The following is a 56879-nucleotide window of genomic DNA, read 5'->3' as shown; positions in this document are numbered from 1 at the left end:
ACGTGTTGCCAGCGGCATCGGATGCAGTGGCTTGCAGAACTTCGCCATCGACTTGTGGTGGCGCGAGGTTGATGCTGAACACGCCGGTCGGGCCGACCACGGCCGTACCCAGTTCGGTGCCATCGGCGGCAACGATACGCACAGTGCTGCCGGGTTCGGCGCGGCCAGTGATGACGCTACCGTCCGCGCTGACTGCCAGTTCGGTCGGGGCGGCAGGCGCAGTGATATCCGGAGCGGTGATCTGTGCCGGCAGCGAGGATACGCCGCTGTCATCAATGGCGACCACGTCCAGCAGTTCGCCGTTGGCCTGGGCCGGGTTCAGTTCGATGCTGAAGGTGCCGTCGGCATTGGCGAGGGCGCTGCCGATCAATGTGCCGTTGGCGTCGTGTACTTCGACGCGGCTGCCCGCTGGCGCGGAACCAGTCAGAGTAGTGCCGTCGGCATCGATGGCCAGGTTGCTAGGGCTGTCTGGCGCGGTGGTCAGCGGTACGTCGTACTCCACTGCCACGGAAGCGTTACCGCTTGGGTCAGTCTGCACCAGGTTCAGCTGTTCGCCCTGCTGTGCAGCCGGGTCGAGGTCGATCAGGAAGGTACCGTTGGCACTCACCACGCCAGAGCCGATGACGTTGCCGTCGGCATCGCGCACTTCGACGGTGGCGCCAGGTTCGCCACGCCCGCTCAGGGCCGTGCCTCCCGGGCCGACCAGAATGTCGGTGACGGCATCAGGCGGGGTGATGTCCGGGGCGGTGAATTCCAGTGGTATCGAGCTATTGCCCGCGGCATCGACCTGGCGAATGTCCAGGGCTTCGCCGTTGGCCTGGGCAGGCGAGAGGGCGAGGCTGAAGGTACCGTCAGCGTTGACCAGGCCGCTGCCGATGAGGTTGCCGGCAGCATCGCGCACCTGCACGGTGGCGCCGGGTTCGCCGCGACCGGTGAGGGTTACGCCATTCGCCAGGGCCAGGTCGGTTGGCTGGTCTGGGGCGCTGGTGTCAGGGTTGTCGACGTCCGGTGCCGTGATGCTTGCCGCTGGCGAAGTATTGCCGGCTGCGTCCGCGGCGCTGACTTCCAGGGCCTGGCCGTCGGTTTGTGGCGGTTGCAGGGTGATGCTGAACTGGCCGTCCGCACCCGCTACCGCAGTGCCCAGCACTACGCCGCCAGTGCCGCGTACGGAAACCGTCGAGCCAGGTTCGGCACGCCCGGTAAGGGTGGTGCCCTGTTCGTTGATGGCGAGGTCGGTCGGTGCCAGTGGTGCGGTTGCATCCGGGGCGGTGACGGTGCCTGGTGCCGAGACATTACCGGCACCATCGGTCAAGGTGACTTCAAGGTTCTCGCTGTTGATCTGTGGTGGGTTCAACGTCACGTTGAAGCTGCCGTCGGCACCCACGGTGCCGCTGCCGATCAGGTTGCCTGCGGCATCACGGATATTCACCGTGCTGCCCGCTTCACCCCGGCCGGTCAGGCGCAGGCCATCCGGCGACACCAGCAGGTCGATGGGCGTGGCCGGGGCAGTGGTATCGGGGTCCGAGCCGCCACCGCTGCTTCCGCCACCGCCGCTGTCGGCTGCAGCTGCTGCGCCACCGACACCGAGCAGGCTGAGCCCGGCAATTGCCCAAGTTGGCATGGCGCTACCGGCGGTGCCGATACCCGCGACCAGTTCGTCCAGCGAGGCCACGTCTTCGAAGGTAAAGCCAGTGAACGCTGCCGCATCGTACTGGGCGTGCCACAGGGTGCCGTCTTCGCCGACGAAGACAATGTCGCTGCCGACACCGGCCTGGTCCACCGCGAAGAAGTTGCCGACGGTGACTTTCTCACCCGACTTCAGGGTGATGATCAGGTCCTGCCCGCGTTGGGTTACGGTGGCTACTTTGTCGGGAGATACCGGCATCTGCACGACGCCTGGTGCATTGAGATTGATATTGCCCCAGGCGCTCTGAGTGGCGACTTCGGATTGCTTGTCGGCGATGACGATGTTGTCCATGGATGCTCCCTGCTGGTATCCGGATCCCCCGGCCCGAAACGTTCGGGCCACAACCGCCATAACAGAGCCCTTGCCGGGGTGTTACGCGCAGCCTCGACCAGGCAGTCGAGTTTTGGGTGGTTAGGGAGATATAGCAGTCGGGCAGGAAGCAACCAGAGGCTTTCTGGGTTAATCCTTTTGTAGGTAAACCTCAGCGAAGCCCCAGCCGGCGGGCCAATCGGCTCAAGTTTGCGCGGTCCAGGCCCAGCTCGCGCGCGGCTGCCGCCCAGTTGTCCTGGTGGCGTTGCAGGCAGGCTTCGATCACCTGGCGTTGGTAGAGGTCGACCGCTTCGCGCAGGCCGCCTTCAGGTAATGCTGCCACCTGGAGCGGGGCTGCGGGGGAGGGCAGGGGCCTCGGTGTTGCCGAGGACACGCGCAGGTCCAGGTCGATGGCTTCGAGTGTGAGGATACGTGGCCGGTCAGCGTGCTGGCCCAGCGCCTTTAGTGCCGAGCGACCGATCAGGTGTTCCAGTTCGCGCACGTTGCCTGGCCAGTCGTAGGCGACCAGCGCAGCTTGGGCGTCGTGGCTCAGTCGCAGGCTGTTCAGGCCCAGGCGCGAACGGTTCTGTTCGAGGAAGTAGCCAGCCAACAGCAGTACATCTCGACCACGTTCGCGCAAGGGCGGCACGTGCAGCGGGTACACGCTGAGGCGGTGATAGAAGTCGGCGCGGAAGTTGCCGTTGCGCACTTCTGTTGCCAGGTCACGGTTGGTGGCGGCAATCAGGCGCACGTCCACGCGGTGCTCGCGGTCCGAGCCCAGGCGTTGCAACTGGCCGCTTTGCAGCACACGCAGCAGCTTGGCCTGTACGGTGAGTGGCAATTCACCCACTTCGTCGAGGAACAGCGTGCCGCCGTTGGCCAGTTCGAACTTGCCGCGGCGCTCGCCGTGCGCACCGGTAAAGGCACCGCGTACATGGCCGAACAGTTCGCTTTCTACCAGCGTGTCGGGCAGCGCGGCACAGTTCAGGCTGACCAGCGGCTTGTCGGCGCGGCTGCTGGCCTGGTGCAGGGCAAGGGCCACCAGTTCCTTGCCGACCCCGGTTTCGCCGGTGATCAGCACGGTCAGGTCGCTGCCACCGACCAGGCGGATTTCCTCTACCAGGCGCTTGTGCGCCGGGCTCTGGCCAATCAGTTCTTTATCCTGGCCGCTGGCCTGGCGGTAGATCTCGGCGCGGTGGTGTTCGTCCTCGGCGCGCAGGGCCAGGTGCTCGATGCGCTCGGCCACGGTAACGGTGGCGGCGGCCAGGCTGGCGAAGGCCTGCAGGGCATCCAGTTCCAGGCTCTGGAACTGCCCGGGGGTGAGGGCGTCGAGGGTGACCAGGCCCCAAGGGCGCTCATCGACCATCAACGGGCAACCCATGCAGTCGTGCACTTCAAGGTCGGCATCCGGGGCATTGACCAGGCCATCGTAGGGGTCGGGCAGTTCGGAGTCGCTGGCAAAACGGGTGGGCTCCGGGCGGCTGAGCAAGACCTGGAACCGTGGGTGCTCGCTGACCCGGAAGCGCCGGCCGAGGGTGTCGGGGCTCAGGCCATCCACTGCCAGCGGTACCAGCCATTCACCATCCAGGCGCAGCAGCGCGGCGGCATCGCAAGGCAGCAGGCCGCGCATGGCCTGCAGCAGGCGCCGATAGCGCTCCTGGTCGGGCAAATCGCGGGACAGGTCGCTGACCAGGGGCAGCAAGGCGGTGAGCAATGGCTTTGTGGTCATAAAGACTCCAGTGGGTCGTTATGACTATACGCCGGGGTGAGTCGTTTTGACATGACTTGTGTCAAGCCCCTGATTTTGCTGGCGATAAAAGTTGGCACGATTGCTGAAATGGCTAGGGCAGTCATTTGAAGCCACAGGCTCAGGAGTTGTCGCAATGCTCAATGCCGAACAACGTGCAATCATCAAGGCCACTGTACCCCTGCTGGAAAGCGGCGGCGAAGCGCTGACCACCCACTTCTACAAGATGATGCTCAACGAGTATCCCGAGGTCCGTCCACTGTTCAACCAGGCCCACCAGGCCAGTGGTGACCAGCCGCGGGCCTTGGCCAACGGCGTGCTGATGTATGCCCGCCACATCGATCAGCTGGAGCAGCTGGGTGGCCTGGTGGGGCAGATCATCAACAAGCATGTTGCCCTGCAGATTCTGCCGGAGCACTACCCGATCGTTGGCAGCTGCCTGCTGCGCGCCATCGAGGAAGTGCTGGGCAAGGAAATCGCCACACCTGCGGTGATCGATGCCTGGGCCGCGGCCTATGGCCAGCTGGCCGACATCCTGATTGGTGCTGAAGAAAACCTTTATAAACAGAAGGAAGACGCCGAGGGCGGCTGGCGCGGTACCCGCGAATTCCGCCTGGTACGTCGCGAGCAGGAAAGCAGCGAGATCGTCTCGTTCTACTTTGCCCCGGTAGACGGCAAGCCGGTGCTCAAGGCCGAGCCAGGCCAGTACATCGGCCTGAAGCTGGACATCGACGGTGCCGAGCAGCGCCGCAACTATTCCCTGTCGGCGCTGTGCGATGGCAAGGAGTACCGCATCAGCGTCAAGCGCGAGGCGGGCGGCAAGGTTTCCAATTACCTGCACGATGAGCTGGTGGTGGGCGATACCCTGCAACTGTTCCCGCCTGCGGGTGACTTTACCCTGGCTGCCAGCGACAAGCCGCTGGTGCTGATCAGCGGGGGCGTGGGCATCACGCCGACCCTGGCGATGTTGCAGGCAGCGTTGCAGACCCGGCGCGAGGTGCATTTCATTCACTGCGCGCGTAACGGTGCGGTGCATGCCTTCCGTGACTGGGTCGATGGCCTGGCGGCACGTCATCCGCAGCTCAAGCGCTTCTACTGCTATGCCGAGGCTGCGGGTGGCGCTGAGGCCGATGCCATCGGCCTGCTGAGCGAGGACCTGCTGGCCGAGTGGCTGCCGCCGGAGCGTAATGTGGATGCCTACTTCCTTGGGCCCAAGGCCTTCATGGCGGCGGTGAAGCGCCAGTTGAAGGGCCTGGGTGTGCCGGAGCAGCAGAGCCGCTACGAGTTCTTCGGGCCGGCTGCTGCCCTGGAGTAATCCACCGAAGGTACTGCGCTGGCCTGTAGGAGCGGCCTTGTGCCGCGAAAGGGCCGCAAAGCGGCCCCTGCAATATCAGCTGCGAAGCTGAGACCCTGGGGCCGCTTTGCGGCCCTTTCGCGGCACAAGGCCGCTCCTACAGGGATAGTGCAAGCCATTGCTGGGCCAGTCATCCCGGCTGTTGGGTCGCACCACACCTTCCTGCTTATATATAAAGGAAAGATGAAACCGGGCGCTGCGCTTTCATCTTTAATCCTCCTTTAATCACGGTATCCTTCACTCCCGGGTGTCGAGGGGCTTGCCCCTGCGCGGCACCCGGGCAGCCGTTTTTTTGCCGCCCAGCGTTGAACCGACGTTGTTGCGGCCGGTCTCAGCCACACCGGATAGCCCTGCGCAGTGCTATCACGCTGCTTCCTCGGCACGCTCAAAGGCCCTGCCCAGCGTGTAGACTTGCGCTCAGGCAGGCGGACCACGCTGCCACTATCCATCGAAGGAACCGGCAATGAACGAACAAACATCGCGCCTGAATCGGGAACGGCGCTTTCTGGTGCTGTTGGGCCTGATCTGCCTCTCGCTGATCGGCGGCGCCCTCTACATGCAAGTGGTGCTGGGCGAGGCACCGTGCCCGCTGTGCATCCTGCAGCGCTACGCGCTGCTGTTCATTGCCGTATTTGCCTTCATCGCCGCGGCGATGCCCGGGCCCCGCAGCCTGACCTTCTTCGAGGCACTGGTGGTGGTAAGCGCAATTGGCGGAATTATTGCGGCCGGCAACCATGTGTATATACTCGCCAACCCCATGGTCAGCTGTGGCATCGATACCCTCCAGCCGATCGTTGACGACCTGCCTCTGGCCAAACTCTGGCCGCTGGCATTCCAGGTCGACGGCTTCTGCAGCACGCCGTACCCGCCGCTTCTCGGCTTGTCGCTGGCGCAATGGGCGCTCGTGGCGTTCGTGCTGACCGCCATCCTGGTTCCGCTCGGGATCTACCGCAACCGACGCCAGGCTTAGACAAAAGTCCTGAATTGCATGTGGTCTTTTACACCGCATGAGAAGAGGGAAAAGTCGCTCACCGCTTGATCCAGATCAACCACAAAGCCTTGCAGAATGCGGCTTTGAGGCCTAGCAAGCGGGGTGCGACAAACTGTCGCGAAGTTGAATTATCGAGCAGCATTGTTACGCATTCTGTAAAAGACTGTTGCTCAATAAGTCATAGTCAAGGGTTGGCGACCTCACTACAATCGCCCCCAATTTCCGTTCGGCACTGCTTGCGAGTCGCAGGATTGAAGGAAGCCCCAGCGCTCCTTTTTGCTGACTTCGTCAAGTTTCGCCCAACGGCGATACCGGGCGGACCCCCCTCCGCGTTTTCCCGCACCAAATGGACTTGGTCTGAAGTACAGGCCTGTTGCCTACGAAACCATAAGCACCGCTAACACGCTTGAAGCCAAGGTCCTGCAGTCGGACCCCAGGCAGGAGCGAGTACGGGCGCAAAATGCCTCACTTGGCAGGACGAAGTGTTGGCTACCAAAACACAAATTGCATTGAAGCAAGCTGATCTAGAGGTCGTGAGATGAGTAAAAAGCGTTACCCCAGACTGTTTGGCATATTGCCCTTTTTAGGCATGCTTTTACTCAGTGGGTGCAACTGGACCCTGCTCGACCCGAAGGGCCAGGTCGGCATTGAGCAAAAGAACCTGATCCTGATCGCTACCGGCCTGATGCTGCTGGTGGTCATTCCTGTGATCATCATGACCCTGGCGTTCGCCTGGAAGTACCGTGCTTCCAACAAGGCAGCCACCTACACCCCTGACTGGTCGCACTCGACCAAGATCGAGGCTGCGGTGTGGATCATCCCGATCCTGATCATCATCGCCCTGGGTTACGTCACCTACCACTCCACCCACAAGCTGGACCCTTACCGTCCGCTGGACTCGGACGTGAAGCCGATTCAGATCGACGTGGTCGCACTGGACTGGAAGTGGCTGTTCATCTACCCGGAACAGGGCATTGCCACCGTCAACAAGATCAACTTCCCGGCTAATACCCCGGTGAACTTCCGTGTCACCTCCGACGCCGTGATGAACTCGTTCTTCATCCCGGGCCTGGGTGGCCAGATCTACGCCATGGCCGGCATGACCACCAAACTGCACCTGATCGCCAACGAGAACGGTGTGTTTGACGGTATCAGCGCCAACTACAGCGGTGCTGGTTTCACCGGCATGAAATTCAAGGCTACTGCCACTTCCCAGGCCGACTTCGATGCATGGGTCGCCGAGGTCAAGCAGTCGCCGTTGAAACTGGGCAAAGCCGAGTACGAAGCTCTGGCCAAGCCTAGCGAATACAACCCAGTCGCGCTGTACAGCGAGGCGCCAGCAGAGCTGTTCCAGTCCATCGTCGACAAGTACGAAGGCATGAACCGCGGCAAGCCGGTCCACGAAGAAGCAGGCAGCAAAGATCTGGCCACAACCAAGGGTGTGGAATCGAGTATGCAACCAGCTGCCGGTGCAGAGGAGTAAGAGATGTTCGGTAAACTAAGCCTGGAGGCGATACCCTATCACGAGCCGATAGTCATGGTGACGCTTGCCATGATCGCGCTCGGCGGTATCGCTGTCGTCGGTCTTATCACCTATTTCCGCAAGTGGACCTACTTGTGGAGCGAGTGGCTGACTACTGTCGACCACAAAAAGATCGGCGTGATGTACATCATCGTCGCGATGGTCATGCTGCTGCGCGGCTTTGCCGACGCCATCATGATGCGTACCCAGCTGGCTGCCGCTACCGGTGGCTCCGAAGGCTATCTGCCGCCTGAACACTATGACCAGATCTTCACCGCTCACGGTGTGATCATGATCATCTTCATGGCGATGCCGTTCTTCACCGGCCTGATGAACCTCGCGGTTCCTCTGCAGATCGGTGCACGTGACGTTGCCTTCCCGTTCCTGAACTCCCTGAGCTTCTACCTGCTGCTGGCAGGCGTGCTGCTGGTCAACATCTCGCTGGGCGTTGGTGAATTCGCCAAGACCGGCTGGGTTGCCTATCCGCCGCTCGCAGGCATCCAGTACAGCCCTGGGGTAGGTGTCGACTACTACATCTGGGCGCTACAGCTATCCGGATTGGGTACGACGCTTACCGGTGTGAACTTCCTCGTCACCGTGATGAAGATGCGCGCACCTGGCATGAAGCTGATGGACATGCCGATCTTCACCTGGACCTGCACCTGGGCCAACGTACTGATCGTTGCTTCGTTCCCGATTCTGACTGCTGCACTCGCTCTGCTAACTGTTGACCGTTATCTGGACTTCCACATTTTCACCAACGAGCTTGGTGGGAACCCGATGATGTACGTCAACCTGTTCTGGGCGTGGGGTCACCCTGAGGTGTACATCCTGATCCTGCCGGCCTTCGGCGTGTTCTCGGAAGTTACCTCGACGTTCTCTGGCAAACGCCTGTTCGGCCACCACTCGATGATCTACGCATCGGGCGCGATCGCCATCCTCGGCTTTGCGGTATGGCTGCACCACTTCTTTACCATGGGTGCCGGCGCCAGCGTCAACACCTTCTTCGGCCTGGCGACGATGCTGATCTCCATCCCGACCGGTGTGAAGCTGTTCAACTGGCTGTTCACCATGTACCAAGGCCGTGTGCGCTTCACCGCACCGATGCTCTGGACCCTGGGCTTCATGGTCACCTTCTCCATCGGTGGCATGACCGGCGTACTGCTGGCCGTTCCAGGTGCTGACTTCGTTCTGCACAACAGCCTGTTCGTAATTGCGCACTTCCACAACGTGATCATCGGTGGCGCGGTATTCGGCTACATCGCCGGTTTCGCCTTCTGGTTCCCGAAAGCCTTCGGCTTCACCCTGAACGAGAAGTGGGGCAAAGCTGCCTTCTGGTTCTGGCTGTCGGGCTTCTACGTTGCGTTCATGCCGCTGTACGCCCTGGGCTTCATGGGCATGACCCGTCGTCTGAACCACTCCGACAACCCACTGTGGGAACCCTACCTGTACGTAGCCGTTGTCGGCGCCGTGCTGATCCTGTTCGGTATCGCTTGCCAGCTGATCCAGATCTACGTGTCGGTTCGCGACCGCAAAGACAACATGGACGTCACTGGCGACCCATGGGGCGGCCGTACCATCGAGTGGTCCACTTCGTCGCCACCGCCGTTCTACAACTTCGCTCACATGCCTGAGAAAGTTGGTCTGGACGCCTGGCACGAAGCCAAGGAAGCCGGTGTTGCGTACAAGGTTCCGGCCAAGTACGAAGCGATCCACATGCCGAGCAACACCTCCACCGGTCTGTTCATGGGTCTGTTCCTGACCGTGTTCGGTTTCGCCTTCATCTGGCACATCTGGTGGCTGGTGGGCGCGAGCCTGTTGGCAACCATCGCAGTCTTCGTTCGCCACGCTGCACGTGACGACCAGGGCTACATGGTTCCGGCCGAAGAAGTGGCGCGCATCGAAGGCGAGCGTATGAAAGCGCTGGCCAAAGCAGGTGCTCTGCCTGCCGGCGCACGTGTCGAATCGTTTGAGCGGGTGTAATCAATGTCCAGTCAAGTAATGCACGGCGGCGCTGCTCATGGTCACGACCATGGGCATGACGACCACCACCACGACTCGGGCCAGATGACCGTACTGGGTTTCTGGCTGTACCTGATGACCGACTGCATCCTGTTTGCGTCGCTCTTCGCCACCTACGCGGTGCTGTCCGGCAGTTTTGCCGGCGGCCCGTCGGGTCATGACATCTTCCAGCTCGATTTCGTAGCTGTTGAAACGCTGTTCCTGCTGCTGTCCTCGATCACCTTCGGCTTCGCCATGCTGAAGATGTTCGATGGCAAGAAAGCCGGCGTACTGGGCTGGTTGGCTGTGACCTTCCTGTTCGGTGCAGGCTTCATCGCGATGGAAATCTATGAATTCCATCACCTGATCAGCGAGGGCTTCGGCCCGCAGCGCAGTGGCTTCCTGTCGGCGTTCTTCGCCCTGGTAGGTACCCACGGTCTGCACGTGACTGCCGGCCTGATCTGGATGGCAATCATGATGTACCAGATCAACAAGCATGGCATCACGCCGACCGCCAAGACCCGCATGAGCTGCCTGAGCCTGTTCTGGCACTTCCTGGACGTGGTCTGGATCTGCGTATTCACCGTCGTTTACCTGCTGGGGGTTCTGTAATGGCTAGCGCACACGACACTCATCACGAAGGTAGCCACGGCAGCGTCAAGTCGTACATGATCGGCTTTGTCCTGTCGATCATCCTGACCGCGATCCCGTTCGCGCTGGCGATGACTGCCAGCCTGCCGAAGAACCTGACCGTTCTGATCATTGTTGCCATGGCCGTGATCCAGGTAGTGGTACACCTGGTGTACTTCCTGCACATGGACCGCTCGAAAGAGCAACGCAACAACGTGTCGACGTTCCTGTTCACCGTGCTGGTAATTGCACTGCTGGTCGGCCTGTCGCTGTGGATCATGTTCAACATCCACATCGAAATGATGGCCAAGTGAGGTAAGACTGCATGTCCGTTAAGCACTTTATCCAAATCACCAAACCGGGGATCATTTTCGGTAACGTGCTTTCCGTGGCAGGCGGTTTCTTCCTTGCCTCGAAGGGCCATGTGGATTTCGCCTTGTTCCTGGCGGTGGTGATCGGTACTTCGCTGGTGGTTGCGTCCGGATGCGTGTTCAACAACTGCATCGACCGTGACATCGACCACAAGATGGAGCGCACCAAGAACCGCGTCATGGTGCAGGGCGGCATGTCGCTGCCCCTCGCGCTGATCTACGCCACCCTGCTCGGGGTGGCGGGTTTCAGCCTGCTGTATGTCCAGGCCAACCCACTGTCGGCGTTCTGCGCAGCTGTAGGCTTCATTGTCTATGTCGGTTTCTACAGCCTGTGGCTGAAGCGTAAATCGGTGCACGGCACCTTGGTCGGCAGCCTTTCGGGTGCCATGCCTCCGGTGATCGGCTACTGCGCCGTTAGCAACAGCTTCGACCTGGCTGCGGTAACCCTGCTGGTGATGTTCAGCCTGTGGCAGATGCCGCACAGCTTTGCCATCGCAATCTTCCGCTTCAAGGATTACAGCGCTGCCAACATTCCGGTCCTGCCGGTGGCACGTGGCATCCTGGCGGCGAAGAAGCAGATCGTGCTGTACGTGCTGGCCTTCGTGCTCGCCACCTTGATGCTCACCCTCGGCGGTTACGCCGGCCTCGGCTACCTGGCCGTGGCAGCTGCCATGGGCCTGTACTGGCTGTACATGGCCTGGGGTGGCTACAAGGCCGAGGACGACAGCAAGTGGGCCCGCAAGGTGTTCGGCTTCTCCATCCTCACCGTTACCGCCCTGAGCGTGATGATGGGTGTGGACAGCCAGACCGCTGCGGACGTGCTGATGACTTACGCACGCTGATACTGCTGCCTGTTTCACGAAAACCCCGGCCATGTGCCGGGGTTTTTTTATGCCTGTCTTCCTGTGCCGGCCTCTTCGCGGGTAAACCCGCTCCCACAGGTACAGCGCCGGCTTTGCATGTGGCGCGGTCCCTGTGGGAGCGGGTTTACCCGCGAAAGGGCCGGCACAGGAAAACATAAAATCCAATTTTTCAAACAATAGATCTGAAAAGATCTAACAAAACAGGCTTTTGCCCTTTACAGAAATCATATTTCGGCATTATCTTCTGTTTCAGGCCGCCACATCGGCCAACGTCGCTCGGACGGTTCCGGGCGCTTACGTACTCAGAGGAAGCCATGGCCAACCCAGGTTCGCCGCGCCGCTTTGCGCGCATCGATCGTCTCCCCCCTTACGTCTTCAACATCACTGCCGAGCTCAAGATGGCCGCCCGCCGCCGTGGCGAGGACATCATCGACCTGAGCATGGGCAACCCCGACGGCGCCACCCCGCCGCACATCGTCGAGAAGCTGGTGCAGGTTGCCCAGCGTGAAGACACCCACGGCTATTCCACCTCTCGCGGCATCCCACGCCTGCGCCGGGCCATTTCCAACTGGTACAAGGAACGCTACGAGGTCGACATCGACCCGGAAAGCGAAGCCATCGTAACTATCGGCTCGAAAGAAGGCTTGGCCCACCTGATGCTGGCCACCCTCGACCAGGGCGACACGGTGCTGGTGCCCAACCCCAGCTACCCGATCCACATCTACGGCGCAGTGATCGCCGGTGCCCAGGTGCGTTCGGTGCCGCTGGTGCCGGGTGTGGATTTCTTCAACGAACTCGAGCGGGCCATCCGCGAGTCCATCCCCAAGCCGAAGATGATGATCCTGGGCTTCCCGTCCAACCCGACCGCCCAGTGCGTGGAGCTGGACTTCTTCGAGCGCGTGGTGGCCCTGGCCAAGCAGTACGATGTACTGGTGGTGCACGACCTGGCCTACGCCGACATCGTCTACGACGGCTGGAAAGCCCCGTCGATCATGCAGGTGCCTGGCGCCAAGGACATTGCGGTGGAGTTCTTCACCCTGTCCAAAAGCTACAACATGGCGGGCTGGCGGATCGGCTTCATGGTCGGCAACCCCGAGCTGGTCAACGCCCTGGCCCGGATCAAGAGCTACCACGACTACGGCACCTTCACCCCGCTGCAGGTCGCTGCCATTGCGGCGCTGGAAGGTGACCAGCAATGCGTCCGTGACATTGCCGAGCAGTACCGCCAGCGCCGCAACCTGCTGGTGAAAGGGCTGCACGAGCTGGGCTGGATGGTCGAGAACCCCAAGGCATCGATGTACGTATGGGCGAAGATCCCTGAGCAATATGCACACATGGGCTCGCTGGAGTTCTCCAAGAAGCTGCTGGCCGAGGCCAAGGTGTGCGTGTCGCCGGGGATTGGTTTTGGCGAATATGGTGACGACCATGTGCGCTTTGCCCTGATCGAGAACCAGGACCGTATTCGCCAGGCCATTCGCGGCATCCGGCAGATGTTCCGGGCTGACGGGTTGGCCCGCAAGTAAGCGCTTGGGGCTGCAAAGCAGCCCCTCGATTTTTGCAGCAGGGCGAGCTTTCCGCCTGCGTTTCACCGAGCAGCCTACCTATCTTCAGCACTCATTTCTCACCAAAGAGACTCCTCCCCATGAGTGTGTTCACCGCCTACTTCTGTGGCACCGGCTCGCATCGCTTCGACGATGCAAACCCCAACTTCTGGAACGGCGAGCTGGTTTCGACCCTGGCCGCCAACGACCAGGGCCGCGAATTCGCCCACTGGATTGCTGTTGACGGCCCCGGCAGCGGCAACCTTCAGGATGACAAGCTGTTCGTAGAACCCGGCGGGTACTTCAACTGGACCGGCCAGTTGTTCGGTAGCGGCTGGGAAGAAAACGTCAACCACGTGCTGCAGGTGATCAAAGGCGAAAGCAGCTGGCAGCGCACCAAGCTGAGCGAGGAAGAGTACGGGCGGCTGAAGGATGCTGGCGTACCTGTTCCGGAAGTGTCGTCCACGGCTTCGTGGTTCTGGCGTACCTACGACTACGGTGACCGCCACCCAACGCCGCAAGAGTTGCAAGAGCGCATCATCAGCATGTTCCGCAAGCCGCGCATTCCGACCCAGGTGAACCTGGTGGGCTGGAGCCGGGGCGGCATCAGCTGCCACATGCTGGCCAACGCCATGGCGAAAGACCCGGTGTTGCGAAACGTACCGGTGAATATCTTTGCGATCGACCCGGTACCTGGTGTCGGCAATGTGCAAGCCGAGCGCATCGCACTGGCGGAAAACGTGCTTGAATATGTCGGCTTCTACTCGCGGGATGAGCGTTCCAAAGGGTTTGCCTGCGTGATCCCGTCAGTCGCCAGTGGCACGCAAATCTGTATTTATCCGATGCCCGGGCGTCATGCCACGCTGGTCGGCAACGCCTCGGTCGATGGTGCAAGCGACGGCACGGTGCTCAAGGAGCCCGGGCTGATCGTGCGACATTTCGCTGAAGTCTGCCTGACCCGCTGGGGGGTTCAACTGGGCAGGCAGCTGGCGTTGAACGACAGCCAGTTGATGAAGTGTCACCAAGCCATGGCCGCGGCCGAAGCGCAGTACCAAGCCATGCGCGTCAAATCCTATACAGTGCTGACCGAAGGTGAAAAGCATGACCGGTTGGTGCATTGCGGCGAAGACCGTACGCACTTCAGCAAGGTGTGTGGTGATGACTATGACCCGACCGAAGGGCTTGCCTTGCAGCGTTGGGATGCCTCCACCTACAAGGCATTGCGCTGAATGAAGCGGGCGGCCGGATCAGTGGCAAATTTTTTTGCATGTACCCTCTATCCAGCCGCCCCTGGTTCGATTGAGAATGGCGCCGCGGGCCAACCCCGATAACAACAACCTTCCCTCCGTGGCATCATGTCTGAATATAACCCTTGCCTTGACTGCGGCGCCTGCTGCGGGTACTTCCGTGTGTCTTTCTTCTGGGGCGAATGCCAGTCTGCCGGGGGCGTTGTGCCGGACGACCTGGTGGTACAGATCAACCCCACCCGCGTTGCCATGATCGGCACTGATGCCAAGCCCTGCCGCTGCGTCAGCCTTGAAGGCGAGATCGGCAAAGAAGTCGCTTGTACCATTTACGCCAACCGCTCCAGCCCTTGCCGCGAATTCGAAGCATCGTGGGAGGGGGGTGTGCATAACCCCAGCTGCGACGATGCGCGGGCGGCGTATGGGCTGCCACCACTGACGCCGCCAGGCGCCAACGAGCCGCATTGGCCGGATGATGGGGCTGAGGTGGCCTGAACCCTTTATGCTCGCCTGGGCTGGCCCTGTCGCCGGCAAGCCAGCTCCCATAGGTACTGCACAAGGCTCAGGTTCTGTGGTGGCCTGGTGGGAGCTGGCTTGCCGGCGATGGGCTGCAAAGCAGCCCCGGGATGCCTGAACCCTGCACTTGACGTTAAACTGTCATCTCCCCAGCAATGGACAGGAGATCCGGCGTGACCCCACCCCGCAGTTTCCCCAGTGACCTCTGCCTCGACAGCCCGCGTCTGCACTTGCGCCCCATGCGCCATGCCGATGCTGCGCAATGGCTGGCGATCATGGCCGACCCCGAGGTCATGCGTTATTGGCACCATGCCCCCTGGCAAGACCTGGCCGAAGCCGAAAGCGCCCTGGCCGCCGACCGCGAAGCCTATGCCAATGGCGACCAGCTCAAGCTCGGCATGTATCGCCGTGACAATGGTGAGCTCATCGGCATGGTGCAGCTGTTCAACATCGACGATGTGTCCCGCCGCGGCGAAATCGGCTACTGCCTGGCCAGTGCCGTGCAGGGCAGGGGCTACATGGACGAGGCATTGACCTGCTTCATCGACTACCTCGCCCACACCCTGCACATGCGCCGCCTTGAAGGCGAAATCGACCCACGCAACCAGGGCTCGGCGCGCACACTTGAGCGGCAGGGCTTTGTGCTGGAAGGCACCCTGCGGGCGCGCTGGTGCGTGGCCGGCGAGCTGTCCGACTCGGGTATCTACGGGTTGTTGCTTGAACCACCTGTTGCATAGTCTTACGGCGAATAGCTACTATTCGGGAACAATTCTCACTTGTGTCCCGGTACCCCATGCCCGTAGCCGACTCACCGAGCCCGTACCCGCTTGAACAGCTGTACAGCGAGCACCACGGCTGGCTGTTCAGCTGGCTACGCCGCAAGCTGCGCTGTTCGCACAGCGCAGCCGACCTGGCCCAGGACACTTTCGTGCGTATCCTGGCTTCGCGTGATGCCCTGCTGGGCATGCGCGAGCCACGCGCCTACCTCAGCACCACGGCGCGCCGCCTGCTGATCGACCGGGTGCGCCGGCAGCAGATCGAGGAGGCCTACCTCAGTGAACTGGCCCAGGCTGCCGAGGCGCTGGAAGGGCACCAGTCCCCCGAGAGCATCCTCATCACCCTTGAGGCGCTGGAGCAGATTGCCTTCCTGCTCGAAGGCCTGCATGCAAATGCACGTGAAGCGTTTGTGGGCTATTACCTGGACGACCTGACCCAGACACAGATTGCCGAGCGCCTGCAGATTTCCCCGCGCATGGTGCGCAAGTACCTGGCCCAAGCGCTTATCCACTGCCACCGCACGCTGGACATTGCCGCACCGTGAACCCGTCCCGCATCGAACAGGAGGCTGCCGAGTGGGCCCTGTGCCTGGGCGAAGGCGAACTGGATGCCGCTGATGCTTGCGAACTTGAGGCTTGGCTGCAGGCCGACCCGCGCCACGGCGCTACCTTGCGCCGTATGCAGGGGGTGATCAGCCAGGTCCAGGCGCTGCGGCAGCAACGCGGGCCGGTGGGCGCCGGGTTGCGCGCCGGGTTACAGCCTTCGACGCCACGCTCGGGGGTGCGGCGCGCCTTGCTCGGCCTGGTACTGGCGGCCTCGTTGCTGGGCGGCTTGCCGCTTGCCGGCGTATCCCCAACGGACTGGCTGGCCGACCTGCACACCGCGCCGGCCGAGTGGCATAGCGAAACCCTGGCCGATGGCTCACTGCTGACGTTGGCGGGCAATTCTGCCGTGGATGTGCAGTTCAGCGCTGGCGAGCGGCGCATCCGCCTGCTGCATGGCCAGTTGCTGGTGGATGTCAGTCATGACCCGACGCGGCCGTTCGTGGTGCAAACCGATGAGGGCAGCTTCAAGGCGCTGGGGACCCGCTTTGTGGTCAGTCAAGGTAACGCACGCAGCGAGCTGACCATGCTCGAATCCAGGGTCGAGGCGCGCAGTGCGGTGTCCGGTGATCAGTTGGTCGCCGGGCGTGGTGAACGCGCCTGGGTGGCACGTGACGGGCTTGGACCGCTGCCGGCCATCGACCCGGCGCGGGTAGACCGGGCCTGGCAGCACCACCAACTGGTGGCCGAAGGCGTGCCGCTCGATCAGGTGCTGGACGCGTTGTCGCAACAGCGACGCGGCGTGCTGCGTTTCGACCGCCAAGCCATGCAGGCCATCAAGGTTTCGGCGGTGCTGCCGCTGGATGACAGCGAGCGCGCCCTGCGCCTGCTGGCCGAGGCGTTGCCGATTCGTATCGGCGGTTTTAGCCGCTGGTGGACCACGGTCGAGCCAGCCCCGCGAGAAAATCGATAAAGGTGGTTCCGCTTCTGCACAGTGGCCCGTCAAACAAGAGGCCAACCGATCAAGAACAAGGAGCCGATCCACCATGCGCCGATTCCCTGGCCACCCCGTCCTCAGCCCGCTAGCCCTGGCCTTGCGCCTGTCCTGCGCCGGGCTGGCCCTATCCATTGCAGCCCTGCCGGCCGTGGCCGAGGAGGCCGCCCGCCGTAGCTTCGACGTGCCCGCCGGCAACCTGGCCGAGGCGCTTGGCAGCTATGCCCAGCAAGCCGCCGTGTCGCTGGCCTTCACCCCCGAAGCGCTGACCGGGCTGCAAAGTAGTGGCCTGCACGGCCTGTATTCGGTGGACAGCGGTTTTGCCGTGTTGCTGGCTGGCAGCGGTTACCGGGTGGAGCGCAGCGACAACGGCTACCGGCTGGTGGCCGAGCCGCAGGCGGCCGTGAGCGGTGACGCGATGGAGCTGGGCGTTACCACCGTGGCCGGGCAAGGCATGGGGGAGAGCACCGAGAACACCGGCTCGTATGCCCCGGGCCTGATCAGCGTCGGCTCCAAAACACCGACCAGCCTGCGCCAGACGCCGCAATCGGTGTCGACGGTGACCCGACAGCTGATCGAAGACCAGCAACTGACCGACATCAACCAGGCGATGAAAGTGACGCCGGGCATCGTCACCCAGAGCACCACCTTCCGCACCCAGGACTTCCTCTCGCGTGGTTTCAGCATCCAGAACCTGCAGATCGACGGCGCTGCACCGCAGGCGCTAGGCACCGCCATGGGTTCGTTTTATTCGTCGAACATCTTCGAACTGGCCGAGTTCGACCACATCGAGGTACTGCGCGGTACTGCTGCGTTGTATGGTGGCTCGGGTGACCCGGGTGGCATCATCAACATGGTGCGCAAGCGGCCTACTTCCTTTAACCAGCTGAAGCTGACCCTGTCGGCCGGTAGCTGGGACAACTATCGCCAGGAGTTCGACCTGTCCGGCCCGCTGGGCTGGGATGGCCGCGTGCGCGGTCGCCTGGTGATGTCCAACACCGACCGCCAGTATTTCACCGACAACCGCGCCACCGAGCGGCCGCTGGTGTATGGCGTGCTGGAGGCGGACGTTACGGACGACACCATGCTCACCTTCGGTGCTCGCTACAACAAATCCCACGAAACCGGCAGCAACAACGCGGTGCCGCGCTACAGCAATGGTGCTGACCTGAACCTGCCACGGCATACCGGCCTGACTAAAAAGTGGGCCTACCTCGACGCCACCGCGCGCGAGTACTTCGCCAAGGTGGACCACCGGTTCAATGACGACTGGAGGCTCAACCTCAGCTACACCAACACTTGGGACCTTGGGCTGTTCAAGACGGCGACCACCCTGAATGCAGTAGACCCGGTGACCAATACCGGCGCGACCTGGTACGGCACCTCGACCCGCCAGGAGAACGAGCAGCACCTTTACGACAGTAATGTCTCCGGCCACTTCCAGGCCTTTGGTCTGGACCATGAGGTGGTCTTCGGCGCCGACTACCAGAAGATCGACAGCCGCTGGCTGGGCACTGCGCCTTATGCCGCCTCGGGCGCGCCGGCCAACGTGTTCGACCCCGACAGCTCGGCGTTCGACGACCCCGGCAACGGGCGTGACTACAAGCGCGACTACAGCCCCAACTCGCAACGCCAGTACGGCCTGTACGGCAGCCTGCGTTTGCAGCTGGCCGAACCCCTGCACCTGATTGTCGGGGCGCGTGCACAGCGCTTCCACTTCTGGCAGACCTACACCAACAACCTTGTGACGCCGGCCAGCATTTCCAGCCCGGAGCAGCGTATAGGCACCAAGGTCACGCCGTTTGGTGGCCTGGTCTACGACCTGGACGATCAATGGTCGGCCTATGCCAGCTACTCGGAAATCTACAAGCCACAGTCCAGCAGGATCAGCGGCCCGGCAGGCACCGGCTCGCCGCTTGAACCCATGACCGGCAAAACCTACGAAACCGGCCTCAAGGGCGAGCTGTTCAACGGCGCGCTCAACGCCAGCCTGGCGCTGTACTACACCACCCGCGAAAACGAGGCGGTGCAGGACCCGAACTTCGCGGCGACCAATGCCGGCTTCTCTGGCAGTTGCTGCTACGTGTCCAACGGCAAGGTGGTGAGCAAGGGCATCGACATGGAGCTGTCCGGCGAGCTGTTGCCAGACTGGATGCTGGTGGGTGGCTACACCTTCAACCTCAATCGCAACCGCAGCGCCGACACGCCGCTGAGCACGGTCATGCCCAAGCACCTGTTCAAGCTTTACTCCACCTATCGCTTGCCGGGCATCTTCAGCGACTTCAAGGTGGGCGGCGGCGTGCAAGTGCAAAGTGCCACCTACACCTCCGGGACGGTGAACCGCTATGACAGCAATGGCGCACTGGCGGAGCGCAATGTGCCCTTCGACTTCGATCAGAGCGGCTATGCCATCTGGAACGCCCTGGTCGAGTACCGCGTCGATGACCACTGGAACGTCACGCTCAATGGCAACAACCTGTTCGACAAGAACGAAACTGTGGGTACTTCGACCTATGGCAACTTCTACGGTGAACCACGCAACTTCATGGTAACCCTGCGCGGCACCTATTGAGGGTCTGGAAGCGGGGCAGGGCCTGGGTTATGGTCGTAGGCTGTCCCGTTTCCTCCAGGTGTGCCCCTTGCCCGTTTTCTACTTGAGCATCAGCCTGCTGCTGTATCTGCTCGCCCTGTTTTTCGATGGCGCGCTGATGAGCGGCGCACGCCACATGCCAGCCCTGCAGATGTTGCTGTACGGGCCGTGGGGCATGCCCTTCGGCTTGTACCAATGGTTTGCCAACCCGCTGCTGGCCCTGGCCATTCTTGCCCATCGGCGGTTCCGACGCCTGGCATTGCTGGCCGGGTTGGCGGCGGCGTACCTGGCGGCCAGCAGTTTCGGCATCACCCGCCTGCCGGACAACCAGAGTTATGAGTTTCACGACCTGACCGGTTTTGGTGCTGGTTTCTATCTGTGGCTGGCGGCCATCGGGGTGTTCTGCCTGGGGCAGGCCTGGCATTGCTGGAAGGCACGTAGCGCCGACGACATGCCGGGCTGGAACTGGCTGGATGTGGCGTTGATTGCGGCGCTGGGCGTGGCGCTTTATTCAGCCACGCAGATGCCATCGCTGCGCTTCCACCCAGGCAAGGTACTGATGCCGCCAGAACAGCCGCAGTCGTTTTGATACCCGCAAGGAGGGTTTGCATGATCAAGCATTGCCTGACAGGCCTGGCACTGGCCTGCGTTTTGCCGCTGGCGGTGGCGGACGATTACACGCCGGCCTACGGAAAGTGCATGGACAAGGCCTCCAGCACCGTGGCCATGAGCGAGTGCATCCAGGCCGAGACACACGTGCAGGACCAGCGTCTGAACCGGGTGTACAAGCAGTTGATGGGCAAGCTGGATGCCGGGCAGCAGAAAAGCTTGCGGGATGTGCAGCGTAAATGGCTTGCCTACCGCGATGGCAATTGCCAGTTTCATGTGCAGGCCAGTGGCGGGACGATGGCGCAGCTGGAGGGAGGGTCATGCATGATGGACATGACCCGCGACCGGGCGGCGGAGCTGGAACGGGTGCTCAGCCCCGGCCAGTGAGGTTGCCTGTACCGGCCTCATCGCCGGCAAGCCAGCTCCCACAGGTACAGCTCACAGGCAGAAGATGGCACTCAACCTGTGGGAGCTGGCTTGCCGGCGATGGGGCGCGAAGCGGCCCCGCTTTTACTGGCGAGGCTCGCGCAGCGCCCGGGCCTTGAGGTATTCGCGCACTTCCACGGCATCCCCGGCAAACTCGATACGCTCTGCCTTGGCTGCACGCTGGTAGGCATACATCGGGTCGTAATACTCATTGAGCAAGCCTTCGATCCAGCCCCGGTGCAGGTCCACCGCGCCGCTGCGCTGTTGCTCCTCAAGGGCGATGCGCAGGATCTGTGAAAGCCGCTGATAGCGCTCCCCACCCAAGCGCTTGCAGATGTTGGCCATGCTTTGCAGCATGCGCTCGGCAAACAACCGGCGGCCATCCTCCTCACCATGCACGCCGATGAACTCGGCACTCAGGTTGACCACGTAGTCGCGCAAGATGCGCTCCACGCGGTTAGCGAAGCTGTCTTCCAGCCACACCAGCGGGTACTGCTGCATACCCTGATACAACTCCAGTGGCACCGTACAGCTGCCGACAATGCGGCCTTCATCTTCCAGCACGAACTGCTCGCAGCCGCGGGCGCGCTTTTTCAGCACATCGATGGCCAGCTGGTTTTCGAAATCGATCTGCGCCGGTTGTGCAGTGGCACGTTTGCCAAAGCTGGAACCGCGATGGTTGGCGTGGCCTTCCAGGTCGAGCACGTTGTCCAGCTGGTGCAGCACATCGGTCTTGCCGGTACCGGTCAAACCGCCCACCAGCACAAAATCGCATTGCGCTACCGCCTGCTGGGTGGTTTCCAGCAGGAAGGTGCGCATGGCCTTGTAGCCACCTTTGACACGCGGGTACTGGATGCCTGCCTCATCGCGCAGCCAACCCTGCACGATCTGCGAACGCAGGCCGCCCCGGAAGCAGTACAGGTAACCTTGCGGGTGGGCCTGGGCAAACGCTACCCAGGCATCCATCCGGGCCTGCTTGGTGGCGCCGCTGACCAGCTGGTGACCCAGGACGATGGCGGCCGCCTGGCCTTGCTGTTTGAAGCAGGTGCCGACCTTCTGCCGCTCCTGGTCGTTCATCAGCGGCAGGTTGACCACGCCAGGGAAGGCGCCTTTGGCGAATTCGACGGGCGCCCGCATGTCCATCATCGGCACGTCGTCGAGGAACAGCTGACGGAAGTCGGTGCAGTCGGGGCGCATCAGAGCACCTCGACCGCGTGGCTCTGTCGCTCGACCAGCTTGCCGATAGGCGACAGTTGCAGGCCCAGTTCGGCAGCCACGGCGAGGAAGTCGGTTTCACCCTCCGGGGTAACGGCCACCAGCAGGCCACCGCTGGTCTGCGGGTCGCACAGCAGGTGCTTCTGGTCGTCAGTGAGGGTGCCGATCTTGTGCCCGTAGCTGTCGTAGTTGCGCAGGGTCCCACCGGGGATGCAGCCCTCGGCCAGGTAGTGGTCGACACTGGGCAGGCGCGGTACCGCGGTGTAGTCCAGGTGCGCGGTGAGGCCGCTGCCTTCGGCCAGCTCGACCAGGTGGCCGAGCAGGCCGAAGCCGGTGACATCGGTCATGGCCTTGACCCCGTCGAGTTTGCCGAAGCGGCTGCCAGGGGTGTTGAGGGTGCACATCCAGTCGCGGGCCAGGCCCTGGTCCTGCGGGCGCAGCTTGGCCTTTTTCTCGGCGGTGGTGAGGATGCCGATGCCCAGTGGCTTGGTCAGGTACAGCTGGCAGCCTGCAGTGGCGGTGTCATTGCGCTTGAGGTGGCGCTTGCTGACCACACCGGTGACGGCCAGGCCGAAGATTGGCTCGGGGGCGTCGATGGAGTGGCCACCCGCCAGCGGGATACCGGCTTCGGCGCACACGGCGCGGCCGCCACGGATCACTTCACGGGCCACTTCCGGTGGCAGCACGTTGACTGGCCAGCCAAGAATGGCGATGGCCATCAGCGGGTCGCCGCCCATGGCGTAGATGTCGCTGATGGCGTTGGTGGCGGCGATGCGGCCGAAGTCGTACGGGTCATCGACGATCGGCATGAAGAAGTCGGTGGTCGAGACCACACCGCGCTCATCGTCCAGCGCGTACACTGCTGCATCGTCGCGTGACGCGTTGCCGACCCACAGTTTAGGGTCCAGGGCCTGGGTGCCGCTTTCGGCGAGGATCACGTCCAGCACCTTGGGGGAAATCTTGCAGCCACAGCCGGCACCATGGCTGTACTGGGTCAGGCGAATCGGCTCGCTCATGTGTACCTCAGCAGGTCAAATTGTTGCGCGATTGTAGCAAAGCTGGCCTTTGGGCCCTTGCCTCTTATAATTCCCGATGTCGGCGGATTTGTCGGCACTTCCCCGCTATTGAACCGGAGAACACCCATGCTCAAACGCCCCCTGGCGCTCGCCGCCGGCCTCGTGCTGTCCTGCTGTGCCGTTGTCGTACAGGCCGCTGAAACCCTGCGGGTCAGCGCCATCCCCGACGAAGCGCCGACCGAGCTGCAGCGCAAGTTCAAGCCACTGGGTGAGTACCTGGGCAAGCAACTGGGCATGGAGGTGAAGTTCGTACCGGTAGCCGACTACCCGGCGGTGGTCGAGTCGCTGGCCGCCGACCGCCTGGACCTGGCCTGGCTGGGTGGTTTCACTTTTGTCCAGGTACACCTGAAGGACCCGACTGCCACGCCGCTGGTGCAGCGTGAGCAGGACGCGCAATTCACCTCCAAGTTCATTACTGCCAACCCCGACGTGAAGAGCCTGGCCGACCTCAAGGGCAAGTCGTTTGCCTTCGGTTCCATTTCGTCCACGTCGGGCAGCCTGATGCCGCGTTACTTCATGCTCAAGCAGGACAACATCAAGCCTGAAGCGTACTTCAGCCGCGTGGCTTATTCCGGCGCCCATGACGCCACCGTGGCCTGGGTACAGGCCGGCAAGGTAGAGGGTGGCGTGCTCAACGCCAGCGTGTGGCAAAAGCTGGTGGATGCCGGCAAGGTGGATACCAGCAAGGTGAAGGTGTTTGCCACCACGCCTGCTTACTTCGACTACAACTGGACCGTGCGCGGCAACATGGACCCGGCGTTGAAGGAGAAGATCAAGAAAGCCTTCCTTGACCTCGACCCGGCCAACCCGGAGCACAAAGCGATTCTGGACCTGCAGGCTGCCAGCCGCTTCATCGAAACCAAGCCTGAGAACTACGAGGGCACCGAGCAAGCCGCACGCGAGGCCGGCCTGCTCAAGTGACTGCTTCGAATGTAGCCATCCATCTGCACGGTGCCAGCCTGCACCATGGCCAGGTCCACGCGCTTGATGCGGTCAGCCTGCGCATCGGGCAGGGCGAGCGAGTCGCCATCATCGGGCCGTCGGGGGCGGGCAAGTCGAGCTTGCTGCATCTCATGGCCACGGCCATCCAGCCCAGCGGCGGGCGCCTGGAGCTGCTCGGCGAGCAACCTTGGGCGTTGTCGGCCCGGGCACGCCAGCGCCTGCGGGCACGGGTTGGCCTGGTGCACCAGGCGCCGCCCTTGCCGCCACGCCAGCGGGTGGTGACGGCAGTACTGGCCGGCCGCCTGGGGCAGTGGGGGGTAATGCGCGGCTTGCTCAACCTGCTGTACCCCAGCGATGTACCCGGGGCACGGCAGGTTTTGGCGGAGCTGGGGCTGGCCGACAAACTGTTCGTGCAGTGTGGGCAATTGTCCGGTGGCCAGTTGCAGCGCGTGGGCATTGCCCGGGCGTTGTACCAGCGGCCGCAGGTGCTGCTGACCGATGAGCCGGTGTCGGCCATGGACCCGGTACTGGCCGACCACAGCCTGGCCTTGCTCAACCGCCATGCCCAGGCCAACAGCGTGACGCTGGTAGCGAGCCTGCATGCCGTGGAGCTGGCGCTGGCGCATTTCCCGCGGGTGATCGGTATCCGCGAGGGGCAGGTGGCGTTTGACTGCCGGGCCGATGCGGTCACCCAACCCATGCTGGATGCGCTGTACGCTAACGAACAACTGGCGTCGCCGCCAATCCAGGGGCCGACCCTGACCGTGCAGATACCGCGATGCTGAAGGCCGACACCCGCGACCCGGCCCTGCTGCCGCGGTTGCTGCTGGCCTTGCTGGCAATTGTCGTGCTGTGGCCAGGCATTCAGTTGAGCGAGCTGAACCCGTGGGTGCTGTTGCAGGCTGAGAACCGACAGCAGATCGCCAGTTTCACCAGTGCCTTTTGGCCGCCTGCACACGATGCCGACTTTCTCGCATTGCTGTACGAAGCCACTCTGCAAACCCTGGCCGTGGCAACTGCAGGCATGGCGTTGGCATTGCTGCTGGCAGTGCCAGCCGGGCTGATGGCCAGCCGAGCTTTGTCGTTGCGTGCCGCCTCCCGCGGCGGGCGTGCCGGGTTGTGGTCGCGCTTGCTGCGCGTGCCGGTGCGCGGGTTGCTGATTTTTCTGCGCAGCGTGCCTGAAATTGTCTGGGCGCTGCTGTTTGTACGGGCCGTGGGGCTGGGGCCAACGGCGGGCGTGCTGGCTATCGCCATCACGTACAGCGGCATGCTCGGCAAGGTCTACGCCGAAATCTTCGAGTCGGTCGACCAGCGCCCGGCCCATGCCTTGCTGCAGGCGGGCAGTGGCCGGCTGGCGGCGTTTCTCTACGGCATCCTGCCCAATGCTGCATCGGAAGTGGTGTCATACACCGTGTACCGTTGGGAGTGCGCGGTGCGGGCTTCTGTGGTGATGGGCTTTGTCGGTGCTGGCGGGCTGGGCCAGCAGATCGACCTGTCGATGCGCATGTTCGATGGTGCGCAAGTGGCGAGCATGCTGCTTACGTTCTTGCTGCTGGTGATGCTGGCCGACCTGCTCAGCCGCCTGCTGCGCTGGAGGCTGGCATGAACCGCGCAATCAACCTGTTGCTGCTTGGCGCCATCGCGGTGGCGGTGGTGGCCTCGTTTGCTTACCTGGAGCTGGACCTGCGCGCACTGGTAGGCAGCGGCGGGTTGGGGCAGATGGGCGAATATGCCGGGCGCTTCCTGCCCCCGGACCTTTCTGCCGATCACCTGAAGGCAGTGTGGCGTGGGGCGCTGGAGACCCTGGCCATGTCTGGCCTGGGCACCTTGTTGGCGATGGTACTGGGGATGTTGCTGGCGCTGCCGGCGGCGGGGCGCTTCGGCTGGCCGTTGCAGGGCGCGGCGCGGTTATTGCTGAATGCACTGCGGGCCATCCCTGAACTGGTGTGGGCGGCGCTGACGGTGCTGGCGGCAGGCCTTGGCTCCAATGCGGGTACCCTGGCCTTGGCGCTGCATACCGCTGGCGTGCTGGGGCGGTTGTTTGCAGAGGCGCTGGAGAACGCACCGCCAGAGCCGGCAGCGGCTATCCGCCTGCAGGGCGGCAGCCAGGTGGCGGCGTTCTGCTTTGGTACCTTGCCCAATCTGTGGCCGCAATTGCTGGCCTACAGCTTGTACCGCTGGGAGAACAACATCCGCATGGCCAGCGTGCTGGGGTTTGTCGGGGCGGGTGGCTTGGGGCAGATGCTGTACACCACCTTGAGCCTGTTCCAGGAGGCCCAGGCCAGCACGGTGATCATCGGGATGCTGGTGCTGGTGTTGCTGGTGGATGTGTTGAGTGACGTGTTGCGCCAGCGCTATGTGCGGGCCTGACACATAGCCGGGGCTGTAAGGCAGCCGCAAAATTCCTCAGGCATCCACCGCCTCGGCACACTGCGCCTCCCGCTGCATCGACTCCAGGTTCCGCTCGATCGTCTCGCAAATGGTATCCATCTGGATCTGGTGCTCACTGAACCTGAACGGGCTCTGCAAATCAGTCCCGATCCGCTCGATGGCCAGCAACATGAACCCTACCACCGTCGACGCCAGCGGCGTGAACCAGCCCAACGACTCCACAAGCCCCACCGGCACGATCAGGCAGAACAGGGTGATGAACAGCCGTGGGAAATACACATAGGGGTAGGGCAGCGGCGTGTTGGCGATCCGCTCCATGCCACCCTGGGCATTGGACAGGTCCACCAGCGTCGACTCCAGCCGTGCGAGGCGGATGCTGTCCAGCCGCCCGGCCTGGTATTCCCGGGCCAGCAAGGCCGCTGAACCGCCGAGAATGTCATTGGCGAAGTTGTTCGAACGGTTGCGGCGTTCGAACTCCGCGGGCGGGATGAAGGCCATCAGCTCGTCCGGGCAGCGTTCACCCTTCAAGTGCGCCGCCAGGCAGTTCACATAGGCGATATGCCTGCGCAGCAGGGTGGCCTTGACCGGGTTCAGGCCATCATCCGGGTCGTCGATCAGGGTCAGCGTCTGCCGGGCGAAGCTGCGCGACCCGTTCACCAGCGCCCCCCACAACGTGCGTGCCTCCCACCAGCGGTTGTAGGCGCTACTGTTGCGAAAACTCACCAGCACCACCAGCGCCGAGCCCAGCAAGGTCAATGGGATCAGCGGCAGGGTGAACTTGCTGTTGAAGAACAGCATGAAGTCGATGGTGACCAGCACATCCCAGATCAGCAGCCAGAACAGCGACCAGCCGATGTAGCCGATGGTCTTCATGGCCAGGCGGTACTTGCGGGTGATGATGTCTTTCACGCGGGGGTACCTCGAAACGCAGGGGATGCAGGATCGGACGTCGAGGCTCGTCGAAGGTTCGAGGGTTGAATGTTGCAAGGGATTTTGTAGCTGAAACGAAGGGAAAAATCCTACCAGCCTGTCAGATGTGCCTGAATTCCTGATTCAGCTCAAAAACGACAGAGTGGGTCGCTTCAATCCTTGAATTGGTGTATCCATAAGGATACGATTGGGTGACCACTTGATGTTTCTCGTTGAACAGACGGAAAGCTTTGCCGCTTGGCTATCGAGCTTGAGAGATTTGAGGGCCAGGCTGGCGATAGGTCGTAGGCTGGAGCGAGCAGCGGGGGCAATCTTGGTGACTTCAAGTGGCTTGGAGGCGGTATTGGTGAGCTTCGCATCGACGTAGCTGCCGGTTATCGCGTCTATTTCACGCAAAAGGGGGAGAGGTTGGTTTTACTGCTGGTCGGCGGCGACAAGTCCACCCAGGCCGCCGACATCCTCAAAGCCAGAAAGCTGCTGAAGGAGATGAAATGAGCGAAAAATTGATCCCGTTTGATATGGCAGCCTTGTTGAGCAGCGATGAGGCAATCAGTGAATACCTTAGCCAGGTGCTATCAGATGGCGATACCGAGGAAATCATTCGAGCACTTGGACATATCGCTCGTGCACGGGGCATGACACATATTGCTACGGAGAGTGGGCTGGGTAGAGAAAGCCTGTACAAGGCGCTGAGCCCTGGCGCGAAGCCTCGTTTTGACACTGTATTGAGGGTCATTCGTGCTCTGGGGGTGGACCTTCTCGTTCAGCCACATGCAATGACCCGCTGATCCAGCTCGGTTAAGTCACTATTTGCTTCATCTGCACCAACGCTACCCGCGTGCCGTCCCACGCCTGCCGCTCCTCGATGCCGAACGGTGTGAAGCCCAGCTGTGGATAAAGCAGCAGGCCGGCGGTGTTGTGATTGAAGCATGACACCCAGACCTCCCGGGCGCTGAACTGCTGGCGGGCGAGGTCGATCATTGCCGTTACCAGATAACGCGCTACACCAAAGCCGCGGGCGCTGGGGGCCACCACTACGTTGCCCAGGGCACATACGCCGCCATGTTCGGCTTTGTAGAAATTGGCGAAGGCCAGGACAGCGCCGTTACCTTCCACTACCGTGGAGCCGCTGCGTTGAGCTATGGCGTCGCTCAGCTGGTTGGGGGTGAGGGGGTAGGTGGCTTTGGGGAACATGTAGAACAGTTCGTCCGGGTTCTGCGGGAAGCTGCAGATGACGGGGATGTCTTCAGGCCGGATGGCGCGGTGGGTCAGGTGCATGGCAGGTCCTTCTCGCGTTGGTTGGCACGGCCTCTTCGCGGGTAAACCCGCAGGTACTGCACAAGGCTCAAATCCTGTGCAGGCCCTGTGGGAGCGGGTTTACCCGCGAAGAGGCCATCAGCCTCACATCATAGGCCGCTTTCCATCCAATACCGCGCCCCGATTCACGGCTTGGCGGCCACCGCCACGTAGCCTTTGACTGAAGCCGGTGCCTGGGGCTTGGCCTTGTGCGCCAGCAGGTACTGGTAACGCCGCCATTCCTTGTCGATTTCGCTGAACGACATGAACACGCTGATGCGGTCCTTGCCGGCCAGGTCCGGGCGCTTGCCGGCGTCGATCTCGTTGGTGGGAATGATGGCCACGTTGATGCCCACCACCTTGCCATCATCGGCAAACACAGGCCCACCCGACATGCCCTTTGTGATCGGGCCGTCATGCACTGAGTAGAAGACGCTGCCAGGCGTACCTTCAAGCCGTACCAGTGACGGCAAGGCATGGCCCTTGCCCTGCATCGGCATCATGAAACTGTTGAAACCCACCGCCGTCACGGCTTCACCAGGCACGTACTGGCGCCAGTGCGGCACGCTGCTGGCCTTGTGCTTGAAGAACACTACGTCACCGAGGCCCTCGTGGACCACGTTGCGCAGGAAGGGGGTGTGTTTGGCGGTTACAGCGTAATCCTCGTTCCACTGGATGGCGCTGGCCATCAGCAACATCGGCAGCGGTGCACCGGAAGTGACGACGAAAGCCTGGCTGTAGACGGGGTCTGAAACGTACGACGTTGGCACTCCATTGCACCCACTGAGCAGCATCATTGCCGCCATGCAGGGCGCGATTGTTTTCATGTGTCACACAGGGTGTGGAGAAATGGGAGCGCAACTATGGCTAAGTGCCATTACGCTAGCAATACTTTCGGCATATATCCGACGAATGACAGCTTAAGTGTTAGTCATGACGGCGGCCAATAGAATGCAGGTATGGCTACAGGTCCCAGAGCCATTGGGGCGGCGTCAAAGTGGGGGGATTTTTTTCGGGCGGATCTGATGGGTGTGAGCTGCATTGGGCGACCCCACTGACAAGCTACCTTTTTCAGGGCGACCTGTTCATAGTTGCCAGTCGACTTACCCTGAAAGGAATCAGAACATTGTTTAAGCTAAATCCTCTGGTGCCGGAGCTGATTGTTTCTGATCTACCCCGCAGCCTGGCATTTTACTGCGGCGTACTCGGCTTCAAGATTGAATACGACCGGCCAGAAGAGCATTTTGCCTTCCTGTCTTTTGGTGGCAGCCAGCTGATGCTGGAGCAGGACTGGCAGAGTGAGTCGCCCTGGCGGGTCGGCCCGCTGGAGCCGCCGTATGGTCGAGGCATCAACCTGTCGATCGAATGCGCTGATGCACTTTCCTTGGTCGCGTCGCTGGGGGTTGCAGGGCATAGCATCAGAAAGCCGATTGAAGAGTGTTGGTACCGCCAGGGCGGCATGCTGGTCGGCCAGCGCAATTTCCTGGTGCAAGACCCGGACGGCTACCTGCTTCGGTTTGCTGAAGATCTCGGCGTGAGGAGCGCCTGAGCCAAGGGCGGATGCACGAAAAATTGACCCCAGGTTGCGCTCGATGGCGCCACATAACGCTATACACCCACACAGTTACTGAATTCTCAGCGCTTGTTGCCTCCGTGCACTTTCGAAACTAAGCCAGCATCTTTGCTCGAACTACCTTCCCTCTTTCGAGTGTTGAATGTCGCCATATCAACTATTTATGTCCTCTGCGCGATAGTTTCAAAATGGCTGAACTAAGTATTTGCCCACAGCGCTTTTTCCCGAAGCGGGTCATCAACAAAATAGCCGCCCTTCAATTTTAAGCATCAGCCTGACGCCGTGGCCGAAAGTTGACCGCGGCGGCTGGCGGCCAGGTAGGTGGCTCGCCGCCTGAGCTGATGAACCTACACCGATTACCAGGAAAGGAAAGTGTCATGGGAATGACGAGGCGTAAATTTTTGATCGGCGGCGGCGTCGTGGCTATTGCAGGTGGCGCAGGCATTCTGACCCCCTTGCTGACCCGCGAAGGCCGGTTGATCCCCGGCAAACCGCGGTTTGGTTTTGTAGAAGGCACTGAAGGTGCACTTCCCAAGCAGGCAGACGTGGTAGTTGTTGGCGCTGGTATTCTGGGGCTCATGACCGCGATCAATCTTGTCGAACGTGGCCTCTCGGTAGTCGTCGTTGAAAAAGGGGATATTGCCGGCGAGCAGTCATGCAGGTTCTATGGTCAGGTCATGACCTACAAGATGCCTGACGCGACGTTCCAGTTGCACCATCTTGCGAAACAACGGTGGCGCGAGATGAATGCCAAAGTGGGTGCAGATACCAGCTATCGCACACAGGGCCGGGTCGAAGTTCCTTTCGATGAAGAAGACCTGGAAAGCGTCAGAAAGTGGATTGATGTCAAAAGCCGGGAAGTAGCAGCGGACAACCCCTTCAAGACTCGGATCATTCAGGGGAATGAACTCGAACAGCGGCTGCGCGGTGCATCATCGAGCTGGAAAATTGCAGGTTTCGAGGAAGACTCCGGTAGCCTGGACGCCGAGCGCGCATCGTTTGTCATGGCGGAGTACGCCAAGAAAATGGGTGTGCGCATCTACACCCACTGCGCCGCTAGAGGCCTGGAAACCCAGGCAGGCGTCATTTCCGATGTGGTGACCGAGAAGGGTGCCATCAGCACTTCTCGCGTGGTCGTGGCAGGCGGCGCCTGGTCCAGGCTGTTCATGCAGAACCTGGGCGTCGATGTGCCGACCTTGCCGGCCTACCAGTCCCAGCAAATCATCAGCGCGGCACCCCGTGCACCGGGGGGCAACGTTGCATTGCCGGGGAATATCTACTTCCGCGAGCAGGCCGACGGTACATACGCCACGTCACCGCGCGTCGTCGTTGCCCCGGTGGTCAAAGAATCGTTCATGTATGGCTATAAATACCTGCCATTGCTGGCCATCCCCGACTTCCCGGTGCACATCTCACTCAACAAGCAACTGATCGATTCGTTCACTCAGCCCACCCAGTGGAGGCTGGACGAGGTATCGCCCTTCGAGAAAAACAGGCTGATGACGGCGGCCCCGGATATTCCAGAGCTGGACGCATCTCTGGAAAAGCTCAAGGTCGAGTTCCCTGCCTTCCAGGATGCCAAGTTGATCGATCAGTGGAGCGGTGCCATGGCCATCGCCCCGGATGAGAACCCGATCATTTCGCAGGTCAATGAGTACCCAGGCCTGGTCATCAACACCGCGACCGGCTGGGGTATGACGGAAAGCCCGGTGTCGTCCGAGCTGACGGCAGACCTGCTGCTTGGAAAGGCGCCGGTGCTGGACCCGAAACCCTTCAGTTTGTATCGATTCTAAGTACACACCGCAATGGAATGACCCGTACACGCATCATCGGTGCGTGTACATTCTTGCGTAACCATCAGGAGAGAAATATGAAATTCGCTTTCAAGACCGTTGCTGCATTGGCGTTGGGATTAGCCGGTGCCGGCAGCGTTCATGCACAAGATATTGTGCGCCATGGCGCAGGTAGTTTCCCTATCTCGTCGGCTGTAGAGATTCCTGCCGGGAAGTCGATCGTCTACCTGAGCGGTTCCGTCCCGTCGGTGATTCATACCGACGCGCCCAAGGATTCGCTGGAAGCCTACGGTGATACCAAGGCACAAACCATCAATGTGCTTGAAAGCATCCAGCAGCAGCTGAAAGCGCTGGGTCTTGGCCTGACTGACGTGGTGAAGATGCAGGTATTCCTGGTGGGCGGGCCGGAGAACGGCGGGAAGATGGATTTCGACGGTTTCATGGCCGGCTACACCCAGTTCTTCGGCCCAGCCGCCAAGCAGCCGGTGCTACCTGCGCGCTCGGCGTTCCAGATTGCAGGCCTGGCGCACCCTGCCTGGCGGGTTGAGATCGAAGTGACAGCGGTTCGTCCCTGAGAGCCCCTTGGCCCAGCCCGACATAATCGTCGGGCACAAAAAAACCGACCATAAGGTCGGTTTTTTCCGGATTTTGGTGCCCCGAGGGAGACTCGAACTCCCACTCCTTTCGAAAACGGATTTTGAATCCGCCGCGTCTACCAATTCCGCCATCAGGGCGTGTGGCGCGCAGTATAGAGAGGTGCCGCTAGTCGGTCAATCGGCTTTCATGGTCAATTTTCACACATTGGGCTAAACTTCCCGGCCCTGCCGAACCGAACATCATCATGCGCGTCGCCGATTTTTCCTTCGAACTCCCTGATTCCCTGATCGCCCGCCACCCGTTGGCCGAGCGCCATGGCAGCCGTCTGCTGGTGCTCGATGGGCCGACCGGCGCGCTGGCGCACCGGCAATTCCCCGACCTGCTCGAGTACCTGCGCCCCGGCGACCTGATGGTGTTCAACAACACCCGGGTCATCCCGGCGCGGTTGTTTGGCCAGAAAGCCTCCGGGGGCAAGCTGGAAGTGCTGGTCGAGCGCGTGCTCGACAGCCACCGGGTGCTGGCCCATGTGCGTGCCAGCAAGGCGCCGAAAGTGGGCGCGGTGATCCTCATCGATGGCGGTGGCGAGGCCGAAATGGTCGCGCGCCATGACACGCTGTTCGAGCTGCGTTTCACCGAAGAGGTGCTGCCATTGCTCGACCGCGTCGGCCATATGCCGCTGCCGCCCTACATCGACCGCCCCGACGAGGGCGCCGACCGTGAGCGCTACCAGACTGTGTACGCCCAGCGCGCCGGTGCGGTTGCCGCGCCCACTGCGGGCCTGCACTTTGACGAAGCGCTGCTGGAAAAGATTGCTGCCAAAGGTGTGGAGCGGGCTTTCGTTACCCTGCACGTGGGGGCGGGCACGTTCCAGCCGGTGCGGGTCGACAAGATCGAAGACCACCACATGCATAAAGAATGGCTCGAAGTGGGCCAGGATGTGGTCGATGCCATCGAGGCCTGCCGCGCACGTGGCGGCCGGGTGGTCGCGGTCGGCACCACCAGCGTGCGTTCGCTGGAAAGCGCGGCGCGCGATGGCGTGCTCAAGGCCTTCAGCGGCGACACCGACATCTTCATCTACCCGGGCCGGCCGTTCCATGTGGTCGATGCCCTGGTCACCAACTTCCACCTGCCGGAGTCCACGCTGCTGATGCTGGTCTCGGCGTTCGCCGGTTACCCCGAGACCATGGCTGCCTACGCGGCGGCGGTCGAGAACGGGTACCGCTTCTTCAGTTACGGTGATGCCATGTTCATCACCCGCAATCCGGCGCCACGCGGCCCCGAGGATCAAGCATGAGTCGCACCTGTCGAATGTCCTTCGAACTGCTGGCTACCGACGGCAAGGCCCGTCGTGGTCGCATCACCTTCCCACGTGGCACGGTGGAAACCCCGGCGTTCATGCCGGTGGGTACCTATGGCACGGTCAAGGGCATGCTGCCACGCGATATCGAGGCCATTGGCGCCGAGATGATCCTGGGCAACACCTTCCACCTGTGGCTGCGCCCGGGCACCGAGGTGATCAAGAAGCACAACGGCCTGCACGACTTCATGCAGTGGAAAGGCCCGATCCTCACCGACTCCGGTGGCTTCCAGGTGTTCAGCCTGGGCGCCATGCGCAAGATCAAGGAAGAGGGCGTGACCTTCGCCTCGCCAGTCGATGGCTCGAAGGTGTTCATGGGCCCTGAAGAGTCGATGCAGGTGCAACGTGACCTGGGCTCGGACGTGGTGATGATCTTCGACGAGTGCACCCCGTACCCGGCCGAGCACGACGTGGCACGTACTTCCATGGAGCTGTCGCTGCGCTGGGCCCAGCGCTCGAAGAACGCCCACGCCGACAACACGGCGGCGCTGTTCGGCATCGTCCAGGGCGGCATGTACCAGGACCTGCGCATGCGCTCCCTGGAAGGCCTGGAAAACATCGGTTTCGACGGCCTGGCCATCGGCGGCCTGTCGGTGGGCGAACCCAAGCACGAAATGATCAAGGTGCTGGATTACCTGCCGGGCATGATGCCTGCTGACAAACCTCGTTACCTTATGGGGGTAGGCAAACCGGAAGATCTCGTTGAGGGTGTGCGCCGCGGCGTCGACATGTTCGACTGCGTGATGCCTACGCGTAACGCGCGTAACGGCCATCTGTTCGTCGATACAGGGGTGATCAAGATCCGCAATGCGTTCCATCGCCACGATGAATCGCCGCTGGATCCGACCTGTGACTGCTACACCTGCACCAACTTCTCCCGCGCCTATCTCCATCACCTGGACAAGTGCGGCGAAATGTTGAGCAGCATGCTGAATACCATCCACAACTTGCGCCATTACCAGCGCTTGATGGCCGGTTTACGCGAGGCTATTCAACAGGGTAAATTGGCCGCCTTCGTCGACGCCTTCTACGCCAAGCGCGGGCTTCCTGTACCGCCTTTGGACTGACTGTCTGCATCCATTATTAGAAAATTACATTAGGAGTGCCCAATGAGCTTCTTCATCCCCGCCGCATACGCGGACGCTGCAGCACCTGCCGCTGGCCCAGCCGGTACCGGTTTCGAGTGGATTTTCCTGGTTGGTTTCCTGGTCATCTTCTACCTGATGATCTGGCGTCCACAGGCCAAACGTGCCAAAGAGCAGAAGAACCTGCTCGGCAACTTGCAGAAAGGTGACGAAGTTGTCACCAACGGCGGCATCGCCGGCAAGATCGTCAAGGTTTCCGATGATTTCGTGGTGCTGGAAGTTTCCGACACTGTCGAGCTGAAGTTCCAGAAGGGCGCCATCGCGGCAACCCTGCCAAAAGGTACGCTCAAGGCTATCTGAGTTACCGGTTTTATTTTCCAGTCGGGGCGCGCAAAGCGCCCCGCGTCTTGAACGGGCGGCGTGATGCTGAACAAATACCCTCTGTGGAAATATGCACTGATCGTGCTGGTACTGGTGGTCGGTTTCATTTATTCCGCTCCCAACCTCTACCCGGATGATCCGGCGGTACAGATCAGCGGTGCCAGTTCGGCGCTGCAGGTGAACCAGGCCGACCTCAATCGCGTCAGCAAGGCGCTGGTCGATGCCAAGATCGCCGTCAAGGGCGTTAGCCTGGGTGAGAAGGGCAGCGGGCTGATCCGCCTGACCAACCAGGAAGACCAGCTGCCAGCCAAGGATGTGGTGCGCAAGGCACTGGGCGATGATTACGTCGTGGCCCTGAACCTGGCACAGACTACCCCGCAATGGCTGCGCAACCTGGGTGCAAGCCCGATGAAGCTGGGCCTGGACCTGTCCGGTGGTGTGCACTTCCTGCTGGAAGTGGACATGGACAAGGCCATGACGGCCCGCATGAAAGTCTACGAAGGCGAGGTCAAGACCTTGCTGCGCAAAGAGCGCATCCGCTACCGCAGCCTGCCTCAGCAGGATGGTGGCATCATGCTGGGCTTCGCTGACGATGCAACCCGCGAACAGGCACGTGCCCTGATCCGCAAGAATTTCAATGATTTCGACCTGACCACCACCGAGCGCAACGACCTCGCCGTGCTGCGTCTGGCGCTGACTCAGGCAAAAGTTGCCGAGATCCGCGAATACTCGATCAAGCAGAACCTCACCACCGTGCGCAACCGTGTCAACGAGCTGGGCGTGGCCGAGCCGCTGGTACAGCGCCAGGGCGCCAACCGTATCGTGGTCGAGCTGCCGGGCGTGCAGGACACTGCCGAAGCCAAGCGTATCCTCGGTAAAACCGCCAACCTGGAGTTCCGCTTTGGTGCCGAGCCGGGTGCGTCCAAGGCCACTACCGAAGTGTTCGAGTTCCGCGAAGGCGGCCGTTCTGCGCCGGTCGAGCGCGGCCTGATCATCACCGGTGACCAGGTTACCGACGCCCAGGCCAGCTTTGACGAGCACGGTCGCCCACAAGTGAACATCCGCCTGGATGGCCACGGTGGCGAGCTGATGAGCCGTGCTACCCGTAGCAACGTCGGCCGCAGCATGGCAGTGATCTTCATCGAGCAGAAGCCGGTCACGCGCTACGTGAAGCAGACCGTCGACGGCGTCGAGAAGGACGTTGCCGTACAAAGCTTCGTGGAAGAAAAGAAGATCATCAGCCTGGCGACCATCCAGTCGCCACTGGGCAGCCAGTTCCGCATCACCGGCCTGAACGGCCAGGGCGAATCGTCCGAACTGGCCCTGCTGCTGCGTGCCGGTGGTCTGGCCGCGCCGATGTATTTCGCTGAAGAACGTACCATTGGCCCAAGCCTGGGTGCCGACAACATCACCAAGGGTATCGATGCGTCGCTGTGGGGCATGCTGTTCGTCTCGCTGTTCATCATCGCCATCTACCGCGGCTTTGGCGTGATCGCCACCATCGCCCTGGCGGGCAATATGGTGCTGTTGCTGGCGCTGATGTCACTGCTGGGTGCCACCCTGACCCTGCCGGGTATTGCCGGTATCGTGTTGACCATGGGTATGGCGGTGGACGCCAACGTGCTGATCTTCTCGCGTATCCGCGAAGAGCTGAAAGCCGGCATGTCGGTACAGCGCGCCATCCACGAAGGCTTCAACCGCGCCTACACCGCGATCATCGACGCCAACCTGACCAGCCTGCTGGTCGGCGGTATCCTGTTCGCCATGGGTACCGGCCCGGTCAAAGGCTTTGCGGTTACCATGTCCCTCGGGATTTTCACCTCGATGTTCACCGCCGTCATGGTGACCCGCGCAATGGTCAACCTGACCTGCGGCGGGCGTGACATCAAGAAGCTGTGGGTTTGAGGGAGCTGCGATGAAAACCATCAACTTCATGGGCGTGCGCAATGTTGCGTTCGCCATTACCGTGCTCCTCACCGTGCTGGCGCTGTTCAGCTGGTGGCAGAAGGGCCTCAACTTTGGCCTGGACTTCACCGGCGGTACGCTGATCGAGCTCACATACGAGCGCCCGGCCGACCTCAAGGCGGTGCGTGCCGAGCTGGTCGACTCCGGCTTCCACGAGGCCGTGGTGCAGAGCTTCGGCGCTACCACCGACCTGCTGGTGCGTATGCCGGGCGATGACCCGCAGCTGGGTAACAAGGTAGCCGCTGCCCTGCAGAAGGCTGGCGGCGACAACCCGGCTACGCTCAAGCGTGTCGAGTTCGTTGGCCCGCAGGTGGGAGAAGAGCTGCGCGACCAGGGCGGCATGGGCATGCTCATGGCCTTGGGCGGCATCCTTATTTACCTGGCCTTCCGTTTCCAGTGGAAGTTCGCCGTGGGTGCGATCGTTTCGCTGATCCACGACGTGGTGGTCACCCTGGGTATCCTGTCGTTCTTCCAGATTACCTTCGACCTGACGGTGCTGGCGGCGGTGCTGGCGATCATCGGCTACTCGCTGAACGACACCATCGTCGTGTTCGACCGGGTGCGTGAAAACTTCCGCGTCATGCGCAAGGCTTCGCTGATCGAGAACATCAACGTTTCGACCACCCAGACCCTGCTGCGCACCATCGCCACCTCGGTTTCGACTTTGCTGGCCATTGCTGCACTGCTGTTCTTCGGTGGCGACAACCTGTTCGGCTTCTCGCTGGCCCTGTTCATCGGTGTTCTGGCCGGTACCTACTCGTCGATCTACATCGCCAACGTGGTACTGATCTGGCTGAACCTGAACAGCGAAGACCTGATCCCTCCAGTCAAGGCTGAAGGTGTGGACGAGCGCCCATAAGGCCCTGTCCCTACGCCGTACGGCGAGCAAAAAGGCGCGAGTGTTGAACTCGCGCCTTTTTTTTTGCTCCAAGGCTGGGAGAAGCGCGGGTTGAGACCCGCTGGTACGATCAGGAGGTTCACGTGAATAAATCAATGCTGGTGGGTGCGGTGCTGGGTGCTGTCGGTGTAACTGCCGGAGGTGCTGTGGCGACCTACAGCTTGGTGAACAAAGGCCCCGAAGTCGCCCAGGTGACGGACGTGCAGCCGATCAAGCAGCAGGTGAAAACCCCGCGTGAAGTATGCAAGGACGTGGCCGTGACGCGTCAGGCGCCGGTCAAGGACCAGCACCAGATTGCCGGTACCGTGGTCGGTGCGCTGGCAGGTGGCTTGCTGGGTAACCAGATTGGTGGTGGTACCGGCAAGAAGATCGCTACCGTGGCCGGTGCGGTCGGTGGTGGTTATGCCGGTAACAAGGTGCAGGAAGGCATGCAGCAGCGTGACACCTACACCACCACGCAAACCCGCTGCAATACGGTCAATGACATCAGCGAGAAGGTGGTGGGTTACAACGTGACCTATTCCATCGGTGATCAGGTAGGCAAGGTGAAGATGGACCGCGAGCCGGGGGCCACCATTCCGCTGGACAAGAATGGCAAGCTGATCCTGAGCGAAGCTGCCCAGTAATTTCGTACGCGGTCTGCTTTGTGTGGGAGCGGCCTTGTGTCGCGATGGGGTGCGCAGCGGCCCCAGGATCTGTGATCCATCAGAGATTCCCGGGGCTGCTTTGCAGCCCTATCGCGACACAAGGCCGCTCCCACAAGGACTGCGTAAGCTCTGGGCACAAAAAAAGCACCCCGAGGGGTGCTTTTTGCTTTCTGGCAATTCGCGCTTAGCGCTTCATGCTTTCTGGCAGGTGCGGCTGGATAGCGGTCAGCACGGCCTTGAAGCACTTGATGTTGCCTGCAACGATGTGGCCTTTGTCGAGGAAGTCGTGGCCACCGTTGAAGTCGCTCACCAGGCCACCGGCTTCCTGGATCAGCAGCACGCCAGCTGCCATGTCCCATTCGGACAGGCCCGACTCCCAGAAGGCGTCGAAGCGGCCAGCGGCCACGTAGGCGAGGTCCAGGCTGGCGGAGCCGGCGCGGCGGATGCCGGCGGTCTGGCCAGTCAGGGCGCGGAACATGCCCAGGTAGTTGTCCATGTCGGCCATCTGGCCATCACGGAACGGGAAGCCGGTACCCAGCAGGGCGCCTTCCAGGCTGGTGCGCGAGCTGACGCGCAGGCGACGGCCATTGAGCTGGGCGCCACGGCCACGGCTGGCGGTGAATTCTTCCTGGCGTACCGGGTCGAGCACCACGGCGTGCTCAAGGCGACCACGGTATTTGCAGGCGATGCTGACGGCGAAGTGGGGGATACCGCGCAGGAAGTTGGTGGTACCGTCCAGTGGGTCGATGATCCACAGGTAGTCTTTACCTTCTTCGCCGGTGCCCGCGTGCATGCCCGTCTCTTCACCCTGGATGGAGTGGTTCGGGTAAGCCTTGCGCAGCGCGTCGACGATCTTCTGCTCGGCGGCACGATCAACCTCGGAAACGTAGTCCTTAGCCTCTTTCTCGTCCACCTTGATGCTATCCAGGCGTTCGATGGAGCGGAAAATCAGTTCACTGGCGCTGCGAGCGGCGCGCAGGGCGATATTCAGCATAGGCTGCATGGGCGGGTCACCTGGAGATGTTAAAGAAGAAAGCCGATCATTCTAGCAGAAAAGTTTGTCGGCAGAAGTGTCACATTTGCTTTCATGGCGTTACGTCTGTCGGTTCTGTAAGATCGAAGGCCCTGATTCCTGCATCTGTGAGCACAACACCTTGCTGCAAAATATTCGTGTTGTTCTGGTCAATACCAGCCACCCCGGCAACATCGGCGGCGCTGCGCGTGCCATGAAAAACATGGGCTTGTCGCGCCTGGTGCTGGTGCAGCCGAAAGATTTCCCCGCCCTGGAAGCCAGTGCCCGCGCCTCGGGCGCCGACGATGTGCTGGATAACGCCCAGGTGGTCGACAGCCTTGAACAGGCGCTGGTCGGCTGTAACCTGGTGATGGGTACCAGCGCCCGCGAGCGCAGCATCCCCTGGCCGTTGATTGGCCCGCGCGAGTGCGGCGCCAAGGCGGTGGAGCACGCCAAGGGGGGCGAAGAGATCGCCCTGGTGTTCGGGCGCGAACACGCCGGCCTCACCAACGAAGAACTGCAGCGATGTCACTTCCACGTGCACATTCCCTCCAACCCCGACTTCAGCTCGCTGAACCTTGCGGCCGCTGTGCAGGTGCTCTCTTACGAGGTGCGCATGGCATCGCTGGCTGCTGGTGAGGCGCCGGGCAAAGTCGAGAAGGTTGACGCCAGCGAGCTGGCGACAATGGACGAAATGGAGCTGTTCTACGACCACCTGGAGAAAACCCTGGTGGGCATCGGCTTCCTCGACCCCGAAAAACCCAAGCACCTGATGCCGCGCCTGCGCCGGCTGTATGGGCGGGTGGCGGTCGAGCGTACGGAAATGAGCATTTTGCGCGGCATCCTCACCGAGACCCAGAAAGTGGTCCGTGGCGAGCCGCATAAACGGAAGGACTGACAGATGTTCGAACGCCTGCGTGAAGATATTCAAAGCGTATTCCACCGTGACCCGGCTGCGCGCAATGCCTTCGAGGTGCTCACCTGCTACCCGGGCATGCATGCCATCTGGCTGCACCGCCTGGGCAATGCCCTGTGGAAGCGTGATTTCAAGTGGCTGGCCCGGCTGGTGTCGAACTTCGGCCGCTGGCTGACCGGTATCGAGATCCATCCCGGTGCCACCATCGGCCGGCGCTTCTTCATTGACCACGGCATGGGCATCGTCATCGGCGAAACCGCCGAGATCGGCGACGACGTCACCCTTTACCAGGGTGTGACCCTGGGCGGCACCAGCTGGAACAAAGGCAAGCGCCACCCCACCCTGGAAAACGGCGTGGTGGTAGGGGCGGGGGCCAAGGTGCTGGGCCCGTTCACCGTCGGCGCCGGGGCCAAGATCGGCTCCAATGCGGTGGTGACCAAGGCTGTACCGGCCGGCGCCACGGCGGTGGGCATCCCGGGGCGGATCATCGTCAAGAGCGAGGACACCGAAGTCGAGGCCAAGCGCAAGGCCATGGCCGAGAAGATCGGTTTCGATGCCTACGGTGTCAGTGGCGACATGCCTGACCCGGTGGCGCGAGCCATCGGCCAGATGCTCGACCACTTGCAGGCCGTCGACGAGCGGTTGGAGGGCATGTGTGGCGCCCTGACCAAGATGGGTAGCGACTACTGCGCCAAGGAACTGCCGGCCCTGCCGGAAGATGATTTCACCGAGGTTGCCCAGGTGGCCCAGCGCGACACTCAGTCGCATTGATTGCGCCGCGCTGAAACCCTGGTGACATACGGGGCGTGTGCTCACGCCCCTCGTCTGCTACAATCGCGCCCGCCTCCCCGATGCAAACCCGACTAAAGCAGTAGGTCTAATAGTTGACTTAAATGCTCGGGAATCGCATACTCGCACACATCCCGAAACTCCCGTGGTACCCAATAGCCATGCGACTGACTACCAAAGGCCGATACGCCGTGACTGCCATGCTTGACTTGGCGTTGCACGCGCAGCATGGGCCGGTGTCTTTGGCCGACATTTCCGAGCGCCAGGGCATTTCCCTCTCTTATCTGGAACAGCTGTTCGCCAAGCTGCGCCGCAGCAGCCTGGTCTCCAGCGTGCGCGGTCCAGGTGGTGGCTACCAGCTGTCGCGGGGCATGGAAACCATCCAGGTGGCCCAGGTCATCGATGCGGTCAACGAATCGGTCGATGCTACCCGTTGCCAGGGCCTCGGGGACTGCCATGCCGGTGATACCTGCCTGACCCACCACCTGTGGTGCGACCTCAGTCAGCAGATCCATGAATTCCTCAGCGGCATCAGCCTGGCCGACCTCGTCATGCGCCGTGAGGTGCAGGAAGTTGCCCAGCGCCAGGACCTGCGTCGTGTCGCAGGCCGAACCGCCCAGCTGGACAAGATTGAGACGTCCGCCGTCGATTGATCCCCCAGGGACGACGAGCGACGCCACCGCCTGATAGGAGAGACAAATGAAGTTGCCGATCTACCTCGATTACTCCGCGACCACCCCGGTCGACCCACGTGTGGCCCAGAAAATGGCCGACTGCCTGCTGGTCGACGGGAACTTCGGTAACCCGGCCTCGCGCTCCCACGTCTTCGGCTGGAAGGCCGAGGAAGCGGTCGAGAACGGTCGTCGCCAGGTTGCCGAACTGATCAACGCCGATCCGCGCGAAATCGTCTGGACCAGCGGTGCCACCGAGTCCGACAACCTCGCACTGAAAGGCGTCGCGCACTTCTATCAGACCAAGGGCAAGCACATCATCACTTCCAAGATCGAGCACAAGGCGGTCCTGGACACCGCTCGCCAGCTCGAGCGTGAAGGTTTCGAAGTGACCTACCTCGAGCCAGGCGCAGACGGCATCGTCACCCCGGCCCAGGTCGAGGCAGCATTGCGCGACGACACCATTCTGGTCTCGCTGATGCACGTGAACAACGAAGTCGGCTCGATCAACGACATCGCCGCCATTGGTGAACTGACCCGTTCGCGCGGCGTGCTGTTCCATGTCGACGCCGCCCAGTCGGCCGGCAAGGTCGAAATCGACCTGCAAAAGCTGAAAGTCGACCTGATGTCGTTCTCGGCGCACAAGGTCTACGGCCCGAAAGGCATCGGCGCGCTGTACGTCAGCCGCAAGCCGCGTGTACGCCTTGAAGCCATCATTCACGGCGGTGGCCATGAGCGCGGCATGCGTTCGGGCACCCTGCCGACCCACCAGATTGTCGGCATGGGCGAAGCGTTCGCCATTGCCAAGCAGGAAATGGCCGCCGAAAACGTGCGCATCAAGGCCCTGAGCGACCGCTTCTTCAAGCAGGTCTCGGACCTCGAAGAGCTGTACGTCAACGGCAGCAGCACCGCTCGCGTGCCGCACAACCTGAACCTGAGCTTCAACTACGTCGAAGGCGAGTCGCTGCTGATGTCGCTGAAAGACATCGCCGTATCGTCCGGTTCGGCCTGCACCTCCGCTTCGCTCGAGCCGTCGTACGTACTGCGCGCTCTGGGCCGCAACGACGAGCTGGCGCACAGCTCGATCCGCTTCTCCTTCGGCCGCTTCACCACCGAAGAAGAAGTCGACTACGCCGCGCAGAAAGTCTGCGAGGCCGTTAACAAACTGCGTGAGCTGTCGCCGCTGTGGGACATGTACAAAGACGGCGTTGACATCTCCAAGATCGAGTGGGCCGCCCACTAAGCAGTCGCCGGCAAGAGCGGCTCCCTGATGAGGAAGGAATTGCACCATGGCATACAGTGAAAAGGTCATCGACCACTACGAAAACCCACGCAACGTCGGCAAGATGAATGCCGAGGACCCGGATGTCGGTACCGGCATGGTCGGTGCTCCAGCGTGCGGTGACGTGATGCGCCTGCAGATCAAGGTCAACGAGCAGGGCGTCATTGAAGACGCCAAGTTCAAGACCTACGGCTGCGGTTCGGCCATCGCTTCCAGCTCCCTCGCCACCGAGTGGATGAAGGGCAAGACCCTGGACGAAGCCGAAACCATCAAGAACACCCAGCTGGCGGAAGAACTGGCGTTGCCGCCAGTGAAGATCCACTGTTCGGTACTCGCGGAGGATGCCATCAAGGCAGCCGTTCGCGATTACAAGCAGAAAAAAGGCTTGATCTAAGTCGCCTGCAAGGTAAGAGGTAAGGAGTTCTGATGGCTATCAGCATGACAGAAGCCGCCGCCAACCACGTGCGGCGTTCCCTCCAAGGGCGCGGCAAGGGCGAAGGCATTCGCCTGGCCGTGCGCACCACCGGCTGCTCGGGCCTGGCCTACGTGCTGGAGTTCGTCGACGAAGTGGCGGGCGAAGACCAGGTGTTCGAGAACCACGGCGTGAAGGTCATCATCGACCCTAAAAGCCTGGTGTACCTCGACGGCACCGAACTGGACTTCGTCAAGGAAGGGTTGAACGAAGGCTTCAAGTTCAACAACCCCAACGTGCGCGGTGAGTGTGGCTGCGGCGAAAGCTTCAACGTCTGAGGCTGGCTGTGGGTACTCCTTGTCATTACGCTCTGTTTGATCTCCAGCCGTGCTTTCGGCTGGACCTCGACAAGCTGGCCACTCGCTACCGCGAGCTGGCCCGCGAGGTCCATCCTGACCGCTTTGCCGACGCTTCCGAGCGTGAGCAGCGGGTAGCGCTGGAGAAGTCCGCGGCCCTCAACGACGCCTACCAGACCCTGCGCAGTGCGCCGCGCCGTGCCCGCTATCTGCTGGCCATCGGTGGCCACGAAGTGCCCCAGGAGGTCACGGTCCACGACCCCGACTTCCTGCTGCAGCAAATGCAGTGGCGCGAAGAGCTTGAAGAGCTGCAGGACGAAGCCGACCTCGATGGTGTTGCCGTGTTCAAGAAGCGCCTCAAAGGTGCCCAGGACACGCTGAACGAGGATTTCGCCGCCTGCTGGGATGTGCCTGCCGAGCGCGACAAGGCCGAGCGCCTGATGCGCCGCATGCAGTTCCTCGACAAGCTCGCCCAAGAAGTGCGCCAACTGGAAGAGCGCCTCGACGATTAACCCGGCGTTGCCCGTGATGACGCCTAAGGTATTCAGATAAGCATGGCCCTACTGCAGATCGCCGAACCCGGTCAAAGCCCTCAGCCGCACCAGCGCCGCCTGGCGGTGGGTATCGACCTGGGTACCACCAATTCTCTGGTCGCTGCCGTACGCAGCGGTCGCAGCGAACCCCTGCCCGATGTGCAGGGTAATGTCATTCTGCCCTCTGCGGTACGCTACCTGGCTGACCACACTGAGGTCGGCCAGGCTGCGCGCGAGGCGGCCGCCAGTGACCCGCTGAACACCGTGTTGTCGGTCAAGCGCCTTATGGGGCGCGGCCTGGCCGACGTCAAGCAATTGGGTGAGCAGCTGCCGTACCGCTTCATTGGCGGTGAATCGCACATGCCGTTCATCGACACCGTCCAGGGGCCGAAGAGCCCGGTGGAAGTGTCCGCTGACATCCTCAAGGTGCTGCGTGAGCGTGCCGAAGCGACCCTGGGCGGTGATCTGGTGGGCGCGGTGATCACCGTGCCGGCTTATTTCGACGACGCTCAGCGCCAAGCGACCAAGGATGCGGCCAAGCTGGCCGGCCTGAACGTGCTGCGCTTGCTCAACGAGCCAACTGCCGCTGCCGTTGCCTACGGCCTGGACCAGAATGCCGAAGGCCTGGTGGCCATCTATGACCTGGGTGGCGGTACTTTCGATATTTCGATCCTGCGCCTGACTGCTGGTGTGTTCGAAGTGCTGGCCACCGGCGGTGATACCGCTTTGGGTGGTGACGACTTCGACCACGCCATTGCTGGCTGGATCATCGAGCAGGCCGGCCTGTCCTCCGACCTCGACCCGGGTACCCAGCGCCAGCTGTTGCAGGCTGCCTGCGCCGCCAAGGAAGCCCTGACCGACGCTGACGTGGTCAGCATCAGTCACGGTGCCTGGCAGGGCGAGCTCAGCCGGGCCGCCTTCGATGCCATGATCGAGCCGCTGATCGCCCGTAGCCTCAAGGCCTGCCGCCGCGCCGTGCGCGACAGCGGTGTCGAGCTTGAGGAGGTAGGTGCGGTGGTCATGGTCGGTGGTTCGACCCGCGTACCGCGTGTGCGTGAGGCTGTCGGTACACTGTTTGGCCGCACGCCGCTGACCTCGATCGACCCTGATCAGGTGGTCGCCATCGGTGCCGCCATCCAGGCCGATACCCTGGCCGGGAATCGCCGCGAAGGCGGTGAACTGCTGCTGCTTGACGTTATCCCACTGTCCCTGGGCCTTGAGACCATGGGTGGGCTGATGGAAAAAGTGATCCCGCGCAACACCACCATTCCGGTGGCGCGTGCCCAGGAGTTCACTACGTATAAAGATGGCCAGTCGGCCATGATGATCCACGTGCTGCAGGGCGAGCGCGAGCTGATCAGCGACTGCCGCTCGTTGGCGCGCTTCGAGCTGCGCGGCATTCCGGCGATGGTTGCCGGGGCGGCAAAAATTCGCGTCACCTTCCAGGTAGATGCCGACGGCCTGCTCAGCGTTGCCGCCCGGGAACTGGGTTCGGGTGTGGAAGCCAGCATCCAGGTCAAGCCGTCCTACGGCCTGACCGACGGCGAAATCGCCCGCATGCTCAAGGATTCCTTCGAACACGCAGGTTCCGACAAGCAGGCCCGCCAGTTGCGTGAGCACCAGGTGGACGGCGAGCGCTTGCTCGAAGCGGTACAGGGCGCCCTGGACGCCGACGGTGAGCGCCTGCTTAGCAGCGACGAGCGCGACGCCATTGCATTCCAGATGCAAGAACTACGTGATTTGCTGGCCGGCACCGATGGCGCAGCCATCGAGCAACAGACCAAGCGTCTGTCGCAGGTGACCGACGCATTTGCCGCCCGTCGCCTTGATTCGACGGTCAAAGCCGCACTGGCCGGGCGCAACCTGAATGAGATCGAGGAGTAACCGATGCCGCTGGTGACATTCCTGCCGCATGAGAAGTTCTGCCCAGAAGGGCTGACCGTGGAGGTCGAGCCCGGGACCAACATCCTGGAGCTGGCCCACGACCATCACATCGAGATGGAAAGCGCCTGCGGCGGCGTCAAGGCCTGCACCACTTGCCACTGCATCGTGCGCAAGGGCTTCGATTCGCTCGAAGAAGCCGACGAGCTGGAAGAGGACATGCTGGACAAGGCATGGGGCCTGGAAGCGCAGTCGCGCCTTGGTTGCCAGGTGGTCGTGGGCGATACCGACCTGACCATCGAGATCCCCAAGTATTCGCTCAACCACGCTGCCGAAGCGCCGCACTGAGGTCCTGTACATGAGTCTGAAATGGGTTGATGTACTTGAGATCGCCATCCAGCTTGCAGAAAGCAAGCCTGAGGTCGATCCTCGTTATGTGAATTTCGTGGACCTGCACCGCTGGGTGCTGGCATTGCCAGAGTTCAGCGACGATCCGTCACGCGGCGGTGAGAAAGTGCTTGAGGCAATCCAGGCCGCCTGGATCGACGAAGCCGACTAAGCGTCATGTGCAGGTTAGGCAATCCCCTGAAACCCGCGTATAATTCGCGGGTTTAATTTTTCGTAACACTCATATTCTGGAGTTTTCCATGGCTGTTCAACGTACTTTCTCGATCATCAAGCCTGACGCAGTTGCCAAAAACGTCATCGGCAAGATCACCACTCGCTTTGAAGAAGCCGGCCTGAAAATCGTTGCCTCGAAAATCAAGCAACTGTCCAAAGCCGAAGCCGAAGGCTTCTACGCTGAGCACAGCGCTCGCGGCTTCTTCGGTGACCTGGTTGCCTTCATGACTTCCGGCCCGGTTGTTGTTCAGGTTCTGGAAGGCGAAAACGCCATCGCTCTGAACCGCGAGCTGATGGGCGCTACCAACCCTAAAGAAGCTGCTGCCGGCACCATCCGTGCTGACTTCGCCGAGTCGATCGACGCCAACGCCGTTCACGGTTCGGACTCCGAAGCTGCTGCTGCTCGCGAAATCGCTTACTTCTTCGCTGCTACCGAGGTAACCACTCGCTAAGCGAAAGCTTACGGGTGAGGGTGAATCCATGACGACATCTACTGGCAAAATCAACCTGTTGGGTCTGACCCAGCCGGAAATGGAACAATTCTTCGACTCAATCGGGGAGAAGCGCTTCCGTGCCGGCCAGGTGATGAAATGGATTCACCATTTTGGCGTGTCCGACTTTGCGGCCATGACCAACGTAGGCAAGGCCTTGCGCGAAAAGCTCGAGGCCGTTGCCGAGATTCGCCCACCGGAAGTGGTCAGTGAAGACATTTCCGCCGACGGCACCCGTAAGTGGGTGATCCGCGTTGCCTCCGGCAGCTGCGTCGAGACCGTCTACATTCCTACCGACGACCGCGGCACCCTGTGCGTATCGTCGCAAGCCGGCTGCGCCCTGGATTGCAGCTTCTGCTCCACCGGCAAGCAAGGCTTCAACAGCAACCTCACCGCCGCTGAAGTCATCGGCCAGGTGTGGCTTGCCAACAAATCATTCGGGACCGTTCCTGCCAAAGTCGACCGCGCGATTACCAACGTGGTCATGATGGGCATGGGCGAGCCCTTGCTGAACTTCGACAACGTCATCGCTGCCATGAAAATCATGATGGATGACCTGGGCTATGGCATTTCCAAGCGTCGCGTCACCTTGTCCACCTCGGGCGTGGTGCCGATGATCGACGAACTGGCCAAGCACATCGACGTGTCGCTGGCCCTGTCGCTGCACGCACCGAACGACGAGCTGCGCAACAAACTGGTACCAATCAATAAGAAGTACCCGCTCAAAGTGCTGCTGGAGTCGTGCATGGGCTACATGTCCACCTTGGGTGGCAAGCGCGTGCTCACCGTCGAGTACACCTTGCTCAAGGACGTCAACGACCAGCCTGAGCATGCCGCGCAAATGATCGAGTTGCTGCGCGATGTGCCGTGCAAGATCAACCTGATCCCGTTCAACCCATTCCCGCATTCGGGCTACGAGCGGCCGAGCAACAATGCCATTCGTCGCTTCCAGGACCTTCTGCACCACGGTGGTTTCAACGTCACCACCCGTACCACCCGTGGTGAGGACATCGATGCCGCCTGTGGCCAGCTGGTCGGCCAGGTCAACGACCGCACCCGTCGCAGCGAGCGCTACATCGCCGTACGCCAGCTTTCTGCGGACGTCGAGCTGCAAGACAGCGCCGCCAGCCACTGACCGGGACTTAGCCCATGAGCCTGCGCGTTGCGCTGTCGATCCTTGCGCTTTTGCTGCTGGCCGGCTGCGTGTCGGGCGGCGCGGGCGACCCCCTGGCCAGCCGCCAGGGCAGGGCGGATGCGGGGCGTGCTTATGTGCAGCTTGGCCTGGGTTATTTGCAACAGGGTTTGACCGAGCAGGCCAAGGCGCCGTTGGGCAAGGCCCTGGCCCTGGACAGCCGTGATGCCGACGCACATGCCGCCCTGGCGCTGGTGTTCCAGGCCGAAGGTGAGCCGACACTGGCGGAGGCGCACTTTCGCAAAGCCTTGCAGGCCCGCACGGGCGACACGCGAATTCGCAACAATTACGGCAGTTTCCTTTATGCTCAGGGGCGATTTGCCGAGGCCGAGCAGATGTTTCGCCTGGCCAGTAGCGATACCCTGTATCCTGAGCGCTCACGCGTGTACGAGAACCTGGGCCTGACCGCCCTCAAGCTCGATAGCCGCGAGGCGGCGCACGCGTATCTGCTCAAAGCGTTGCAACTCAACCAGCGGCAACCGAAAGCGTTGCTGGAAATGGCTGAGTTGTCCTACGAAAACAGGCATTATGTGCCGGCCCGGGACTACTACGATCGTTTCAGCCAGTTGAGCGACCACGATGCCCGTAGCCTGCTGCTGGGTAGCCGCCTTGCCAGGGTGTTCGACGAGCAGGGCACATTGGCCGAGCTGGGCCAGCAATTACAACGACTTTATCCCGGTACGCCGGAATATCAGCAATACCTGTCGGAGCAACGATGAACGCCGCGCATCCCGAAGTAGCAGTAGCGCCTGGCCAGAACCCCGGTGAGCTTTTGCGCCTGGCCCGTGAGAAACGGGACTGGTCTCAAGCCGAGGTGGCCCGCAAGCTCAACCTCACTGTCAGTTCGTTGAACCATGTGGAAACCGGCGCCTTCGACAAGCTGCCCGGGCATACCTTCGCCCGTGGCTATATCCGCGCCTATGCCAAGTTGATGGACCTTGACCAGGCCACGCTGGTAGAAGCCTTCGACCGCTACACCGGTACCCACGCTAAAGGCAGCGATGTGCACTCGCTGGGGCGCATCGAAGAGCCGGTACGCCTGTCGCACAACATCCTGCGCGGCGTCAGCCTGTTGTTGCTGGTGGCCGTGGTCGGCGGTGGCTTCGTCTGGTGGCAGGACCAGGGCAGCCTGCGTGGCAAGGACCTGGCCAAGATGGCCCTGGAGCACGTCGAAGTCGAAAGCGCCGACGGCACCACTCAGATTCACCCGCTTGACGAGCCTGAAGATCAGGCTGTTACCGCTGGCCAGCAGCCTGAGAGCGCGCCGCTGGCACTGGAGCAGGGCACTGCCGGACAGCCTGCCGCTACCGCCGAACAGGCCCCGGCAAGCCCGGCGGCAACGGCTGCTGCACCCGCACCCGCCCAGCAGGTGCCTGCGCAGCCCGCAGCCAGCGTAGCGCCTGCTCCGGTCGCACCGGCCACCCCTGCACCGGCCGCCGTTGCGCCAGCAGCACCTGCAGCCGCCGTGGCCGCTGCCGAGCCCGCCGCAGTACCGGCAGGCAGCGCCAAGGTCGCCATCCAGTTCACCGCCGATTGCTGGACCCAGGTCTCCGATGGCAATGGCAAGGTGCTGTTCAGCGCCGTCAAGCGCAAGGGGGACAACCTCGAGCTGACCGGCAAGCCGCCGTTCGCGGTGCGCCTGGGCTTTGCCCGTGGCGCCCAGGTCAGCTACAACGGCCAGGCCGTCGATGTTGCCCCGTTCACCAGTGGCGAGACTGCTCGCCTGAAGTTGGGACAGTAAGTCATGCACGGCGAATCTCCGATCAAACGTCGCGAATCCCGCAAAATCTGGGTCGGCAATGTGCCGGTAGGTGGTGATGCACCTATCGCGGTGCAGAGCATGACCAACACCGACACCAACGATGTCGCCGCCACCGTGGCGCAAATCCAGCGCCTGGTCGATGCCGGCGTGGACATCGTGCGGGTTTCGGTGCCGGACATGGACGCGGCCGAGGCGTTTGGCAAGATCAAGCAACTGGTCAGCGTGCCGCTGGTCGCCGACATCCACTTCGACTACAAGATCGCCCTGCGCGTGGCCGAGCTGGGCGTCGATTGCCTGCGTATCAACCCGGGTAACATCGGCCGCGAAGACCGTGTACGCGCCGTGGTTGATGCTGCCCGCGACCGTGGCATCCCGATCCGCATCGGCGTCAACGCCGGGTCCCTGGAAAAGGACCTGCAGAAGAAGTACGGCGAACCGACCCCGGCGGCGCTGGTGGAGTCGGCCCTGCGCCACGTCGAGCACCTCGACCGCCTGGACTTCCAGGACTTCAAGGTCAGCGTCAAGGCATCCGATGTGTTCATGGCCGTCGAAGCCTACCGGCTGCTGGCCAAGCAGATCGTGCAGCCGCTGCACCTGGGCATCACCGAAGCGGGTGGCCTGCGTTCAGGGACGGTGAAATCCGCCGTCGGCCTCGGTATGCTGCTGGCAGAGGGCATTGGCGATACCATCCGTATCTCGCTTGCGGCCGACCCGGTCGAAGAAGTGAAAGTCGGCTACGACATCCTCAAGTCGCTGCACCTGCGTTCGCGTGGCATCAACTTCATCGCCTGCCCGAGCTGCTCGCGGCAGAACTTCGATGTGGTCAAGACCATGAACGAGCTGGAAGGGCGCCTGGAAGACCTGCTGGTGCCGCTGGACGTGGCGGTGATCGGTTGTGTGGTCAACGGCCCGGGTGAAGCCAAGGAAGCCCATGTAGGCTTGACCGGCGGCACGCCGAACCTGATCTACATAGACGGCAAGCCGGCGCAGAAACTGACCAATGACAACCTGGTCGATGAGCTGGAAAGGCTCATCCGTCAGAAAGCGGCCGAAAAGGTCGAAGCCGACGCGGCGCTGATCGCCCGTGGCTGACACACAGAATTCGTAAGGACTTTTCGTGAGCAAATCGCTGCAAGCCATCCGTGGCATGAACGACATCCTGCCAGAACAGTCGCCACTGTGGCGCTACTTCGAAGGCACCGTGGCCGGTCTGCTGGATACCTACGGGTACAGCCAGATCCGTACGCCGATCGTCGAGTTCACCGAGCTGTTCAAGCGCTCGATCGGTGAAGTGACCGACATCGTCGAAAAAGAGATGTACACCTTCGAGGACCGCAACGGCGATTCGCTGACCCTGCGCCCCGAAGGCACCGCCGCGTGCGTACGTGCCGTGCTGGAGCATGGCATCACCGGCAACGGCCAGGTGCAGAAACTGTGGTATATCGGCCAGATGTTCCGCCACGAGCGCCCGCAGAAGGGCCGCTACCGCCAGTTCCACCAGATTGGCGTGGAAGTGTTCAACCTGGATGGCCCGGACATCGATGCCGAGCTGATCATGCTGACCTGGCGCCTGTGGGGCCTGCTGGGCATCCAGGATGCGGTCAAGCTGGAGCTCAACAGCCTGGGTACCAGCGAAGCCCGTGCGCGCTACCGTGATGCGCTGGTCGAGTTCCTCTCGGCGCGCCTGGAGCAACTGGACGAAGACAGCCAGCGCCGCCTGAAGAGCAACCCGCTGCGCATCCTCGACAGCAAGGACCAGAACACCCAGGCGGTGCTGGTGGGGGCGCCCAAGCTGGAAGATTACCTGGACGAAGCCTCGCGCGTGCACTTCGAGGGCCTCAAGGCCCGCCTGGACGCCGCCGGCATTCCGTTCGTGATCAATACCAAGCTGGTGCGTGGCCTGGACTACTACAGCAAGACCGTATTCGAGTGGGTCACCGACAAGCTCGGTTCCCAGGGCACCGTGTGCGCCGGTGGCCGTTACGACGGCCTGGTCGAGCAGATGGGCGGCAAGCCGACCACTGGCGTCGGTTTCGCCATGGGTATCGAGCGCCTGATCCTGCTGCTGGAAACCCTGGGCAAGGTGCCGGAGTCCATCAACCGCCAGATCGACGTCTACCTGTGCGCCTTTGGCGAGCAGGCCGAGCTGGCTGGCCTGCGCCTGTCCGAAACCCTGCGCGACCGCTTGCCGGGCCTGCGCCTGGCGGTGAACGCGGGCGGTGGCAGCTTCAAGAGCCAGTTCAAGAAAGCCGACAAGAGCGGGGCGCTGTTCGCCCTGATCCTCGGTGATGAGGAACTGGCCAGGCAAGAAATCGGCTTCAAGCCCCTGCGTGGCCAGGGCGAACAACAGAACATTGCCTGGGATGCTCTGGCAGAGCACCTGGAAACCGCGATCGCGCAAGCGTAACGCGGTTCAACAAGCGAATAGGCGAAAAGGAGTATTGGGGTGTCGAGTACCGATGATGATGACCTGGCAGGGGTCAAGGACTGGTGGAACCGCAACGGCAAGCCGCTGCTGACTGGCGCATTGCTGGCAGGCGTGGTGGTGTTGGGCTGGAATACCTGGCACAAATACCAGGACAACCAGTCGCAAGGTGCCTCGCAGCTGTATCAGGCGTTGCTTGAAACCAGCCTGACGCCGACTGGCCAGCCAGACGCCACCAAGGTCGCGGAACTGGCCGGCAAGCTCAAGAGCGAGTTTGGCGGTACCGCCTATGCCCAGTACGGCAGCCTGTTCGTGGCCAAGGTCGCGGTCGAGAGCGGCAAGCTCGACGACGCCGCTGCCGAGCTCAAAGGCGTGCTGGACAAGCCGGCCGACGTGACCCTGGGCGAGATTTCGCGCCAGCGTCTGGCCCGCGTGCTGGCCGCCCAGAACAAGGCCGAGGATGCCCTCAAGCTGCTCGACGGCGACGCCGACAAGGCGTTCCTGGCCAGCCGTGAAGAGTTGAAGGGTGACCTGCTGGTACAGCTGGGTCGCGCCGACGACGCGCACAGCGCTTACGAAAAAGCCAAGGCTGCGTTGTCCGATGAGGCGGCGGTCGGTGGCCTGCAATTGAAGCTGGATGACCTGGCTAAAGGGGACGCGTAAGTGATCGGTTGGAAACATGCAGCAGTGCTGACCCTGGCCGTACTGGCCGCCGGTTGCAGCAGCAACAGCAAGAAAGAACTGCCCCCGGCCGAGCTGACCAAGTTCACCGAGGAAGTGGTGCTGAAGAAGCAGTGGAGCCGTTCGATCGGTGACGGCCAGGGTGAGACCTACAACACCTTGGTACCGGCCATCGAAAACGACCGTATCTACGCCTCCGACGTCAATGGCGAAGTCTTCGCCCTCGACCGCATCACCGGTGACGTGGTGTGGAAGAAGGACCTGGAGCTGCAGGTTTCCGGCGCTGTCGGCGTGGGCTACGGCCTGGTCATGCTCGGCACCCTCAAGGGCGAAGTCATTGCCCTGGACTCCAGCACCGGTGAAGAGCGTTGGCGCTCGCGCGTGACCAGCGAAGTGCTGGCCCCGCCTGCCAACAACGGTGATGTGGTCGTGGTGCAGACCCAGGACGATCGCCTGATCGGCCTGGATGCCGCCACGGGCGACCGCCGCTGGATCTACGAGAACACCCCGGCCGTACTGACCCTGCGTGGCACCGGTGCACCGATCGCCACCAACCGCCTGGCCGTCGCCGGCCTGTCCACCGGCAAGGTGGTCGCGGTGGACATCAACAACGGTGTGCCGGTGTGGGAAAGCCGCGTGGCCATCCCCAAGGGCCGTTCCGAGCTGGACCGTGTGGTTGATATCGACGGCGGCTTGCTGCTGTCTGGTGGTACCCTGTACGTCAGCACCTACCAGGGCCGTGTAGCGGGCCTGGACCTGGAAAGCGGCCGCGAGCTGTGGCAGCGCGATGCTTCCAGCTATGTGGGCGTCGCCCAGGGCTTCGGTAACGTCTACGTCAGCGAAGCTTCGGGTACCGTGGAAGGCGTGGATGAGCGCTCTTCCAGCGCCCTGTGGAGCAACGACAGCATGGCTCGTCGCCAGCTGACCGCCCCTGAAGTGTTCAGCAGCTATGTGGCTGTGGGTGACTTTGAGGGTTACCTGCACCTGCTGAGCCAGGTGGATGGCCGCTTCGTCGGCCGTGAACGTATCGATAGCGATGGCCTGCGCGCCCGCCCACTTGTGGTCGGCGACACCATCTATGTCTTTGGCAACAGCGGCAAGCTCGAGGCACTGACCATCCGCTGAAGCTATGCTTGAAGCCTTGGCGGGTTTCAAGCCGCGGCGTAGGACACGCCGCCCAAACTCCGGCCGCTGCCTTGCAGCGGCCTTTGCATTTTCAAGAATTCGAGAGTGGAGAGCCGATGGTTCCCGTAATTGCCCTGGTGGGCCGCCCGAACGTCGGCAAATCCACCATGTTCAACCGCCTGACCAAAACCCGCGATGCCATCGTGGGTGACCTGTCGGGCCTGACCCGTGACCGCCAGTATGGTGATGCCAGCTGGCAGGGTCGTTCCTTCATCCTGATCGACACCGGCGGTATTACCGGTGACGAAGTGGGCATGGACGAAAAAATGGCCGAGCAGTCGCTCATGGCCATCGAAGAAGCCGACTATGTGCTGTTCCTGGTCGATGCCCGCGCCGGCATGACCGCCGCTGACCAGATGATTGCCGAGCACCTGCGCAAGCGCAACAAGTCGGCGATTCTGGTCGCCAACAAGATCGACAACATCGACCCCGATGTTGCCCGCGCCGAGTTCTCGCCGATGGGCATGGGCAACGCCATTCCGGTGGCGGGCTCCCAGGGCCGTGGTATCAGCGCCCTGATGGAAGCCGTGCTCGGCCACCTGCCACGTGATGCCGAGGAAGAAGCCCTCGACCAGAACGTCGCCGAAGGCGAGGAGGCCGTGCGCATTCCTGGCCCAAGCGAGAAGGATGGCATCAAGATCGCCATCATCGGCCGCCCGAACGTCGGCAAGTCGACCCTGGTCAACCGCATGCTCGGCGAAGAGCGTGTGGTGGTCTACGACGAGCCGGGTACTACCCGAGACAGTATCTACATCCCGTTCGAGCGTGATGGTGACAAGTACACCTTCATCGACACCGCCGGGGTGCGCAAGCGCGGCAAGATCCATGAGGAAGTCGAGAAGTTCTCGGTGGTCAAGACGCTGCAGGCGATCAAGGACGCCAACGTCGTCATCTTCGTCATGGACGCCCGTGAAGGGGTGGTCGACCACGACCTGAACCTGCTGGGCTTCGCCCTCGAAGCCGGCCGCGCCATCGTCATCGCGCTGAACAAGTGGGATGGCATGGAGCCGGGTGAGCGCGCCTACGTGAAGACCGAGCTGGAGCGCCGGCTGTTCTTCGTCGACTTCGCCGACATCCACTTCATCTCCGCCTTGCACGGCACCGGCGTGGGCAACCTGTACAAGTCGGTGCAGGCCGCATTCACCTCGGCTGTGACCCGCTGGCCAACCAGCCGCCTGACGCAGATCCTCGAAGATGCTGTCAGCGAGCACCAGCCACCGCTGGTCAACGGCCGTCGCATCAAGCTGCGCTATGCCCACCTTGGTGGTGCCAACCCGCCGCTGATCGTGATCCACGGCAACCAGACCGAGAGCATTCCCAAGTCGTACTCGCGTTACCTGGAAAACACCTACCGCCGGGTGCTGAAGCTGGTCGGTACGCCGATCCGCATCGAGTACAAGGGTGGTGAGAACCCGTTTGAGGGCAAGAAAAACACCCTCACCGACCGCCAGGTCAACAAGAAGCGCCGCTTGATGTCGCACCACAAGAAGGCTGAGAAGAAGCGCCGCGACAAGCGCTGATTCCGCGTCAGCTTCTTCGCGGGCTTGCCCGCTCCCACAGGTCCTCCACAGATTTGAATATTGTGCAGCACCTGTGGGAGCGGGTTCACCCCGAAGAGGCCCTTTGATCCAGAGCAATCCCCCTATTGTTTCAACCTTTTTCCTGACTGCTCGATCCGCTATGCTCGGACTCCACCCCGTGCCGGATACACCCCAGGAAAGAGGGCTCCATGATCCGCAGCAAACTGCCGAATGTCGGCACGACCATCTTCACCACCATGTCCCAGCTCGCCGTGCAGACCGGCGCGCTC

58 protein-coding genes, 1 tRNA gene and 1 pseudogene (2 of these 60 cut by a window edge) are annotated in these 56879 nt (G+C 62.0%); 51 read left to right on the top strand and 9 right to left on the bottom strand.

From position 1 onward, the window contains the following. Positions 1-1978, bottom strand: part of the annotated coding region (locus E8E78_RS10655) for an Ig-like domain-containing protein (RefSeq protein WP_280312232.1) (this coding region is incomplete at its 3' end). 208 nt of the annotated region lie to the left of the window's left edge; 1978 of its 2186 annotated nt are in view. Between the two features lie 190 nt (positions 1979-2168). After that, positions 2169-3725: a nitric oxide reductase transcriptional regulator NorR gene (gene norR, locus E8E78_RS10650; RefSeq protein WP_274138237.1), complete on the bottom strand. Its 1557-nt coding sequence runs from the start codon at positions 3723-3725 to the stop codon at positions 2169-2171. Between the two features lie 154 nt (positions 3726-3879). Between norR and hmpA the strand changes: the two genes are divergently transcribed. The 16 genes from hmpA (at position 3880) to E8E78_RS10570 (ending at position 20675) form a co-directional block, all read left to right on the top strand. Beyond that, positions 3880-5058: an NO-inducible flavohemoprotein gene (hmpA, locus tag E8E78_RS10645; protein WP_084966792.1), complete on the top strand. Its 1179-nt coding sequence runs from the start codon at positions 3880-3882 to the stop codon at positions 5056-5058. Positions 5059-5560: 502 nt separating this feature from the next. Further along, positions 5561-6067: a disulfide bond formation protein B gene (locus E8E78_RS10640; RefSeq protein WP_061203505.1), complete on the top strand. Its 507-nt coding sequence runs from the start codon at positions 5561-5563 to the stop codon at positions 6065-6067. A 559-nt stretch (positions 6068-6626) separates the two neighbouring features. Next, positions 6627-7571: a ubiquinol oxidase subunit II gene (gene cyoA, locus E8E78_RS10635; protein WP_016501430.1), complete on the top strand. Its 945-nt coding sequence runs from the start codon at positions 6627-6629 to the stop codon at positions 7569-7571. Between the two features lie 3 nt (positions 7572-7574). After that, positions 7575-9593: a cytochrome o ubiquinol oxidase subunit I gene (gene cyoB / locus E8E78_RS10630; RefSeq protein WP_016501429.1), complete on the top strand. Its 2019-nt coding sequence runs from the start codon at positions 7575-7577 to the stop codon at positions 9591-9593. A gap of 3 nt (positions 9594-9596) precedes the next feature. Beyond that, entirely contained in the window at positions 9597-10223 is a 627-nt protein-coding gene (cyoC, locus tag E8E78_RS10625) for a cytochrome o ubiquinol oxidase subunit III (protein ID WP_016484942.1), read from the top strand. Then, positions 10223-10555: a cytochrome o ubiquinol oxidase subunit IV gene (cyoD, locus tag E8E78_RS10620; RefSeq protein ID WP_016501428.1), complete on the top strand. Its 333-nt coding sequence runs from the start codon at positions 10223-10225 to the stop codon at positions 10553-10555. The genes cyoC and cyoD overlap by 1 nt, the downstream gene beginning before the upstream one ends. 11 nt (positions 10556-10566) lie before the next feature. Beyond that, on the top strand, positions 10567-11454 hold the full coding sequence (gene cyoE, locus E8E78_RS10615) for a heme o synthase (protein ID WP_016484944.1): 888 nt from the start codon (positions 10567-10569) through the stop codon (positions 11452-11454). A gap of 335 nt (positions 11455-11789) precedes the next feature. Next, entirely contained in the window at positions 11790-12998 is a 1209-nt protein-coding gene (alaC, locus tag E8E78_RS10610) for an alanine transaminase (protein ID WP_016501427.1), read from the top strand. A 119-nt stretch (positions 12999-13117) separates the two neighbouring features. Continuing rightward, positions 13118-14245, top strand: a complete 1128-nt coding sequence (locus tag E8E78_RS10605; RefSeq protein ID WP_280312222.1) for a hypothetical protein — start codon at positions 13118-13120, stop codon at positions 14243-14245. A 126-nt stretch (positions 14246-14371) separates the two neighbouring features. Beyond that, positions 14372-14755, top strand: a complete 384-nt coding sequence (locus E8E78_RS10600; protein WP_016501425.1) for a YkgJ family cysteine cluster protein — start codon at positions 14372-14374, stop codon at positions 14753-14755. 194 nt (positions 14756-14949) lie between these two features. Next, on the top strand, positions 14950-15513 hold the full coding sequence (locus E8E78_RS10595; protein WP_016501424.1) for a GNAT family N-acetyltransferase: 564 nt from the start codon (positions 14950-14952) through the stop codon (positions 15511-15513). A 56-nt stretch (positions 15514-15569) separates the two neighbouring features. After that, complete coding sequence (locus tag E8E78_RS10590) at positions 15570-16097, top strand: sigma-70 family RNA polymerase sigma factor (RefSeq protein ID WP_049273391.1); 528 nt, start codon at positions 15570-15572, stop codon at positions 16095-16097. Then, positions 16094-17068, top strand: a complete 975-nt coding sequence (locus E8E78_RS10585) for a FecR domain-containing protein (RefSeq protein ID WP_049273389.1) — start codon at positions 16094-16096, stop codon at positions 17066-17068. The genes E8E78_RS10590 and E8E78_RS10585 overlap by 4 nt, the downstream gene beginning before the upstream one ends. A 73-nt stretch (positions 17069-17141) precedes the next feature. Beyond that, on the top strand, positions 17142-19661 hold the full coding sequence (locus tag E8E78_RS10580; protein ID WP_280312217.1) for a TonB-dependent siderophore receptor: 2520 nt from the start codon (positions 17142-17144) through the stop codon (positions 19659-19661). Positions 19662-19728: 67 nt separating this feature from the next. Then, on the top strand, positions 19729-20268 hold the full coding sequence (locus E8E78_RS10575) for a hypothetical protein (RefSeq protein ID WP_016501423.1): 540 nt from the start codon (positions 19729-19731) through the stop codon (positions 20266-20268). 20 nt (positions 20269-20288) lie between these two features. After that, positions 20289-20675, top strand: a complete 387-nt coding sequence (locus E8E78_RS10570) for a lysozyme inhibitor LprI family protein (protein ID WP_049274139.1) — start codon at positions 20289-20291, stop codon at positions 20673-20675. A 123-nt stretch (positions 20676-20798) separates the two neighbouring features. Here E8E78_RS10570 and mnmH read toward each other — a convergent pair whose 3' ends face one another. Continuing rightward, entirely contained in the window at positions 20799-21911 is a 1113-nt protein-coding gene (gene mnmH / locus E8E78_RS10565) for a tRNA 2-selenouridine(34) synthase MnmH (RefSeq protein WP_197898422.1), read from the bottom strand. Further along, positions 21911-22945 (bottom strand): selenide, water dikinase SelD, encoded by a 1035-nt coding sequence (gene selD / locus E8E78_RS10560; RefSeq protein WP_016501420.1) that lies wholly within the window; start codon positions 22943-22945, stop codon positions 21911-21913. The genes mnmH and selD overlap by 1 nt, the downstream gene beginning before the upstream one ends. Positions 22946-23071: 126 nt before the next feature. On the opposite strand from selD, the gene E8E78_RS10555 reads away from it, so the two are divergent. The 4 genes from E8E78_RS10555 to phnE are packed head-to-tail and all read left to right on the top strand — an operon-like array spanning position 23072 to position 26317. After that, the gene (locus tag E8E78_RS10555; RefSeq protein ID WP_061203511.1) at positions 23072-23926 is read left to right on the top strand and encodes a putative selenate ABC transporter substrate-binding protein; all 855 of its coding nucleotides are present in this window, start codon (positions 23072-23074) and stop codon (positions 23924-23926) included. Beyond that, complete coding sequence (locus E8E78_RS10550) at positions 23923-24732, top strand: ATP-binding cassette domain-containing protein (protein WP_197898421.1); 810 nt, start codon at positions 23923-23925, stop codon at positions 24730-24732. Before E8E78_RS10555 ends, E8E78_RS10550 begins: the two co-directional genes overlap by 4 nt. Then, positions 24726-25553 carry an ABC transporter permease gene (locus tag E8E78_RS10545; protein WP_174371254.1) on the top strand — a complete coding sequence of 276 codons (828 nt, stop codon included), beginning with the start codon at positions 24726-24728 and terminating at the stop codon, positions 25551-25553. The genes E8E78_RS10550 and E8E78_RS10545 overlap by 7 nt, the downstream gene beginning before the upstream one ends. Further along, positions 25550-26317: a phosphonate ABC transporter, permease protein PhnE gene (phnE, locus tag E8E78_RS10540; RefSeq protein WP_197898420.1), complete on the top strand. Its 768-nt coding sequence runs from the start codon at positions 25550-25552 to the stop codon at positions 26315-26317. Before E8E78_RS10545 ends, phnE begins: the two co-directional genes overlap by 4 nt. 36 nt (positions 26318-26353) lie before the next feature. Here phnE and E8E78_RS10535 read toward each other — a convergent pair whose 3' ends face one another. Further along, on the bottom strand, positions 26354-27247 hold the full coding sequence (locus E8E78_RS10535; protein ID WP_059394701.1) for a bestrophin family ion channel: 894 nt from the start codon (positions 27245-27247) through the stop codon (positions 26354-26356). Positions 27248-27470: 223 nt separating this feature from the next. Between E8E78_RS10535 and E8E78_RS10530 the strand changes: the two are divergent. Continuing rightward, positions 27471-27763 (top strand): annotated as a pseudogene (locus E8E78_RS10530) (type II toxin-antitoxin system RelE/ParE family toxin). After that, positions 27760-28056, top strand: a complete 297-nt coding sequence (locus E8E78_RS10525; RefSeq protein ID WP_003248566.1) for an addiction module antidote protein — start codon at positions 27760-27762, stop codon at positions 28054-28056. Before E8E78_RS10530 ends, E8E78_RS10525 begins: the two are co-directional and overlap by 4 nt. A 10-nt stretch (positions 28057-28066) precedes the next feature. Here E8E78_RS10525 and E8E78_RS10520 read toward each other — a convergent pair whose 3' ends face one another. Further along, positions 28067-28546 carry a GNAT family N-acetyltransferase gene (locus E8E78_RS10520; RefSeq protein ID WP_059394699.1) on the bottom strand — a complete coding sequence of 160 codons (480 nt, stop codon included), beginning with the start codon at positions 28544-28546 and terminating at the stop codon, positions 28067-28069. Between the two features lie 164 nt (positions 28547-28710). Further along, positions 28711-29358: a trypsin-like peptidase domain-containing protein gene (locus E8E78_RS10515; protein ID WP_197898427.1), complete on the bottom strand. Its 648-nt coding sequence runs from the start codon at positions 29356-29358 to the stop codon at positions 28711-28713. 332 nt (positions 29359-29690) lie between these two features. Here E8E78_RS10515 and E8E78_RS10510 point away from each other — a divergent pair, with 332 nt between their 5' ends. The 3 genes from E8E78_RS10510 to E8E78_RS10500 all read left to right on the top strand — a co-directional run bounded on the left by E8E78_RS10510 (position 29691) and on the right by E8E78_RS10500 (position 32505). Beyond that, the gene (locus tag E8E78_RS10510; RefSeq protein ID WP_016501410.1) at positions 29691-30113 is read left to right on the top strand and encodes a VOC family protein; all 423 of its coding nucleotides are present in this window, start codon (positions 29691-29693) and stop codon (positions 30111-30113) included. A 401-nt stretch (positions 30114-30514) separates the two neighbouring features. After that, positions 30515-31930, top strand: coding sequence for an FAD-binding oxidoreductase (locus tag E8E78_RS10505; protein ID WP_016501409.1), 1416 nt, complete (start codon positions 30515-30517; stop codon positions 31928-31930). A 77-nt stretch (positions 31931-32007) separates the two neighbouring features. Further along, a complete protein-coding gene (locus tag E8E78_RS10500; protein ID WP_059394696.1) occupies positions 32008-32505 on the top strand; it encodes a RidA family protein in 498 nt (165 codons plus the stop codon). 74 nt (positions 32506-32579) lie between these two features. On the opposite strand, the gene E8E78_RS10495 is transcribed toward E8E78_RS10500, so the two are convergent. Next, positions 32580-32664, bottom strand: a tRNA-Leu gene (locus E8E78_RS10495). A gap of 107 nt (positions 32665-32771) precedes the next feature. On the opposite strand from E8E78_RS10495, the gene queA reads away from it, so the two are divergent. From queA to E8E78_RS10465, 6 genes are all read left to right on the top strand, one after another. Next, complete coding sequence (queA, locus tag E8E78_RS10490) at positions 32772-33821, top strand: tRNA preQ1(34) S-adenosylmethionine ribosyltransferase-isomerase QueA (RefSeq protein WP_049274126.1); 1050 nt, start codon at positions 32772-32774, stop codon at positions 33819-33821. Positions 33822-33835: 14 nt separating this feature from the next. Then, positions 33836-34951 carry a tRNA guanosine(34) transglycosylase Tgt gene (gene tgt / locus E8E78_RS10485; RefSeq protein WP_016501406.1) on the top strand — a complete coding sequence of 372 codons (1116 nt, stop codon included), beginning with the start codon at positions 33836-33838 and terminating at the stop codon, positions 34949-34951. A gap of 42 nt (positions 34952-34993) precedes the next feature. Further along, the gene (gene yajC / locus E8E78_RS10480; RefSeq protein WP_016484964.1) at positions 34994-35329 is read left to right on the top strand and encodes a preprotein translocase subunit YajC; all 336 of its coding nucleotides are present in this window, start codon (positions 34994-34996) and stop codon (positions 35327-35329) included. Positions 35330-35392: 63 nt separating this feature from the next. Beyond that, the gene (secD, locus tag E8E78_RS10475) at positions 35393-37255 is read left to right on the top strand and encodes a protein translocase subunit SecD (RefSeq protein ID WP_061203514.1); all 1863 of its coding nucleotides are present in this window, start codon (positions 35393-35395) and stop codon (positions 37253-37255) included. A gap of 10 nt (positions 37256-37265) precedes the next feature. Then, a complete protein-coding gene (secF, locus tag E8E78_RS10470) occupies positions 37266-38174 on the top strand; it encodes a protein translocase subunit SecF (RefSeq protein WP_016501404.1) in 909 nt (302 codons plus the stop codon). Positions 38175-38296: 122 nt separating this feature from the next. Continuing rightward, on the top strand, positions 38297-38839 hold the full coding sequence (locus E8E78_RS10465) for a glycine zipper 2TM domain-containing protein (RefSeq protein WP_016501403.1): 543 nt from the start codon (positions 38297-38299) through the stop codon (positions 38837-38839). Between the two features lie 205 nt (positions 38840-39044). Here the strand turns inward: E8E78_RS10465 and suhB are convergent, their stop codons facing one another. Further along, the gene (gene suhB, locus E8E78_RS10460) at positions 39045-39863 is read right to left on the bottom strand and encodes an inositol-phosphate phosphatase (protein WP_012270588.1); all 819 of its coding nucleotides are present in this window, start codon (positions 39861-39863) and stop codon (positions 39045-39047) included. A 151-nt stretch (positions 39864-40014) separates the two neighbouring features. On the opposite strand from suhB, the gene trmJ reads away from it, so the two are divergent. The 20 genes from trmJ to E8E78_RS10360 all read left to right on the top strand — a co-directional run. Further along, positions 40015-40770, top strand: a complete 756-nt coding sequence (gene trmJ / locus E8E78_RS10455; protein ID WP_041167863.1) for a tRNA (cytosine(32)/uridine(32)-2'-O)-methyltransferase TrmJ — start codon at positions 40015-40017, stop codon at positions 40768-40770. A 3-nt stretch (positions 40771-40773) separates the two neighbouring features. Then, a complete protein-coding gene (gene cysE, locus E8E78_RS10450; protein WP_016501401.1) occupies positions 40774-41559 on the top strand; it encodes a serine O-acetyltransferase in 786 nt (261 codons plus the stop codon). A 179-nt stretch (positions 41560-41738) separates the two neighbouring features. After that, a complete protein-coding gene (iscR, locus tag E8E78_RS10445) occupies positions 41739-42230 on the top strand; it encodes a Fe-S cluster assembly transcriptional regulator IscR (protein WP_008092572.1) in 492 nt (163 codons plus the stop codon). 46 nt (positions 42231-42276) lie between these two features. Next, positions 42277-43491 carry an IscS subfamily cysteine desulfurase gene (locus E8E78_RS10440; protein ID WP_016501400.1) on the top strand — a complete coding sequence of 405 codons (1215 nt, stop codon included), beginning with the start codon at positions 42277-42279 and terminating at the stop codon, positions 43489-43491. A 46-nt stretch (positions 43492-43537) separates the two neighbouring features. Further along, positions 43538-43924 carry a Fe-S cluster assembly scaffold IscU gene (iscU, locus tag E8E78_RS10435; protein WP_003248539.1) on the top strand — a complete coding sequence of 129 codons (387 nt, stop codon included), beginning with the start codon at positions 43538-43540 and terminating at the stop codon, positions 43922-43924. Between the two features lie 32 nt (positions 43925-43956). After that, on the top strand, positions 43957-44280 hold the full coding sequence (gene iscA / locus E8E78_RS10430) for an iron-sulfur cluster assembly protein IscA (RefSeq protein ID WP_016501399.1): 324 nt from the start codon (positions 43957-43959) through the stop codon (positions 44278-44280). An 8-nt stretch (positions 44281-44288) separates the two neighbouring features. Continuing rightward, positions 44289-44810, top strand: coding sequence for a co-chaperone HscB (hscB, locus tag E8E78_RS10425; RefSeq protein WP_016501398.1), 522 nt, complete (start codon positions 44289-44291; stop codon positions 44808-44810). Positions 44811-44852: 42 nt separating this feature from the next. After that, complete coding sequence (hscA, locus tag E8E78_RS10420; RefSeq protein ID WP_084967176.1) at positions 44853-46715, top strand: Fe-S protein assembly chaperone HscA; 1863 nt, start codon at positions 44853-44855, stop codon at positions 46713-46715. A gap of 3 nt (positions 46716-46718) precedes the next feature. Further along, entirely contained in the window at positions 46719-47060 is a 342-nt protein-coding gene (gene fdx, locus E8E78_RS10415) for an ISC system 2Fe-2S type ferredoxin (RefSeq protein ID WP_016501396.1), read from the top strand. A 10-nt stretch (positions 47061-47070) separates the two neighbouring features. Next, positions 47071-47271, top strand: a complete 201-nt coding sequence (gene iscX / locus E8E78_RS10410; protein ID WP_003248529.1) for a Fe-S cluster assembly protein IscX — start codon at positions 47071-47073, stop codon at positions 47269-47271. A gap of 88 nt (positions 47272-47359) precedes the next feature. Further along, positions 47360-47785, top strand: a complete 426-nt coding sequence (gene ndk / locus E8E78_RS10405; RefSeq protein WP_008092560.1) for a nucleoside-diphosphate kinase — start codon at positions 47360-47362, stop codon at positions 47783-47785. A gap of 28 nt (positions 47786-47813) precedes the next feature. Then, the gene (rlmN, locus tag E8E78_RS10400) at positions 47814-48959 is read left to right on the top strand and encodes a 23S rRNA (adenine(2503)-C(2))-methyltransferase RlmN (protein WP_016484976.1); all 1146 of its coding nucleotides are present in this window, start codon (positions 47814-47816) and stop codon (positions 48957-48959) included. A gap of 14 nt (positions 48960-48973) precedes the next feature. Further along, a complete protein-coding gene (pilW, locus tag E8E78_RS10395) occupies positions 48974-49735 on the top strand; it encodes a type IV pilus biogenesis/stability protein PilW (protein WP_049274113.1) in 762 nt (253 codons plus the stop codon). After that, entirely contained in the window at positions 49732-50757 is a 1026-nt protein-coding gene (locus E8E78_RS10390) for a RodZ domain-containing protein (protein ID WP_280312195.1), read from the top strand. The genes pilW and E8E78_RS10390 overlap by 4 nt, the downstream gene beginning before the upstream one ends. A 3-nt stretch (positions 50758-50760) precedes the next feature. After that, a complete protein-coding gene (ispG, locus tag E8E78_RS10385; protein ID WP_016501393.1) occupies positions 50761-51870 on the top strand; it encodes a flavodoxin-dependent (E)-4-hydroxy-3-methylbut-2-enyl-diphosphate synthase in 1110 nt (369 codons plus the stop codon). 25 nt (positions 51871-51895) lie between these two features. Beyond that, positions 51896-53185 (top strand): histidine--tRNA ligase, encoded by a 1290-nt coding sequence (hisS, locus tag E8E78_RS10380; protein WP_049274109.1) that lies wholly within the window; start codon positions 51896-51898, stop codon positions 53183-53185. 39 nt (positions 53186-53224) lie between these two features. Beyond that, a complete protein-coding gene (locus E8E78_RS10375) occupies positions 53225-53866 on the top strand; it encodes a tetratricopeptide repeat protein (protein WP_084967177.1) in 642 nt (213 codons plus the stop codon). After that, a complete protein-coding gene (gene bamB, locus E8E78_RS10370; RefSeq protein WP_061203518.1) occupies positions 53867-55009 on the top strand; it encodes an outer membrane protein assembly factor BamB in 1143 nt (380 codons plus the stop codon). It abuts the gene before it with no gap. 116 nt (positions 55010-55125) lie between these two features. Then, entirely contained in the window at positions 55126-56589 is a 1464-nt protein-coding gene (der, locus tag E8E78_RS10365; RefSeq protein WP_016501390.1) for a ribosome biogenesis GTPase Der, read from the top strand. A gap of 209 nt (positions 56590-56798) precedes the next feature. Then, positions 56799-56879, top strand: partial view of a pyridoxal phosphate-dependent aminotransferase gene (locus E8E78_RS10360; protein WP_059394691.1) — the beginning only. The gene runs 1068 nt beyond the window's last position; only the first 81 of its 1149 coding nucleotides appear in the window; the start codon lies at positions 56799-56801; the stop codon falls past the right edge of the window.

Origin of the sequence: Pseudomonas sp. BN505, from assembly GCF_029873175.1 — a bacterium.
In the GTDB taxonomy this organism is placed as follows: Bacteria; Pseudomonadota; Gammaproteobacteria; order Pseudomonadales; family Pseudomonadaceae; genus Aquipseudomonas; species Aquipseudomonas putida.
This window is presented reverse-complemented; position numbering and strand designations above follow the sequence as displayed.

Bases quoted from the DNA above. Each gene is read 5' to 3' on its own strand.
- E8E78_RS10390 (WP_280312195.1), top strand. From the start codon at position 49,732: ATGAACGCCGCGCATCCCGAAGTAGCAGTAGCGCCTGGCCAGAACCCC.
- E8E78_RS10580 (WP_280312217.1), top strand. From the start codon at position 17,142: ATGCGCCGATTCCCTGGCCACCCCGTCCTCAGCCCGCTAGCCCTGGCC.
- phnE (WP_197898420.1), top strand. From the start codon at position 25,550: ATGAACCGCGCAATCAACCTGTTGCTGCTTGGCGCCATCGCGGTGGCG.
- E8E78_RS10545 (WP_174371254.1), top strand. From the start codon at position 24,726: ATGCTGAAGGCCGACACCCGCGACCCGGCCCTGCTGCCGCGGTTGCTG.
- selD (WP_016501420.1), bottom strand. From the start codon at position 22,945: ATGAGCGAGCCGATTCGCCTGACCCAGTACAGCCATGGTGCCGGCTGT.
- cyoA (WP_016501430.1), top strand. From the start codon at position 6,627: ATGAGTAAAAAGCGTTACCCCAGACTGTTTGGCATATTGCCCTTTTTA.
- E8E78_RS10505 (WP_016501409.1), top strand. From the start codon at position 30,515: ATGGGAATGACGAGGCGTAAATTTTTGATCGGCGGCGGCGTCGTGGCT.
- E8E78_RS10600 (WP_016501425.1), top strand. From the start codon at position 14,372: ATGTCTGAATATAACCCTTGCCTTGACTGCGGCGCCTGCTGCGGGTAC.
- E8E78_RS10515 (WP_197898427.1), bottom strand. From the start codon at position 29,358: ATGCTGCTCAGTGGGTGCAATGGAGTGCCAACGTCGTACGTTTCAGAC.
- queA (WP_049274126.1), top strand. From the start codon at position 32,772: ATGCGCGTCGCCGATTTTTCCTTCGAACTCCCTGATTCCCTGATCGCC.
- E8E78_RS10525 (WP_003248566.1), top strand. From the start codon at position 27,760: ATGAGCGAAAAATTGATCCCGTTTGATATGGCAGCCTTGTTGAGCAGC.
- iscR (WP_008092572.1), top strand. From the start codon at position 41,739: ATGCGACTGACTACCAAAGGCCGATACGCCGTGACTGCCATGCTTGAC.
- cysE (WP_016501401.1), top strand. From the start codon at position 40,774: ATGTTCGAACGCCTGCGTGAAGATATTCAAAGCGTATTCCACCGTGAC.
- E8E78_RS10570 (WP_049274139.1), top strand. From the start codon at position 20,289: ATGATCAAGCATTGCCTGACAGGCCTGGCACTGGCCTGCGTTTTGCCG.
- iscU (WP_003248539.1), top strand. From the start codon at position 43,538: ATGGCATACAGTGAAAAGGTCATCGACCACTACGAAAACCCACGCAAC.
- rlmN (WP_016484976.1), top strand. From the start codon at position 47,814: ATGACGACATCTACTGGCAAAATCAACCTGTTGGGTCTGACCCAGCCG.
- secF (WP_016501404.1), top strand. From the start codon at position 37,266: ATGAAAACCATCAACTTCATGGGCGTGCGCAATGTTGCGTTCGCCATT.
- norR (WP_274138237.1), bottom strand. From the start codon at position 3,725: ATGACCACAAAGCCATTGCTCACCGCCTTGCTGCCCCTGGTCAGCGAC.
- mnmH (WP_197898422.1), bottom strand. From the start codon at position 21,911: ATGCGCCCCGACTGCACCGACTTCCGTCAGCTGTTCCTCGACGACGTG.
- alaC (WP_016501427.1), top strand. From the start codon at position 11,790: ATGGCCAACCCAGGTTCGCCGCGCCGCTTTGCGCGCATCGATCGTCTC.
- cyoC (WP_016484942.1), top strand. From the start codon at position 9,597: ATGTCCAGTCAAGTAATGCACGGCGGCGCTGCTCATGGTCACGACCAT.
- E8E78_RS10520 (WP_059394699.1), bottom strand. From the start codon at position 28,546: ATGCACCTGACCCACCGCGCCATCCGGCCTGAAGACATCCCCGTCATC.
- ndk (WP_008092560.1), top strand. From the start codon at position 47,360: ATGGCTGTTCAACGTACTTTCTCGATCATCAAGCCTGACGCAGTTGCC.
- suhB (WP_012270588.1), bottom strand. From the start codon at position 39,863: ATGCAGCCTATGCTGAATATCGCCCTGCGCGCCGCTCGCAGCGCCAGT.
- ispG (WP_016501393.1), top strand. From the start codon at position 50,761: ATGCACGGCGAATCTCCGATCAAACGTCGCGAATCCCGCAAAATCTGG.
- pilW (WP_049274113.1), top strand. From the start codon at position 48,974: ATGAGCCTGCGCGTTGCGCTGTCGATCCTTGCGCTTTTGCTGCTGGCC.
- cyoD (WP_016501428.1), top strand. From the start codon at position 10,223: ATGGCTAGCGCACACGACACTCATCACGAAGGTAGCCACGGCAGCGTC.
- E8E78_RS10605 (WP_280312222.1), top strand. From the start codon at position 13,118: ATGAGTGTGTTCACCGCCTACTTCTGTGGCACCGGCTCGCATCGCTTC.
- yajC (WP_016484964.1), top strand. From the start codon at position 34,994: ATGAGCTTCTTCATCCCCGCCGCATACGCGGACGCTGCAGCACCTGCC.
- E8E78_RS10440 (WP_016501400.1), top strand. From the start codon at position 42,277: ATGAAGTTGCCGATCTACCTCGATTACTCCGCGACCACCCCGGTCGAC.
- E8E78_RS10640 (WP_061203505.1), top strand. From the start codon at position 5,561: ATGAACGAACAAACATCGCGCCTGAATCGGGAACGGCGCTTTCTGGTG.
- cyoB (WP_016501429.1), top strand. From the start codon at position 7,575: ATGTTCGGTAAACTAAGCCTGGAGGCGATACCCTATCACGAGCCGATA.
- secD (WP_061203514.1), top strand. From the start codon at position 35,393: ATGCTGAACAAATACCCTCTGTGGAAATATGCACTGATCGTGCTGGTA.
- iscA (WP_016501399.1), top strand. From the start codon at position 43,957: ATGGCTATCAGCATGACAGAAGCCGCCGCCAACCACGTGCGGCGTTCC.
- E8E78_RS10555 (WP_061203511.1), top strand. From the start codon at position 23,072: ATGCTCAAACGCCCCCTGGCGCTCGCCGCCGGCCTCGTGCTGTCCTGC.
- E8E78_RS10590 (WP_049273391.1), top strand. From the start codon at position 15,570: ATGCCCGTAGCCGACTCACCGAGCCCGTACCCGCTTGAACAGCTGTAC.
- fdx (WP_016501396.1), top strand. From the start codon at position 46,719: ATGCCGCTGGTGACATTCCTGCCGCATGAGAAGTTCTGCCCAGAAGGG.
- hmpA (WP_084966792.1), top strand. From the start codon at position 3,880: ATGCTCAATGCCGAACAACGTGCAATCATCAAGGCCACTGTACCCCTG.
- der (WP_016501390.1), top strand. From the start codon at position 55,126: ATGGTTCCCGTAATTGCCCTGGTGGGCCGCCCGAACGTCGGCAAATCC.
- tgt (WP_016501406.1), top strand. From the start codon at position 33,836: ATGTCCTTCGAACTGCTGGCTACCGACGGCAAGGCCCGTCGTGGTCGC.
- E8E78_RS10500 (WP_059394696.1), top strand. From the start codon at position 32,008: ATGAAATTCGCTTTCAAGACCGTTGCTGCATTGGCGTTGGGATTAGCC.
- hscA (WP_084967176.1), top strand. From the start codon at position 44,853: ATGGCCCTACTGCAGATCGCCGAACCCGGTCAAAGCCCTCAGCCGCAC.
- cyoE (WP_016484944.1), top strand. From the start codon at position 10,567: ATGTCCGTTAAGCACTTTATCCAAATCACCAAACCGGGGATCATTTTC.
- iscX (WP_003248529.1), top strand. From the start codon at position 47,071: ATGAGTCTGAAATGGGTTGATGTACTTGAGATCGCCATCCAGCTTGCA.